This window comes from Bradyrhizobium sp. CCGB01 (assembly GCF_024199795.1).
Taxonomy (GTDB): domain Bacteria; phylum Pseudomonadota; class Alphaproteobacteria; order Rhizobiales; family Xanthobacteraceae; genus Bradyrhizobium.
This window is the reverse complement of record NZ_JANADK010000001.1, coordinates 5,337,527-5,394,164: the sequence shown is the minus strand read 5'-3', so window position 1 is coordinate 5,394,164 and position 56,638 is coordinate 5,337,527. Positions and strand designations below refer to the sequence as shown.

The following is a 56,638-nucleotide window of genomic DNA, read 5'->3' as shown; positions in this document are numbered from 1 at the left end:
GCGCGAATCAGCGGCACCATGAACAGGAATCCGCAAACGTAGGATGACACGGGATTGCCGGGCAGGCCGATCACACGCATCGCGCCGAGCCGCCCGTTCATCATCGGTTTGCCCGGCCGCATCGCGATCTTCCAGAACGCCATCGAGATGCCTTCGTCCCGCAGCGCCTGCTGGACCAGATCGTGGTCGCCGACCGAGGCGCCGCCGGTCGTGATCAGGATGTCGGCGCCGCTCTCGCGGGCGCGGCGGATGCCGGCCGTGGTGGCCACCAGCGTGTCGGCGGCGATACCGAGGTCGATGGTGTCGGCGCCCTCGCTGCGGGCGAGCGCGTGCAGGGCATAGCCGTTGGAATAGACGATCTGGCCGTGGCCGGGCGTCGTGCCCGGCATCACGAGTTCGTCGCCGGTGGCGAGGATCGCAACCTTCGGGCGGCGGCGGACGGGCAGTCGAGGATGATTCATCCCGGCAGCGAGTGCCAGATCGCGCTCGGTCAGCCGGGTGCCCTCGCGCAGCAGCACGTCGCCTTCCGAAAAGTCGACGCCGGCGGGGCGGATGTGCCGTCCGGTAACGGCCGCTTCCGTGATCGTGATGCGCTTGCCATCCGCAACCGTGTCCTCCTGAATCACGACCGCGTCCGCGCCATCGGGAACGACGCCGCCGGTGAAGATCCGCACCGCTTCGCCGGCGCCCACCGTTCCCGCAAACGGCCGGCCCGCCGCGACCTCGCCGATCACGGTGAGCGCGGCATCGATCTTCGCCGCATCGGCCGCCCGCACTGCATAGCCGTCCATTGCCGACATCGCCTGGGGTGGCTGGGTCCGCCGCGCCGCGACGTCGCGGGCGAGCACGCGGTGGAAGGCTGCGTCGAGCGCGATCATCTCTTCAGGCAGCGGCTCTGCACCCGCCAGCACCGCGGCAAGCGCGTCAGAAACCGGCATCAGGGCCACGGGTGAAAACTCCAGCTGGGCCCGTTCGGGCAAATCGGCGGCGAGAGTCTTAGCCGAGCGCGCGCGCGGAGGCAAAGCACGGCCGCACAGGATGATTTATCCTGCGTCATCCGCTCTGATGGGCAGACGTCAAGTCCGCCGCGGCATGATCCGGAAGGCAAGACAGACCGGTATGAGGATGGCCATGGCGAGGACGAGAATGACGAGAGCCACGGCCAGCATCGGTCAGGTCCCCGGCTGCTTGTACGGACTGACGTCCGGCGCCGCGGAGCCCTGATCCTTGTCAGGCAACGGGTCGGCCTGGGATTTCAGGTCGGCGGCCTTGCTGATCAGCTTGGCGGAAAGCTCAGAATCCGATGTGGTCCTGGCGAATTTCATCAGCAGAGAGGCCTGCTTGGTGAGGTAGGTTTTGCCCAACACGACGATAAGTCCGATGTAGAATTCCCAACGGAGTCATGAGTCCTGAGGCAGGCGTTCGTTCCGGGAACTCTGTATAAAAATGTACAAAGGGCTTCGGTTCCTCGCCCCGGGCAAAATAGGCTCCGGATACGGCCGGTTCGCGGCCTGTAGCCTGCCGGCCCGGGATCAGATTCCGAGCGCCTTGAGGGCGTCCCCGACGTCGCGGGGCGTGGTCACGTGCACCGCGGTCAGCCCGCTGGACCGCGCTCCCTCGATGTTCTCGGCAAGATCGTCGAAGAACACGATACGGTTCGCCGGCACGCCGATCGCGGCCACGACATGGTCGAAGGCCTCCACATCCGGTTTGCGCAGGCCGATGCTGGACGACAGGTACAGCTCGCGGAAATGGCCGAGCAGGCCGGCATATTCCTTCGAGAAATGGTCGACATGCGGCCGGTTGGTGTTGGAGAAGGCGTAGACCGGCATCTGCTTTGCCGCACGCGGCAGCAACTCGGCGATGTCGGGCATCTCGCCGGCGAAGATCGCGTTCCACCCCTCCAGGAATTGTGCGTCCGAAATGCCGATCCCGAGCGAGACGCGCAGCGAGTCAAAATAGGCCTCGTCGCTGATCTTGCCGACCTCGTGCAGCCGGTAGGCTTCGCTGTCCCGCACATAGCGCGCGACGATGGCTTCGGGCTTGCAGCCGGCATGTCCCGCCCAGCAGGCGATCGCCTTGGAGAAATCGATGTCGAGCACCACGCGCCCGAGATCGAACAAGAGCGCATCAGCGCTGCCGGGGGAGAGCGAGCTCATTGCATCCTTTCACTCAGTATCGATACGGGTCGTGGTCGAACAGCGGGAACGCGCTGAAGACGCTCGGCGCATTGGTCGCGGTCGCCTGGTGCAGGCAGGACTTGTTGACCTCGGCGAAGGAGGTCGCGCCCAGAAGGCCGAGGCAGCGTAGTACCTCGTCCTCCAGGAGCTCCAGCATCCGCGTCACCCCGGCTTCGCCGGCCGCCGCCAGCGCCCAGCATTGCAGCCGGCCGATGCCGACCATGTCCGCGCCCGCCGCGATCGCCTTGACGATGTCGGTGCCGCGGCAGAAGCCGCCATCGACCATGATCTTGGCGCGGCCCTTCACGGCGTCGACGATCTCGGGCAGCACATGCATGGCGCCGCGGCCGTGATCGAGCTGGCGGCCGCCATGGTTGGAGACGTAGATCCACTCGACGCCGTGATCGACCGCGATCTGGGCGTCCTCGGCGGTGGCGATGCCCTTCAGGATGAGCGGGATCTTGAACGTGTCCTTGACCATCTTCACGGTCCGCCACTCAAGGCCCTTCTGGTAGTCGCCGCCGGTGGCGCGCAGGCGGCTCTCGCGAACATAGCGCTTGGCAATGTCACGTTCGCGACGGCTGTAATGGGCGGTGTCGACGGTCAGGCAGAAGGCGGCGTAGGCGTTCTTCTCGCTCCTCGCGACGACATCGGCGACGAAGTCGTCGTCACCGCGCACATAAAGTTGATAGAGCCGCAGCGCATCAGGGGCGGCCTTGGCGGTCTTCTCCAGGCCGGGCTCGGACACCGAGCTCAGCATGTGCGCCGCACCGAAAGTGCCGCACGCGCGGGCGACGCTCGCCGCACCATCCGGATCGAAGATCTCCAGTGCACCGACAGGGGCCAGCACCACCGGTAGCCGCATCCTGCGCCCGAACAGTTCGACCGAGCCGTCGACCTCGCGGACGTCGCGCAGCACGCGCGGCCGGAAAGCGATCTCGTCCAGCGCCATGCGGTTGCGGCGCATCGTTGTCTCGGTCTCGGCGGCGCCGACGATATAGTCCCAGGCGTTCTGGTTCAGGTTGATGCGCGCCTTCCGGATGAATTCGTGCAGGTTCTGGAACGGCTCGTTGCTGGCGCCGAGTTCGACGTTCCTTTCCGGCCGGATGCGGGGCGCGTCATTCATTGTTGTCCTCCCGAGAATTTGAAGTCTTGTTGTCATCGCCTATCGCGTCCGGCCCTCCAAAACCATCCTAAAATCGCATAGCTGCGAGGCGTAGGCCGGCCGGCCGATTCCCGCCTTGCGCGAAACGGTTTCGGAACGTTGCCAAAAGTTTAGGCCAGAGCGAAGGGATTTCTACAGTGTACCGGCCAGCGCGGCGTCCCGGCCTTGAAGAAACCTGAATGGTATTGTGAACAGCGGGCTGGATCGCCATTTGCATGGCGCTTCCCAAGCCCAAAGCAAAGCTCCGAGCAAGAAGGCCAGCCTATCCATGCGGAAAAACCTGCTGTTCCCCCTGGGCGCGCTCACGGGAGCGTGTCTGACCCTTCTGGTAGCGAGCCCGCACGGCGGAGTATGGGCGGCACGGGCGGCGGCGCGCGCGGATGATGCCTATTCCCGGCTCAATTTGTTCGGCGAAGTGTTCGAGCGGGTGAAGGCGAGCTATGTCGAGAAACCCGACAATTCCAAGCTGATCGAGGGCGCGATCACCGGCATGGTGACCTCGCTCGATCCGCATTCACGCTACATGAACGACAAGGCCTGGACCGAGATGCAGGAGACCACCTCCGGCGAGTTCGGCGGGCTCGGCATCGAGGTCACGATGGAGGAGGGCCTGGTGAAGGTCGTCTCGCCGATCGACGACACGCCGGCGTCCAAGGCCGGCATCATGTCCGGCGACCTCATCAGCAAGATCGACGGCGATGCCGTGCAGGGCATGACGCTGGAGCAGGCCGTCAACAAGATGAAGGGGCCGGTCGATACCCAGACCAAGCTCACCATCGTGCGCAAGGGCGCTGACGCCCCGCTCGACGTCGCGATCAAGCGCGAGATCATCCATGTGCGTCCGGTTCGCTTCCACGTCGAGAACGGCGACATCGGCTATATCCGCGTCACCTCGTTCAACGAGCAGACCACCGACGGCCTGAAGAAGGCGATCGCCTCGATCTCCAGGGACGTCCCGCCGGAGAAGCTCGTCGGCTATGTGATGGACCTGCGCAACAATCCGGGCGGACTGCTCGACCAGGCCGTCTCGGTGTCGAGCGCGTTCCTGCAGCGCGGCGAGGTCGTCTCGACCCGCGGCCGCAATCCGGAAGAGACCCAGCGCTTCACCGCGCATGGTGGCGACCTCACCAAGGGCAAGCCGCTGGTCGTGCTGGTCAATGGCGGCTCGGCTTCGGCCTCGGAGATCGTGGCCGGCGCGCTGCATGACCACAAGCGCGCGACCATCATCGGCACGCGCTCGTTCGGCAAGGGCTCGGTGCAGACCATCATTCCGCTCGGCGCCGGCAACGGTGCACTGGCGCTGACCACCGCGCGCTACTACACGCCCTCGGGCCGCTCGATCCAGGCCCAGGGCATCGCGCCCGACATCGAGATCCTGCAGGACGTGCCGCCCGAGTTGAAGGGCCGGATGGACACCATGGCGGAATCCCAGATGCGCGGCCATCTGCAGAACGCCGACGGCAATGAACAGACGGGATCGCAATCCTACGTTCCGCCGGAAGAGAAGGACGACAAGGCCCTGCACGCGGCCTACGACTTCCTGCACGGCGTGACCGCGAATGCGGTCGCCGCCAAGCCTGCGCCGAAGGCTGCGGTGCCGAACTAAGCTTACGATTCCACATATCGCCCGGGAGCGGATGACCGCTCCCGGGCGAATTCGTTTTGGGACCCCGTCTCAGCTCGGGTTCATGGCCGCAAAGGTGGCCTCGTAGCGGCCGTCGCGCTCGGCCCAGCGGCGGGCGCGGTCGCGTTCGACCAGCACTTCGTCGTGCGGATGAACGCGCAGCTCCAGCAATTGCATGACTTCCGCGATGTAGGCATCGAGCGGCATGGCACGCGTATCGCTTGCCTGCTGCGCGCCGGTGAGCTCGGTCTGCACATAGGGCGGCGCGAGCTCCAGCACCTCGACCGGGATCTTGCGGAGCTGATGGCGCAACGACTGGAGCCAGGAATGCAGGAACGCCTTGCTGGCACAGTAGGCGGGGAAGTCGGCACGCGGCACGAAGGCGAGGTTCGAGCTGGTGGCGATGACCGTCGCGTTCGGCCGCCGTTTCAGGAGCGGCAGGAATGTCGCCGTCACACGCAGCGTGCCCAGAATGTTGGTCTGGACGATGGCTTCTGCGTCACCCGCGTCCCAGCCGTCCGCCGTCATGTCCTCCGGCCGCGAGATGCCGGCGTTGGCGATCAACACGTTGAGCTCGGGAAAGCGCGCACGCACTTCTGCTGACAAGCGCGGCAGGCTCGAGGGATCGTCAAGGTCGAGCGGCATGACGATCAGGCCGGGGCGTTCACCCGCAAGCTGGTCGAGCAGGGCCTGCCGTCGCCCGGTGGCGATGACGCGGTTGCCGCGGTCGTGGAAAGTTTCGGCCAGCGCGCGGCCGATGCCGCTGGTGGCGCCAGTGACGAGGATCGTGTTGCCAGTCATCTTCATGGTTGCTGCCTTTCAATGGAGGTGAAAGCCACGGCAACCCGGAAAATCCCGGCGGCGGGCAATCCGAGACAGCAAACGTCCAGACGCGGACGAGCCGCGCCGGAAGCGGCGTCTTGAACGGGTGAGTATCCGCAAGCAGGGAAAGTGATGGCATGACCGTGGCGTCTCGTGAATCGAGATCTCCCAGCTGGGACCCTCTCGACAGAGGACGCGTTGGATGACGGTAACGCCTACGGCAGCGGCGTCTTGCGCAGCTGCAAGCATGGACGTATCCGGGCCGGTCGCCATCGTCAAGCAGGAAGACCCCATGTCGCGTTGATGACGTCGTCCAGAGTCCAGCCGACGAATGGCTGCCGGAGAGAGGGAGAAGTTTCGACGTCCAGATTCAACCGGGATGCATCACGTTCATGGTCGAGAAAAATTCGATATTCAACCTAAAGTATATGAGGTATGATGCAATCTGAGGTTGGAGAAATGGCTTGATCTCCGGGGAGGCAAAAGCCATGAGCGCCACGCTGCGAGTACGTCGCTCGATCCAGGATCTGCAGGACGAGTTCGACAAGGGTAACAAGAAGCCTCTCGAGGACGTGATCCGCGCCTGGAAGGGCATCAAGGAATTGCCCCCCGACGATCCAAAATCCTTCTTCATGCTCGGCGGCTATCACGGAGAGCCGTTCCGTGGCGCAGGCTGGGGCAACTCGCAGTACTGGGGCGGCTACTGCAACCACGGCAATATTCTGTTCCCGACCTGGCACCGGGTCTATCTGCTGAAACTGGAAGACGCGCTACGGAGCATTCCTGGCTGCGCGGACGTTGCATTGCCATTCTGGGACGAGACCAGTGATGCCTCCGTGAACGCGGGCATTCCCAGCGTCCTCACGCAAAAGGACTTCGTGCTGGACGGCCAAACGATTCCCAACCCGTTGCGGTCGTTCGTGTTTCCGAGAGGCATCGTCGATCACCTCAGTCCGATCCCTGACGCCGATTACAGCAAGCCGCGGGGATACGAGACGGTGCGGTATCCCCTTTCGGGGCTGGTCGGGACGGAGGCGGACAGGGCGGCGACGGAGGCGCATAACGCAAAGTTTCCCAACGACGACGTCAACGTCGGACTTCTCAACGACAACATACGCAATTGGCTATCCGCGACCGTCATCGTCGATGGAAAGCCGATCGGAGGCGGGCACGTGAAGGACAAGTACATGGCTTGCCTGAACGCGCCGAACTACACCGTGTTCTCCAATACGACGTCAGCCGCGCAATGGTTCGATGACAAGGGGCAACGCGTCGTTCCGATCGAAAGCCCGCACAACAGCATTCATCTTGCCGTCGGAGGCTTCGATCTTCCGAACATTTTCGACGCGTCTCCGATCGACGGGGCGAACGGTGACATGGGCGAGAACGACACCGCCGGTCTCGATCCGATCTTTTTCTTCCATCACTGCTTTGTCGATCGCGTATTCTGGCTGTGGCAGAAAAAGAACGGGTTCACCGACGAGTTCGAGATCATACCGCAATACCCCGGCACCAATTCCGTCGACAGCCAGGGGCCGACGCCGGGCACGGCTGCCAATTCGTGGCTGACGCTCGAGTCTCCGCTTGACCCGTTCAAGCTGACCGATGGGGGCAAGGAGCGTCCTTATACGTCGCAGGATTGCATCAACATCGAGAAGCAGCTGGGATACACCTATGGGCCCGGCTCGCTTGACCAGCCTGCCTCGCTCGCGGCCGCGTCCGGCGCCGCTGTCGCAGCCAGGACGATCAGCGTACGCGGCCTCAACCGTGCGCGCATCCGCGGGTCGTTCCTCATCAGTGCATTCGCAAACGTGGATGGAGAGAAGCGTCACATCGGGACTGAAGCAGTGCTGAGCCGCTGGCACGTCGATGGTTGCGCGAATTGCCAGACCCATATCGAGGGCAGGGCGGCCATCAGCACGCAATCGCTGGGCGAGGCGGCGGCCCGGATGACTGCCGATGACATCGAGGTTCAGGTGCGCACCCGCGATGGCTTGCTTGGCAGCGGCCCTCAGGTGCGCGCGATGGCATCGCTGACCGCAGCTCAAGGGAAGAAGCTCTTCAAGGTCGAACTGCGATAGCTCGTGCCCCATGACGTCGCCGGCATCGGGGCACTCGCCGCGATGCCGCAATCAGGAGGGATTGAACGATGCCGGATGTTTTTCCAGCAGTTGGTCACAAATACCTGGTCGACTTCAGTTCAGCGAATGGTGCTCGTTTTCGTGTGCAACTCGACTTCGCGTCGGAGACATCGCTCACCTACACCGGCGTCGACGCGAGCGGAAATCCGATCCCGAACAGTTCCGAGACAGTCCACATCGCAGTCGAGGCGATCCGCGACCAGCTCTTCCTCGTAACCTGGCAGGAGCGCGACGGCACCACCGTGGTGCATCTCGAAGACTACCGGATGAACACCATCATCACGAACATCACGCAACCCGGCAGCGGCGCCAAGGACCGCCCTGGGTTCTCGAAATTCCATGGAACGATGAGGCAGATCTCCTGATGGCGTTGTCGCGTCAGGAGCCATCGCGGCGGGGCGTTGTCATCGCGACACGTCCATGTCCGCAAGGAAGCAACGTGACTGGGGTTTCGCCATGAAGCTTGGAATTCCGATCTATGAAGGCGTCAACCTGCTGGACGTCGCAGGCCCTCTCGAGATGTTCTATTGGGCGGGCCAGGACAACGATTTGCAGTCGACGCTGATTTCTCAGGATGGCGGCGCCGTGACGTCCATAAATGGCGTCCGCTTCGAAGCTCACGCGAGCTTCGCCCAGACACCCGCGCTGGACATCCTCTGGGTCCCCGGCGGCGACCCCGCTGCTCTCCAGGGCATCATGAAGGACCCACAGTCTCCTTATCTGCAATATCTTCGCCAGATAGCCGCCAACGCGACATGGGTGTGCTCGGTTTGCGAGGGGGCACTGTTGCTCGCGCGTGCGGGATTGCTGGACGGTCACGAGGCGACCACGCACTGGTACTTCACCGCATGTCTTCAGAGCTTCCCTCGCATCAAAGTGGATACCACGCGCCAGCGCTTTGTGGTGTCCCGCAACGCCTCCGGCAATCGGTTGACGGGAGGTGGCATCTCCGCGGGCCTTGATGAGGCATTGAAGCTCATTTCCCTGCTGTTCGACGACAAGAGCGCCGAGGAAGTACAGGTTACGACTCAATATTTTCCGAAGCCGCCGGTGATGGGCGTCATTCCGGAGTCGCCGGGATGTCCGATCAAATGGGACTGAATGCCCGGCCGGGTCGCCTGGCACAACAGCGGGCGGCCGCAATCTGCGGCCAAAGCGGAGCGCGGCGGCCATGAATGTCCGGGAGATGATCGCGGAGTTGAGGCCGCCGGCTATGCCGGGGGACGATCGGTTCGGGAATCTGCACGTAACAAGCTAGCCTGCCTCGCGGCGGCGGCTTTCGCCGCCGTCGCACCGGGCGAGGCGGCTGCGGTGCAGCGCGAACAGCTCCAGCACCTTGTCGGCGGGTTTTGCGGCGCTGAACAGATAGCCCTGCATCTCCGAGCAACCGAGCGTGCGGAGCAGGCGCTGCTGCTCCTCGGTCTCGACGCCCTCGGCCGTGGTGGTCATGCGGCGCGCGGCCGCCAGATTGACGACGGCCTGCACGATGCTGGCGGAGCCGTCGGGACCGGCGATGTCGTTGACGAAGCAGCGGTCGATCTTGATCTTGTCGAACGGGAAGCGGTGCAGATAGCTCAGCGAGGAGTAGCCGGTGCCGAAATCGTCGAGCGCGATCCGCACGCCGATGGCGCGGAGCTGGTGCAGGATCGCAAGCGCGGTGTCGTCGTCGCGGATCAGCACCGCTTCGGTGATCTCGAGCTCGAGCCGGCTCGCCGGCAAATTGGAAGCGGCGAGCGCCGCCATGATCTTCAGCGCCAGCGTGCCGCTCTTGAACTGCACCGGCGAGACGTTGACGGCGAGGCGGATGTCGTCGGGCCAGTTCGCGGCATCCCGGCAGGCGGTCGCGAGCACCCATTCACCGATCTCGTTGATCAGGCCGGTGTCCTCGGCGATCGGGATGAATTCGGCGGGCGAGACCATGCCGCGCTCGGGATGGCGCCAGCGCACCAGCGCCTCGCAGCCGGTGATGCGGTCGTCCTTCAGGCCGAGGCAGGGCTGGTAGTAGACCTCGAGGCCGCCATGAGCGATGGCGTGGCGCAGATCGATCTCGAGCTGCCGCCGCTCGCGGACCTTGGCGTCCATCTCCGGCTCGAAGAAGCGATAGGTCCGGCGTCCCGCGGCCTTGGCGGCGTACATCGCCATATCCGCGTTCTTCAGGATCTGGTCCAGCACCGTGCCGTGTCCCGGCGCCAGCGCGATGCCGATGCTGGCGTCGGTGGTGAGGTGATGGCCCATGCAGTCGAACGGGGTGCGGATGGCCTCGAAGACCCGCGCGACGAGATCGCTGACCGCGTCCTGCGACGTCACCGCGCTCTGCACGATGGCGAATTCGTCGCCGCCGAGCCGCGCCACGAAGTCGGCCGGGCCTGCGCAGCGGCGCAGACTCTGTGCGATCGATTTCAACAGCTCGTCGCCGACGAGATGGCCGAGTGCGTCGTTGACGCCCTTGAACTCGTCGATGTCGATATAGTGCACCGCGACCTCCTCGCCGCCGGCGATGGCGGCGAGCTCTTTGCGCAGATGCTCGTGGAACATGGTGCGGTTGGGCAGGTCGGTCAGCGCATCATAGTGGGCGAGGTGGGTGATGCGCTCCTCGGTCCGACGGCGTTCGGTGATGTCTTCGTGGGTTGCCACCCAGCCGCCGTCCGCGAGCGGCTCGTTGAGGATGTGGATCGAGCGCCCGTCGGACGTATCGACCACCATGGAGTTGCGCACATGGATGTCGCGCAGCACACGGACGACGTAGCCGTCGATGTCTCCGGCGAACGAGCCGGTCGCCTTGCGGTGGGCGATGATGTCGTGGAAGCTGGAGCCGGGCTTCACCACCTCGGCTGAGAGGCCGTACATCTCGATGTAGCGCTGGTTGCAGATCACGAGCCGCCGCTCGGCGTCGAACAGCAACAGGCCCTGCGTCATGTTGTTGACGGCGCGGTCGAGGCGCTGCTTCTCCAGCGTCAGCCGCTCGCGGGAGGCGCGATGCTGCTCCAGAAGCTTGCGCACGATTGCGATCAGTACGCCCGCAATGGCGAGCGCGGAGGCGCCTGCAACCGAGATCAGGATGCCGATCTGCTCGCGCCAGTCCGTCAGCGCCGCCGCGCGCGTCGTTGTGGCCATCATCAGGATCGGGAAGTGGGGCAGGGCGCGCGAGGAGATCAGCCGGTCGTCTCCGTCGACGGGGCTCATGAAGCGGCCGGCGAAGTGATCGAGCCCGAACACCCTCTGATGCTCGAACGGGCCGGTCTTGAAATTCCTGCCCATCAACTCGCTGGAATGGGGATAGCGGGCGAGCAGCGTGCCGTCGCGATGCAACATCGAGATCGTCGCGCCTTCACCCAGCACCACGGTTTCAAAGAATTTCTCGAAATTGGCAGGTTCGATACCGCGCCCGACCACGCCCATGAACTCGCCGTTCGGTCCCACGATCTTGCGCACGATCAGGATGGTCCAGGCGCCGGAGATGCGGCTGTGCAACGGCTCGATCAGCACGTCCGGCGAGTAAGGATCGTATTTGAAAGTGCGAAAATAGGCGCGATCGGCGACGTTCACCCTGGGGGCCGGCCACGTCGTCGACGAGTTGATCACATTGCCTTCGGCATCGATGATGTTGACGCCGCCCATGTAGGGCAGCGCCTCGATCTTCGCGCGCAGCATCCGGTGGACGTCCTGGCCGGAAAGGCGCTTGCGATAGTCCTCTGCGCTTGCGATGCCGGTTGCGCGGACGTGGTCGACGAAATCCTTCTGGATGACCGCGAAGTCCTGCAATTGCTGATCGAAATGATGGGCGAGCAGCAGCACGGTGTTTTCCAGCTCGCGGCCGGAGTTGCGCAGCGCGCGCTCGCGGAAGTTCTGCGCCATCAGGACCGAGCCGATGGCGATTGCCGCGATCAGCAGCGTGCCGCCCACCACCAGCCAGCGGATCGGTCCGCTGCGTACGAAGGCCTGGTCAAAGAGGCGACTGCCGAATCCCGTCATCACACTCGATCGTTGCCGTGCACACGTCAGGGTCAATTCCTGGCCCCGGAAACATCCGTTGGTTTACGGAAACGGTGTGGAGGCAAAGTTAGGAAGGGCGGTTAATGCAGGATGAATCGGCGCGTGCAATTGCAAGCGATGTACGGAGCGCAAGACGTGCAGGAATTGCCGCGGGCCCTCGCGCCGCCGGTCAATTCCTGCCGGCCGCCGCGATGATCAATCAAGGCTTAACCATCTAAGCTGTTGGCAATCCTCACGGCCGCGTTGGCACACGAATTGCGAGCGTCTCCCGCAACGACGCAGAAAAGGACGCTGGTCATGTACAACGCTTTGAAGAATTTCCTCGCCGACGAGTCCGGCGCAACCGCCATCGAATACGGCCTGATCGCCGCAGGCATTGCGCTCGCCATCATCACCGTCATCAACGGCATGGGCAGCCGGCTCAACGCAAAATTCGGATCGATCAGCACGTCGCTGAAGTGACCGAGCGTGTTTCGGTTCGCGCCAGTGTCGTCACCACGATCAGCGCCGCGACGATGTTCGTAGCTGCGCTGATCAGGATCGGCAGCGTGTAGCTGTGATTGACGTCGTAGACAAAGCCGGCGGCGCTCGGTCCGATCAGCGTGCCGAAGGCCACGCTGGTGTAGAGTATGCCGATGATGCCGCTGACGTTGCGGCCGCCGAAAAAGTCCATCACCACGGCCGGCAGCACCGCGACCCAGCCGCCATAGAACACGCCATAGACGAAGGCGAACACCGCGAGTTGCCAGGCATGGGCCGACACCGCCCAGATCGCGAGCGCCGCCGCCATACCGGCAAACATCAGCAGCAGCGCCGAGGTTCGGCCCATGCGGTCGGCCAGTCCGCCGAGCAGGAACCGGCCGGCGGTGCTGCCGATGCCGATCACGCCGAGCAGCAGCACTGCGGCTGCGGGCGCCACGCCGTGGTCGCCAGCATAAGGGACGAGATGCACGAACGGTACGAACACGCCGAAGGAGCAGATCAGGCAGGCAACATAGAGCGCGATGAAATTGCGCGACCGCACCGCTTCAGCGACGGACGCACCGTCTGCGCGACTTGAGCCCGTCGCCAGCGGCGGATCGCCGTCGGGGCCGAGGCCGCGACGGTTTGGATCATTCTCGATGAGCAGCGCGAGGCCGCCGCCGATCGCCGCCGCCAGCAGGCCAAGCGCGATATAGGCGCCGCGCCAGCCCAACATCTCGATCAGGAGTGTCGCGAGCGGCGGCATCGCCAGCGTGCCGACGCCGATCCCACTGACCGCAAGGCCGGAGGCAAAGCCGCGCCGGCGCACGAACCAGCGCTGCACCGCGCCGATCGCCGGCACGTAGGCGCAGCCGACGCCCACGCCGACCCCAAGCCCATAGGCGAGATAGACCTCGACCAGATTGCGCGCAAAGCCGGCGGCGACGAGACCAAAGCCGATAAGCAGCATGCCGGTCACCGCCAGCACGCGCGAGCCGAAACGATCGGCGAGCGGGCCGCTGACGATACCGAGGCCAAAATAGAGGAAGCCGGCGAGTGAAAACACCAGCGAGACCGAGCCGCGCGAGGCACCGAACTCGAGCTGCAGCGGCTTGAGGAACGCGCTGAACGTGTAGGCGCAGCCGAATCCGACCAAGGTGACCGCGAACGCGCCGGCGACGACGAACCAGCCGTGGAAAATGCCCCGATGAGCCGGTGTGGATTGAACGCTCATTGTTGCCTCCGCGAGGTGAGGGAAGGATGACGACGATGCCAGGACGTCGCGCGCTGGAACGCGGCACCGGCGCGTACGAGCATGGCTTCGTCGAGATGGGTGGCGACGAGCTGGAACCCGATCGGCAGTCCATCCTCCGATGCACCACCCGGCAGCGTAATCGTAGGATGACCGGTCATGTCGAACGGACAGGTGTAGCGCTGCAGCTTCGCGATCAGGTCCGGCTGCTCGCCGAGCGTCCGGATCATGGCGAGCGTCAAAGGCGGGAATGGGTGCACCGGGATCAGCAGCAGGTCTATGGTCTCGAACAGGGCGGCCACGCGGCCGCGCAGCGCTAGCCGCCTTAGCAGGATCTTCTGATAATCGAGCGCCGTGAGCGTGCGACCGGCCTCGATCACCGACGCGAGGATCGGCCCATACTCGTCCTTGCGCGCCGGATAGGTGACCTCGTGCGCGTTCGCAGCTTCTATCGCACAATTCGGCGCCCAGTCCGCGACTGCCTGGGTCACGTCAGGAAATCGGACATCGACGAAGGCAGCGCCAAGTGCGCGAAAAGCCTCGATAGCGTCTGCCAACACACGCTGTGTCGCAACGTCCACGTCGTCGCTGTTCCAGCCCGCGTCGACGCCGATCCGCAAGCCCCGCATGTCCTCTGCGGCCGCGGCAAGATAGTCGGGCACCGGCTCGAACAGCGACGTCGGATCGTTCGGGTCCTGTCCGGCGATCGCGCCGAGCAGCGCGCCGGCATCGGCTGCGCTGCGACAGATCGATCCGACATGGTCGAGCGTCGTGGCCAGCTCGAACGTGCCGTGACGGCTGACGCGGCCCCAGCTTGGCTTCAGCCCGGTCAGACCGTTGGCGGCGGACGGCCAGCGGATCGAGCCGCCGGTGTCCGAGCCGAGCGAGCCGAAGCAAAGTCCGGCCGCTGTCGCGACTGCCGAGCCGCTGGATGAAATGCCCGGCCAGTAATCCGCATTCCACGGATTCTTCGGCGGCCTCACCAGGGGATGGTGATCGGAATAGGCGCCCTCGGTGAGCTGCACCTTGCCGAGCGTCACGGCTCCTGCGTCCTTGAGACGACGCACGACAGTCGCGTCTTCACCGGGACGGAAATCGCGATGAATTGTGCTGCCGGCCGCCGTCGGAATGCCTTTGGTCCAGAACAGATCCTTCAGCGCAATCGGCACACCATGCAGCGGCCCCCGATACAGGCCATGTGCGATTTCGGCGTCCGCGGCTTTCGCCTCGGCGATGGCCGTTTCCGCCATTACGTGAACGTAACTGCCAAGTTCGCGGTCCATGGCATCGATGCGGTCGAGCTGTGCGCGCGTCACCTCCAGCGCAGACAATTCGCGCGCCTTGAGGCGTACGGCGAGTTCGGTGAGTTCGAGGTAGTGCAGGGCATCGGCCACGGCTCGCGTTCTCCACTCCAGCGCTCTATTCCAATCGACACCAGTATAACTAACATACAGGTGTCGGTTGCTGTCAACGGGTAAATCTGTTTTACTGGTGTTTCAACGTTCCGGTGTTCCGATGTCGAAAGAGTCGCGCAAGTTCAAGGTTCCCGACGCGTTGGCGAACGTCTACGATTTCGCCAACACGCTCGATGTCCGCCATTTCATGCATTTCGGCTTGGAGCACCCGCAGAGCGACGAGCTCGCCGGGCCGAAGCAACTTGCGGACTGGATGCAGGAACGCGGCCTTGGTGCTGAAGGCGGGCGGGTCACGCCCGCGATGTTCGAGGCCGCGCTGGGGCTGCGGGAAGCGCTACGCGCCTATCTGCAATGCGAGCCGGTCGAGCGGCGCCGGAATCGGGATATTCTCGGTGCGCTTGATGGCGCACTCGCTTCGTTTCCATTGCGGGTCGAGGCGCGTCCGGGGCGTGGCGCGATATTATCGGCAGCGCGCGAAGATGCGCTCGCCGGTCTGTCGGCGGTCGCGATCGAGCTTCACGACGCAACGCTTCTCGGAACACTCGACCGGCTGAAGATGTGCGCTTCGGAGGAATGTCGCCGGGTGTTCTTCGACCGGTCGAAGCCGGCGACGCGGCGTTGGTGTATGTCCACGCTGTGCGGCAACCGGGTGAAGACGCGTGCTTATCGCGAGCGGCAGCGCGAAGCGAAGTAGGTCAGGCGCGATAGTGGCCCGACTTGCCGCCGAGCTTCTCGACGAGATGGATGCCCTCGATGCGCACGCCGCGTTCCACCGCCTTGATCATGTCGTAGATGGTGAGGCAGGCGACCGAGACGGCCGTGAGCGCCTCCATCTCGACGCCGGTCGGGCCCGTCACCTTCACGCTGGCGCGGACGAGGCAGCCCGGCAGTTTCGCGTCGGGCTCGATGTCGACGGTGACCTTCGACAGGACGAGGGGATGACAGAGCGGGATCAGCTCCGAGGTGCGCTTGGCGGCCATGATGCCGGCGATGCGCGCGGTGCCGAGCACGTCGCCTTTCTTGGCGTTGCCCGAGACGATGAGATCAAGCGTCGCCTTGGTCATGACGACGCGGCCTTCGGCGACCGCGAGTCGTTCGGTCGCGGGCTTCTCCGACACGTCGACCATCCGCGCCTCGCCGGAGGCGCCGATATGGGTGAGGGCAGGGCCGGCCGTTCTTGAAGGCCTGGTCTTCGAGGGCTTGCGCGCCATGTCAGCGCGTACCCGTCGCGAGCGGCGCGTTCTCTCGCGCGAGCAGCGTACGGGTGGCCGCGGTCACGTCGGCTTGGCGCATCAGGCTCTCGCCGACCAGGAAGGTCGACATGCCGACGCGTTCGAGCCGGGCGAGATCGGCCGGCGTGAAGATGCCGCTCTCGCCGACCATCAGCCGCTCCGCAGGGATCAGCGGTGCCAGCGTCTCGCTGGTCGCGAGCGTGGTCTCGAAGGTGCGCAGATTGCGGTTGTTGACGCCGATCATCGGCGAACGCAGCTTCAGCGCGCGGTCGAGCTCGGCGCGGTCGTGGATCTCGATCAGCGCGTCCATGCCGTAGGCGAGGGCGGCGTCTTCGAGATCCTTGGCAGTGGCATCGTCGAGTGCGGCCATGATGATCAGGATGCAGTCGGCGCCATGCGCGCGGGCTTCAGTCACCTGATAGGTGTCGAACATGAAATCCTTGCGCAGCACGGGTAGCGACGTTGCCTCGCGTGCCGCCACCATGAAGTCGAGATGGCCCTGGAACGATGGCGTGTCGGTCAGCACCGACAGACAGGCCGCGCCGCCGGCCTCATAGGCCCTGGCGAGAAGCGGCGGATCGAAATCGGCGCGGATCAGCCCCTTCGACGGCGAGGCTTTCTTGACCTCGGCAATCAGCGCGTAGTCGCCATTGGCGTGCTTGGCCTTGATCGCGCGCACGAAGCCGCGCGGTGCACCTTGCGCCTTGGCCTTGGCCTCGACGTCCGACAGCGGCAGCGCGCGCCTGGCGGCTGCGATTTCCTCGCGCTTGTAAGCTTCGATCTTGGTCAGGATGTCCGACATGGGGAAGCTCAGCCGTTCGAGACCGCGATCAGGTGTTTCAGCCGCGCGCCCGCGGCGCCGCTGTCGAGCGACTTCGCACCGATCGCAACGCCCTCCTTGAGGTCCTTGGCGCGGCCGGCCACGACCAGCGCAGCGGCGGCGTTGATCAGTGCGACGTCGCGATAGGGGCTCGGCTTGCCATCGAGCACGCTCTGCAAGGCGATCGCATTGGCGTCGGCGTCGCCGCCTTTGAGCGCGCCGGGCTCGCAGCGCGACAGGCCGGCGTCTTCCGGCGTCACCTCGAAATTCCGGATCTCGCCCTTGTGGAGCGCGGAAACGAAGGTCGGGCCGGTGAGAGTGATCTCATCGAGGCCGTCGGAGCCGTGCACGACCCAGGCGGATTCGGAGCCGAGGTTCTTCAGCACTTGCGCCAGCGGCTGCACCCATTGCCGCGAGAATACGCCGACCATCTGCCGCTTCACGCCGGCCGGATTCGACAGGGGACCGAGCAGATTGAAGATCGTGCGCGTCGCAAGCTCGACCCGGGTCGGGCCGACGTTCTTCATGGCGGGATGATGGGCGGGGGCAAACATGAAGCCGATGCCGCATTCGCGCACGCAGAGCCCGACCTGCTCAGGCCTGAGGTCGATCTTCACGCCGAGCGAGGCCAGCACGTCGGCCGCGCCCGAGCGCGACGACAGCGCGCGGTTGCCGTGCTTGGCTACCGGCACCCCGGCGCCCGAGACGATGAAGGAGGCGCAGGTCGAGACGTTGACCGAGCCGGAGCCGTCGCCGCCGGTGCCGACGATGTCGACGGCCTCAGGTGGTGCCGTCACGGTCAGCATCTTGGAGCGCATCGCCGAGACCGCGCCGGTGATCTCGTCGACGGTCTCGCCGCGTACCCTCAGTGCCATCAGGAGGCCGCCCATCTGCGAGGGCGTGGCCTCGCCGGACATCATGGCGTCGAAGGCGGAAGCTGCTTCGTCACGCGACAGGCTGGCGCCGGTCGCCACTTTTCCAATGATCGATTTCAGGTCGTCCATCGCGTGCTTTCAACTCACTGGTTCGCGCCGGTCACCTGCGCGAAGGCGGCCTGATTAATCGTGGTCCCGATGTCGGTTTCAAGCTTGTTGACGTAGGAGGCGACCTGCTCGTCGGTCAGCGCGCGGTCGAGGCTGTCCTTCAGCTTCTTCACCGCGTCGGAGGCGGCGTCGACGGTGGGTTCGACGATGTCGGTGACGCGGAAGATGATCACCTCGCTGCCGCCGTTCACGGCGGTCTGTCCGACGCCGTCCTTGGCGGTGCGGAAGGCGGCCGTAACGACGTTGGCGGGCACGCCGGCGGGCGAGTCGTCGCGCTTGAAGCCGGTGGCGGTCTCGACCTTGGCGTTGATGGCGGCGGCCACATCAGCGAGCTTGCCGCCCGCTTCGAGCTTCTGCACCATCTCGGTCGCCTTGGTCTTCAGCTTGGCGGCGATCTGGTCCTGGCGCCAGCGCGCCTCGACCTGGTCACGGACCTCGTCGAGGCTGCGGTCGCGCGAGGGCGTGATGGCAAGCACGTCGTACCAGACATAGCCGCCCTTGAACGAGATCGAGTCGTTGTCGACGCCGACATCGGTGTTGAAGGCCTGCGACACCACGTCGAGGCCCTGGGGGATGCTGGCGACGGGCTGGCCGTTCGGGCCGCGGCCGGAGCGGTCGACGGCGTCGATGGTCACAGCAGTGAGGCCGAGCTTCTGCGCTGCGTCGATCACGCTGGAGCCGCCGCCGCGCTCGTCTTCCATCTTGTCGCGGAGATCATTGACCTTGACGCGCGCGCGTTCGGTCGCGATCTCGCGCTTGATGTCGTTGGCAAGGCTGGCGTAGTTCGCCTCATTGCCCGGCTCGATCTTGCCGACCTTGACGATCGAGGTGCCGAGAGCGCCCTGGATCGGCTGGCTGATCTCGCCTGCGGGAAGCGCGAAGGCGGCATTCCCGACCGCGGAGTCGAGCGAGGATTTGGTCACAAGCCCGAGGTCGACGTCGGAGGCGCTGAGGCCGCGCTCCTTGGCGAGGTCCTCGAACGACGTCCCGGCAACGAGGCGCTCGCGCGCGGCCTGCGCCTCGGCGGCGTTGGGAAACACGAGCTGCTGGATCTGGCGCTTCTCCGGGGTGCCGAGCCGGTCCTTACGCTGATCGAACACCTTCCTGGCGTCCTCGTCGGAGACCTCGCTCCATTTGCCGATCTCTTCCGGCGAGACCACGACGAAGGAAATCTTGCGATATTCGGGCGCGCGGAACTGGACCTTGTGATCCTCGAAATAGGCGGCGAGTGCTTCGGGCGAGGGGGCGTCGATGGTGCCGGCCTGCGCGGCGTCGAGCCTGACGAATTCGATCGCGCGCTGCTCGTTCTGGAAGCGCGTCAGCACGTCGATCATGGCCTTCGGCGGTTCGAGGCCGGCGCCGATCGTGCCGGTGATCTGCCGGCGCAGCGACACCTTGCGCTGCTCGGAGACGTAGCGCTGCTCGGTATAGCCGAAATTGCGGATCACGGCCTGGAAGCGGTTCGGATCGAAGCTGCCGCCGACGCCCTTGAAGTTGGGGTCGTTCATGATGACCTGGCGGATCTGCTCGTCGGACTGGCCGAGCCCGAGCCGGCGGGCTTCCTCGTCGAGGGCTGCTTCCGCGATCGTCTGCTGGAGCACCTGGCGGTCGAGGCCGAAGGCACGCGCCTGGTCGGGCGTCAGCGGCCGGCCGAACTGGCGGCTGATCTGCTGGAGGCGGTCGGTGTAGATCTGGCGGAACTCGTTCAGCGAGATTTCGGTGCTACCGACCTTGGCCACCGTGGACTGCCCGAAGCCCTTGAAGATGTCGGCGATGCCCCAAATGCCGAAACTGATGATCAGCACGCCCATCACGATCGCCATAATGGTCTTGCCGACCCAGTTTGATGAGGCCTTGCGCATTCCTCGAAGCATTTGGTCCAACTTGTTTGGTCAGGAGGGGAACGGGAGCGCGTCTTAATGCAGATTCCGCAAAAGCGCGTCACCAAATTGATCAATCATCATAAAGTGGCGGCTTTCCCCCCGCAACCTCGGGTCCCGCGGTCTCGCGAAGCTGCGGTTAAAAGCCCCTGGTCTCTGGAACTGCCGCAACAGCTCTGCTAGCGCATGCACAAACCTCATTCTGCTGGAAATTGACATGACCGATGCCATCCGACCGCTGATCGCCGGCAACTGGAAAATGAACGGCCTGAAGGGCTCGGCTGCCGAATTCGACGCCATGCTCAAGGGCGCGGCAGAGGTGGCCGCCAAGGCGGACCTGCTGGTCTGCCCGCCGGCGACCCTGATCGCGGCTTACGCCGACAAGGCACGCGGCAGCAAGGTCGCGGTGGGGGCGCAGGATTGCCACCCCAAGGCCTCCGGCGCCCACACCGGCGATATCGCTGCCGAAATGCTGGTGGACGCCGGTGCGACCGCCATCATCGTCGGCCATTCCGAGCGCCGCGCCGACCACGGCGAGGGCGATGCCCTGATCCGGCAGAAGGCCGAGGCCGCCTGGCGGGCCGGGGTCACTGCGATCGTCTGCATCGGTGAGACCCAGGGCCAGCGCGATGCCGGCCAGACCCTGGACGTCCTGCGCGGTCAGCTCGATGGCTCGCTGCCCGACGGCTCGACCGCGGCCAATCTGGTCGTGGCCTACGAGCCGGTCTGGGCGATCGGCACCGGCCTGACCCCCACAGCCCAGGATGTCGAGCAGATTCATGGGTTTATCAGGGAACTCCTGACCTCCCGGTTCAAGGCCGATGGCGGGAAGATGCGCATCCTCTACGGCGGCTCGGTCAAGCCGTCGAACGCGGCCGAACTGATGTCCGTGAAAAACGTCAACGGTGCGCTGGTCGGCGGCGCCAGCCTGAAGGCGGCCGATTTCCTTGCGATTGCCAAGGGCTGCCCCTAGCTAACCGCAAAGCCTTGATCCGACCCGATCGGGGGTGGCAATGCCCCTTCCGATCGTGTAACACCGCGCAACTTCAGGAAAACCCGCGAAGCGCGATCGGCCGCCGTCTCGGCGCTGTCGGCTTGTGACGGAAGGACACTATGCAAACCGTTGTCATCGTCATTCACCTCATGATCGTTGCCGTCATGATCGGCGCCGTCCTGCTCCAGAAGTCGGAAGGCGGCGGCCTCGGCATGGGGGGCGGCGCGGGCTTCATGTCGAGCCGCGGCACCGCGAATCTGTTGACCCGGACCACCGCGATCCTGGCCGCCGGCTTCTTCCTGACCAGCCTGTTCCTGTCCTGGCACGCCGGCTACAGCCGCGCGCCCTCGTCGATCATTGGCCAGCCGGGGTCGCAGAGCCAGCCGGCCGGCGGATCGCCAATCGCGCCGCCGACCTCGGGCGGCATCCTGGATTCGCTGAAGAAGGCCGACGAGCAGCAGCAGAACCAGGCGCCGGCCGGCCCGCAGGTGCCGCGCTCGCAATAAAGCAGGGGGGCCATGCAGGGCGGCTTCTACCGTCCTGCATCAAGAACCCCCATCAAGGTTCTGTCACCACACTTAGTTTTGGTTCACCCACAGGCCCGCAAAATCTTTGGGGCGGAATACGAATCGCTTTGGCGAATCGAATTCGAGGGATTAGAGGTTAGGTCCCATGGCGCGGTACATATTCATCACCGGCGGCGTGGTTTCTTCGCTCGGCAAGGGTCTGGCTTCAGCGGCACTCGGTGCCCTGCTGCAGTCCCGGGGCTACAAGGTCCGCCTCCGCAAGCTCGACCCCTATCTCAACCTCGATCCCGGAACGATGTCGCCGTATCAGCACGGCGAAGTATTCGTGACCGATGACGGCGCGGAGACCGATCTCGATCTCGGTCACTACGAGCGCTTCACGGGCCGGCCTGCGACCAAGGCCGACAACATCACGACGGGCCGCATCTACCAGGACATCATCTCCAAGGAGCGCCGCGGCGATTATCTCGGCGCGACCATCCAGGTGGTTCCGCACGTCACCAACGCCATCAAGGAATTCGTCCTCGACGGCAACGACGAATACGACTTCGTGCTGGTCGAGATCGGCGGCACTGTCGGCGACATCGAGGGCCTGCCGTTCTTCGAGGCGATCCGCCAGCTCAAGAACGAGCTGCCGCGCGATCATGCCGTCTACATCCACCTCACGCTGCTGCCCTACATCCCGAGCGCCGGCGAACTGAAGACCAAACCGACGCAGCACTCGGTGAAGGAGCTGCGCTCGATCGGTATCCAGCCGGACATCCTGCTCTGCCGCACCGACCGCGAGATCCCGAAGGAAGAGCGGCGCAAGCTCGGCCTGTTCTGCAACGTGCGCGAAAGCGCCGTGATCGAAGCGCGCGACGTCGACAACATCTACGCAGTGCCCGAGGCCTATCACAACGCGGGCCTGGACGACGAAGTGCTTGCCGCCTTCGGTATCGGCTCGCGGATTCCGCCGGAGCTGCGCAGCTGGCAGCAGATCAACGAGCGCGTCCGCAATCCCGAGGGCAACGTCACCATCGCCATCGTCGGCAAATACACCGGCATGAAGGATGCGTATAAGTCGCTGATCGAGGCGCTCTCGCATGGCGGCATCGCCAACAAGGTGAAGGTCAATCTCGACTGGATCGAGAGCGAGATCTTCGAGAAGGAAGATCCCGCGCCGTTCCTCGAACACGTCAACGGCATTCTGGTGCCGGGCGGCTTCGGCCAGCGCGGCGCCGAAGGCAAGATCCGCGCAGCGCAGTTCGCGCGTGAGCGGAACGTGCCGTATTTCGGCATCTGCTTCGGCATGCAGATGGCGGTGATCGAAGCCGCGCGAAACCTCGTCGGCATCGAGGACGCCAACTCCACCGAGTTCGGCCCGACCAAGGAGCCGCTGGTCGGCCTGATGACCGAATGGCTGCGCGGCAACGAGCTCGAGAAGCGCTCCAAGGCCGGCGATCTCGGCGGCACGATGCGTCTGGGCGCCTATCCCGCCGCGCTCAACCGCGGCAGCCGCGTCTCGCAGGTCTATGGCGGCGCGACCGAGATTTCCGAGCGCCACCGCCACCGCTACGAGGTCAACACCGCCTACAAGGATCGCCTCGAGCAGCACGGGCTGAAATTCTCCGGCCTCTCGCCCGACGGCGTGCTGCCGGAGATCGTCGAATACGAGGATCACCCCTGGTTCATCGGCGTCCAGTTCCACCCCGAACTGAAGTCGCGCCCATTCGAGCCGCACCCGCTGTTCGCCTCGTTCATTCAGGCGGCGATGGTGCAGTCGCGGCTGGTCTAGCAATCCGCTTCGGCCGCGACCGGCGTTGATGCGTCGGGCGCGAGCGATCCCGCAATGAGCTTCATCTGCGGCCGTCGCGTCAGCTTGTAGACGGCCGCCGGTGGCACGTTCAGCATCGCCCGGTCGACGATCTTCGCGCGCAGGCCAAGCCTGTCGAGCACCGGCCGTGGAATCGGGCAGCTCATCCCATAGGTGAACTGGTAGAAGGCGCCGCCGGGGCGGACGTAACTGAACGCGCCACCGATGATCGAGACGACCTTGCGCGTCGACATGTTGAGCAACGGCAGGCCGCTCACGACCGCGCCGACCGGCGCGCCGTCATAGAGGCGCTCCGTCGTCAGTCGCCCCGCATCCATCCACAACACGCGCGCGTTGGGAAACCTCATCTGGAGCAGCTTCATGAAGTCGGAGCCGTATTCGATCAGCGTGAGGTCCTGCTGGCGAACGCCGCGCTTGAGCAGCTTGTAGGTGAACGCGCCGGTGCCGGGGCCGAGCTCGAGAACGGGGCCGGTCGATGCGGTAATCTCGCGGGTGATGAGATCGGCCAGCGCCGCACCTGACGGCGCGATCGCGCCGACGCGACGCGGGGCTGACATCCAGGACAGGAAGAACGAGAGGAAATCGTTGGGCATGCGCACTCCGGCATCTTGGTTGCGCCTCGCAGGTCAGAGGTGAGGCCAATCGAAGAGTCGCTGAAGTGCATTGCGACTGCATTGCGCATGAGCCGCAACGGGCGAATTGAATCAGCTCTGCCGGGCCGGCGCCAGAGTCATCCTGAAGCACGTCCCGCCGTTCGGCCCGTCGGTGACCGTGACGTGGCCGCCGTGCAGGAGCACGATCTCGCGCACCATGTTGAGGCCGAGGCCGGCGCCGCGGTCGAGCGGCGCGAGCCGGTAGAACGGCTCGAAGATCATCTCGCGCTGATCGGCTGGAATGCCGGGGCCTTCATCGGTGACCTCGATGCATGCGGGCTTGCTGACGCGAATGCCGATCGTGCCGCGGCGAGGGCCGTGCTGGATCGCATTCTGCACGAGATTGGTCAGCGCCCGCTCCAGGGCCGCCGCGTCGCCGATCGTCTCGACCGGTGTTGCAGGGGCATCGAGGGCCAGCTCGTACCCGGCGGCAATGGCCAGCGGTGCAAGATCGGCGGCCGCGCTTTGCGCAATCGCGACGAGGTCCACGCGTGTGAATGGATGGCCGCAGCGGTCGAGCCGCTGGATGTCGAGCAATTGCTCGGCAAGCGTCGCCAGCCGGGCGGAATCCTCCAGCAGACGGGTCTTGTCCGGGCTTGACGGAAGTGATTCCAGGCGCGTGTTCAGGATCGCGATTGGCGTGCGCAACTCGTGCGCGGCGTCGGCGACGAAGCGCTTGTGGCGGGCATAGCCCTGGTCGAGTCGCGCCAGCGCGTCGTTGATCGCAGTGACGAGCGGCACGACCTCCAGCGGAATTTGCGCGACCGACAGCCGCGCGCCGCGCTGATGGATGTCAATGCGTCGTGCCTCGTCCGCCGTGGTGTCGAGCCCCCGGAAGGCACGCTGCACGATCATCGGTGTCGCAATGAAGGTCGCCGTTCCCATCAGGAGCAGACCGGGCAGGGCGATACCGAGGAACGCAAGCGATGTCATGAACAACGCCTTGGTGCCGGTGAGCCGCCCCTGGGTCGCCGTGATAATCTGCACATTGCCGGCGTCGGTATCGACGCGCTTCAGACGGGCGGCCGGCTTGCGCGGATCGTCCTCGAACAGCTGCCAGCCGAGCCGTGCCTGGCTAATCTGGTCGAGACCGCCGCCGATCGCGGCGAATTCGGCCGGCACGACGCCCTCGCTGAGCGAGTGTCCCTGCTTGTCGCGGACCTGAAACCAGAGATCGGGCGTTTCACCACGCAGCTGCTTCAGTTCGGGCGTCTGGCGCAGCATCAGGCCGCCTTGCGCGTCGCGCGCGATCGCGCGTTGCACGACGTCGATCACGCGATCTTCATCCCGCTCGGCCAGCGCGAAGCCGGATGCGCACAGCCCGGCGAGGACGACCGCAATCAGCGCAACCAGAATGGCGGCCTGGAGCGAGAGGAGGCGCCAGCTGAGCCGCGAGCGCAGGCAATAGGGATCGTCGTGCTTGCTCATGGCAGCTTCTTCAGGAGATAGCCGACGCCACGAATGCCGTGGATTTCCACGCCGGCATCGGCCTCGGCAAGCTTGCGCCGCAGCCGCGAGATGTGGGTGTCCAAGGCGTTCGACTGGATCTCGTCATCGAAATTGTAGACGGCCTCTTCCAGCGCCGAGCGCAGCACGGTCCGGCCCATGCGGCGGATCAGGGCTTCGAGCACCAGCAATTCGCGGCGCGGCAGCTCGAACGACTGACCGTCGATACTGGCTTCGCGATGGCCGACATCGAAGGTGAGGCGGCCGGCGCGGATCACGTCCGGCGTGAGGCCGGCGGGCCGACGCAACACGGCGCGCAGGCGTGCCAGCAATTCTTCGACCGCAAACGGCTTTGCCAGATAATCGTCCGCGCCGCTGTCGAGCCCGGTGATGCGGTCGGCGAGCTCGCCGCGTGCGGTCAGGACGATGATCGGCACGCCGTCGGCGCGCGCGCGAAGTTTTGGGATCAGGGAAAGGCCGTCGCCGTCTGGCAGCTGACGGTCGAGCAGGACGGCGGCATGGACGTCGGAGGAGATTGCCTCTTCCGCCTCGGCCAGCGTGGGCACGTGATCCACCACCATGTCGTAGCGCTTCAAGGCCGACGCCAATGCGCCGGCCATCTCCGCTTCATCCTCGACGAGCAAAATCCGCATGATCCCGGCACCTGGCTGCAACTGGACTGTTCTAGCGGCCCGATCATTACGGCAGCATTGCGGGAGCGAACCGCGCCGGTTGGCTGTCAAGACCTGTCCAGCCATGCGCGAAACGCTGCGGGGGCGACCGGGCGGCGCTCAAGACACCATCATGGCCAGCCGCTATAACCGCCCGACCTGATCAGGGAGGAAGCAAGAATGATCTATGAAATGCGCATCTACCGCTGCGTGCCCGGCCGCCTGCCGGCGCTCTTGAAGCGGTTCGAGACGGTGACGCTGAAGCTGTGGGAAAAGCACGGCATCAAGCAGGCCGGCTTCTTCACCACCCTGATCGGTGACTCCAACCAGGAGCTGACCTATTTCCTGGCCTGGGAGTCGCTCGCCGAGCGCGAGAAGAAGTGGGGCGCCTTCATGACCGATCCGGATTGGATGAAAGCGCGCGCCGAGAGCGAGGCCGATGGCCAGATCGTCGGCAATATCGTCAGCCAGATCCTGACCCCGACTGCCTTCTCGTCGGTCAAGTAGCGACATTCGGCACAGGGCGCGCCGGGGAACCCCGGCGCAACCCTGATATTCTGGCAGCCCGGGCCAAAGAGGGTTGATCCGCCCCCCATCGCCGCTATGGTCGCGGCGAAACGAGGGATATTGGCCTTGAGCTCTTCGACGTCAGCGGCGCCCGTCGTCACCATTGGCACGGTCAAATTCGGCAATGATCTGCCGATCTCGATCATTGCCGGACCGTGCCAGCTCGAAAGCCGCCAGCATGCGCTGGAGGTGGCCTCCGCGCTGAAGGAGATCGCCGCGCGGCTGAAGGTCGGCCTCGTCTACAAGACCTCGTTCGACAAGGCGAACCGCACCAGCGCGTCCGCTGCGCGCGGTCTTGGCCTCGCGCAGTCGCTGCCGATCTTCGCCGAGATCCGCGCCTCGCTCGGCCTGCCGGTGCTGACCGACGTGCATGATGCTGCGCAGTGCGCCGAGGTGGCGCAAGCCGTGGACGTCCTCCAGATCCCGGCCTTCCTGTGCCGGCAGACCGATCTGCTGCTTGCGGCCGCCGCGACGGGCAAGGTCGTCAACGTCAAGAAGGGGCAATTCCTCGCGCCCTGGGACATGGCCAATGTCGTGACCAAGATCACGAGCGCGAACAATGCCAACGTGCTCGTCACCGAACGCGGCGCCTCGTTCGGCTACAACACGCTGGTCTCCGACATGCGCGCGCTGCCGATCCTGGCGCGTACCACCGGCGCGCCCGTGATCTTCGACGCCACCCATTCGGTGCAGCAACCGGGCGGGAAGGGGACATCCTCGGGCGGCGAGCGCGAATTCGTCCCGGTGCTCGCACGCGCGGCCGTTGCGGTCGGGGTTGCCGGCGTCTTCGTCGAGACCCATCCCGATCCCGATAACGCACCCTCCGACGGACCCAACATGGTGCCGCTGCGCGAGTTCGAAGGGCTGATCCGCACGCTCATGGCGTTCGACGCGCTCGCAAAGAATCCGCGCTGATGCAGCACGGCGAGGCGCGGCCGCACGATCACGGCTTGCCGGCCGCGCTCTACGTCATATCCGGCGCAAGTTTCGCAGCAGCACTCTCGGCGCGTGCGCTCGATCCGGTGCTGCCGCACGTCGCCGAGGATTTCGGCGTCAGCATCGCGACCGCCGCAGGCTTTGCCGCGGTGTTCGCCTTTACGTTTTCGATCATCCAGCCGATCGTCGGCGCCGCCGCCGATCTGTTCGGCAAGACGCGGCTGATGATCGGCTGCCTCGCGCTGCTCGGCCTTGCCAACATCCTGGGCGCGCTCTCGACCTCGTTCTCGGTCCTGTTTGCCACCCGCGTGCTTGCCGGCATCGGCTCCGGCGGCGTGTTTCCGGTGGCGCTGAGCCTGACCAGCGATCTGGTCGGGCCGGAGAAGCGCCAGGTCGCGATCAGCCGCACGCTCGCCGGCGCGATGACCGGCAATCTGCTCGGCGCCTCGGCCTCCGGCTTGATCGGTGATTTCCTCGGCTGGCGCGGCGTGCTGGCGGTGCTCGGCGTGCTCGTGATCGCTGCCTCGATCGCGGTCGCAGCCGGCTTTCGTGGCGCCAAGGTGAAGCATCCGCCGAAGACGAGCCTGTCGGCGCTGAAGGCGGGCTATCGCACCATCTTCACCAATCCCAACGCTTACGTGTGCTATTCGGCGGTGTTCGTCGAAGGCTGCTGCGTGCTCGGCCTGTTTCCCTACATCGCCTCGTTCCTGTTCGAGCTCGGCCAGACCTCGCTGTCGATCGCGGGCCTCGTCATCGCGGGCTTCGCGGTCGGCGGCCTGTTCTACACGCTGACGGTGTCGCGCATGCTGCCGCGGCTCGGCGTCAAAGGCATGATGATCGCGGGCATGACGTTGGTAGCCTCGCAGCTCGTTGCCGTCGCCTTCGGCCCGCGCTGGGAGGTGCAGGCGCTCAACCTCGTCGTGATGGGCTGGGGCTTCTACATGGCCCATGGCTGCTTGCAGGTGTTTGCCAGCGAGCTCTCGGTCGAGGCCCGCGCGACCGCGCTGTCGCTGCACTCGTTCTTTTTCTTCATGGGCCAGACGGTCGGACCGCTCGCCTATGGAATCGGGCTCCAGCACGCCGGCAAGGTGCCGACCCTGCTTGTGAGCGCCGCGATCATGGTGGTGCTCGGCCTCGTCTGTGCCCGGCTGCTCAAGCAGCGGGCTCCCTCGGACGCACGCGCCTGACGGAAGTATCGAGCTACCAGCTCTCCGTATTTTCCCGGGAAAGAATGGTAGCCAAATCCCTTCAATCTTAAATCAAATCTCACCGTTCGCTCCATAGATTGACCGCAAACCGCGAATTGGCGGCAACATCTATGGATCAGTCGATGCAAAAGCAGCGTTCGGTCGCCCGTATCCTCGGCACGGTGGTTGGGTCTCTCGGTCTCGTCCTCGTCGTCATCTCCGCCTATGCGCTGAAGCTGGCGGTGACGCGCTACTCGGACAGCAACCGCATCGTCTCGCTCGCGGTCGCCAGCCGCGACCTGACCAACACGCTGGTGATCTTTCGCCTGGAGCGTGGTGATACGCTGAGCTATCTCGCAGCGGCCGCCCCCGCTCCCGACAGCGTCATGACCAGCCTCTCCGGGCAGCGCGCCACCGTGCAGAAGAATCACGCACAGGCCCTGGAGAGCCTCGCTTCCGTCGAAGCCCCCGGTCTTGCCGAGAAGCTCGACAAGCTCCGCGGCATCTGGGCGCAGCTTGAGGAACTGAGGCCGCGTGCCATCACGGCTCTGAAGCAGGAGAAGGGCGCGCGTGATGCGAACCTGCAGCCGAGCTGGGCCAGGATCAGCGATGCCTATATGGACGCCATCGGCGACGTCACCGCTCATGTCGACAACGCGATGACGCTGATCGACCCTGTGGTCGATCGCCTCCTGATCGCCAAGCAGGCCTCCTGGCAGGCCCGCGCCAATGCCGGTCAGACCATTCTGATCCAGTTCTCCTCGATCCTCGCCAACAAGACCTGGACCGCCGCCGACGGCGTCCAGTTCGCCGATCTGCGCGGCCGCATCCAGCAGTCCTGGGTCGTGGTGCGCGACCTCAGCCCGAATGTGGCCTCGCCCGAGCTGTTGCAGGCGATCCGCAACGCCGAGCCGGAAATCTCCGGCGCGCTCAGCGACGAGCGCAATGCGATTGCGACCAAGCTGCTTGCCGGCGAGCCTGCCGGCGTCGTCGGTATGGAGTACCGTGATCGCCAGCTGGTCGGCGCCAACAATGTCGTCATCGTCACGCAGACCGCGCTCGCCAACATGATCTCGCGGGCCGAGGAGGGCGCCTCGCGCGCCCGCTTCAGCCTGATCCTGTTCGGTCTGCTGGCGCCGGCCTCGCTCACACTGACGGTGGGCGGGCTGTTCCTGATGCGCAACCGCGTCACCCGTCCGCTGACCGCGATTACCGGCGTCATGACCCGCTTCGCCGCGCACGATTTTGCCAGCGACGTGCCGGGCTTCGGCCGCAACGACGAGATCGGCCGCATGGCCGCGGCATTGCAGGTGTTCAAGGACGCCATGATCAACGCCGAGCGCCTGTCCGGCGACCAGGCTGCCGAGCGCGCCGACAAGGAAAAGCGTGCGTCCGAAATGTCCGGCCTCGTGCGGCAGTTCGAAGGCCGGATCGGCCAGATGGTGCAGGCGCTGTCGAGCGCCTCGGGCGAGCTGGAGACGACGGCTCGCTCGATGTCCGGCACGGCCGCCGAAGCCCAGGCCCAGGCCGGTTCGGCCTCGACGCTTGCCGACCAGGTCGGCGGCGGCGTGCAGACCGTGGCGGCTGCGGCGGAGGAGCTCAACGCCTCGATCCGCGAGATCAACCGTCAGGTCGAGCAGGCAACGCGCGCCACCGAGCAGGCGGTCGTCACCGTCAAGGAGACCGACAGCACCATGCGTGCGCTCGCCGACGGCGCCGATCGTATCGGCGAGGTCATCGGTCTCATCACCTCGATCGCGGGACAGACCAATCTGCTGGCGCTGAACGCGACCATCGAAGCAGCTCGCGCCGGCGAGTCCGGCAGGGGCTTTGCGGTCGTGGCGAGCGAGGTGAAGAACCTGGCCTCGCAGACCGCGAAGGCCACCGAAGAGATCAGCGCCCAGATCACGGAGATCCAGGGGGCAACGCAGAAGGCGGTCTCGGCGATCGACGGCATCGTCAAGACCATCGAGGAAGTCTCGAGCATCAACCGCGTCATCGCCGCCGCCATCGAGGAGCAGAACAAGGCGACTGCCGAGATCGCAAACACCGTGCAGCACACGGCGGAGGCAACCTCGACCGTGACGCGCAACATCGCAACCGTGTCGTCGGCGGCGAGCGAGACCGGCCGCGCCGCGTCCGGCGTGCTCAAGGCTGCGGCCAATCTGTCGAGCCAGTCGACCTCGCTGACCTCGGAGGTCGACGGTTTCATCAGCAAGGTGAGGGCGGTGGCGTAAGACCTGCTCTATTGCTCGGATTTTGCTCTTTGGACGCCGCAGCGCGCCGCGCTTGCGGCATGGCACGCTGCGGCTGACACAATCAGCGGGGGCGATGCGCGCGGGCGGCGATTGCCTGCGCGCGTTCAAGCAGCGCTTCGGCCCGCTGCACGATCGGAATATCGATCATCTTGCCGTCGATGGCGAAGGATGCGCGTCCCTCGGCGGCCGCCTGCTTGTTGAGTTCGACGATGCGCTCGGCATCCGCAACCTCCTTGGCCGACGGGCTGAAGCCCGCATTGAGGATCGGCACCAGCGACGGGTGGATACAGGCCGAGCCCACGAAGCCAAAGTCGGCCGAACGCCTGACGATCCTTGTGTATCCCTCGAGGTCGGAGAAATCGGCGACTGAACCGATGGTGCCGAGCGGCATGATGCCGGCGGCGCGTGCTGCCTGCACCACCTGCTGCTTCGGCATCAACAGGGTCTCCTCGGTCGGCTTGGCGCCGATCGCGGTGGCGTAATCTTCCGCACCCAGCGAGATGCCCGCCAGCCGCGGGATTGATCGCGCGATGTCATGGGCCCTGGCGAGCGGACCGGGCGCCTCGATCAGGCCGACGAACCAGATCTTGCCGACGGGCAACCCGCGCTCGATCTCCAGTCTGGTCACCATTTCGTCGAGCAGGCGGAGATGCTCGGCACCTTCGACCTTGGTGATCTTGATCGCGTCCACGCCGGCGATGACAGCCGCTTCCAGATCGGGCACCGCCAGTTCGAGCGGCTGGTTGATGCGCACCATGACGTCCGAACTTCCGGTGTCGCGAAAACGCTTCACGATGCCCGGGATCAGCTTTCGGGCGTTCGCCTTTTCGGCAAGCGGCACGCTGTCCTCGAGATCGATGATCAGTGCGTCCGCGCCACGCTCGACGGCCTTGACGACGAACCGCTCGACGTTCGCGGGCACGAACAGCGCGGAGCGCCAGACGGGGAATTTTCGTTGAACTGTCATGTGCTGGTTTCCTTCACAACGCCCGAGGTGAGGGCGGCATCAATGTCGTCAGGGCTGAGGCCTGCTTCGGCCAGGATCGTGCGGCTGTGCTGACCGAGGCGTGGGGCCGGCGTCCGGATGCTTCCCGGCGTCTCGGAGAGGCGCACCGGGACGGCGTGCATCGGGAACGTTCCCATGTCCTCGTCGGGATAGTCGGCCAGCAGTCCGCGGGCCTGCACGTGGCGATCGTTCATCAATCGGACGGTGTCGTTGACCGGACCGATCGTGACCTCGGCCGCCTCGAAGAAAGCCACGTTGTCATCGACTGTCCGCGTCGCGATGAAATCGCCGATGATCTGATCGAGTTCGGCGACATGGACGAGCCGCTGCTCGTTGGTCTTGAACTTGGGATCCTCGCAAAGCTCCGGGCGGCCGATCGAGCGCAAGACCCGCATAGCCATGCCTTGCGTGGACGCGGACAGGCAGACCCAGCCGCCATCGAGGGTACGGTAGACGTTGCGCGGGACCGAGCCGCTCGAGCGGCTGCCGCTGCGCGGTTTGACGACACCGGTCAGACGATAGTTTGCCGCCTGAGGCCCGAGCGAATTCACAATCGGGTCGAGCAGCGGCAGATCGATCACCTGGCCCTTGCCGCCGTTGATCTCGACCTCCCGCAGCGCCGCCATCGCGGCGAACGCTCCGGTGAGACCGGAGAGGGCGTCGGCCAGATACATTGGCGGCAACACCGGCTCGCGATCGGGAAAACCGTTCATCTCGGCAAAGCCGGAGAAGCCTTCCACCAGCGTTCCGAAGCCGGGTCGGCGATGATAGGGGCCGGTCTGCCCCCACCCCGATATGCGCACGATCACGAGCTTCGGCTCGAGCCGCAGCAGCTCTTCCGGCGAAAGCCCCATCTGCTCGAGCGTACCGGGACGGAAGCTCTCGATCAGCATCGCTGCGCCGGGAATCATCTTGCGGATCAGCGGCACCGCTTCGTCGTGACGGAATTCCAGGCAGATGCTGCGCTTGTTGCGCGAATGGATCTTCCAGTTCGTCTCGACGCCTTTGGTGCGCCAGCCGCGCAGGGTGTCGCCTTCGCGCGGCTCGACCTTGATGACGTCGGCGCCGAAGTCGGCGAGATGCTGGGTGAGCAGATTGCCCGCAACCAGCCTCGAAAGGTCGATGACGCGGAGCCCGGTCAGCGGGCCGCGGGCTCCGGGCGTGTAGTCGGCCTGATGCAGTCCGCTTTCGGGAGAGGTGGCGTCAGTGGGATTTGCCATGGTTCCGTTCTGTAAACAGGATGCCGCCGGTGACAGGCAGCCACAGGCGCAACCGGCGGTCAGGCGTTGCGTCCTGGGTTTCGATGCGGATCTGGTTTCCGCCGACGCTCAATCCGATTTGCCAGCGGCCGCCAACGTAGGAATGGCTGACCACGTCGGCCTCGACGATCGAACCTCCGATGGCCTGATCGTTGGCCGCTGCCAGGCGCATCTGCTCGGGACGATAGGCAAACGTCACCTTGTCGCCCGGGGACGGACGTTTGTCGGACTTGATCAGGACGCGCTGGCCGTCGGCGAGACTGACCAGCGTCTGCCCATCGCCGTCGGGCGCCCCGACCACGTCGCCGTTCAGAAAATTGGTCGTTCCGATGAAGTCGGCCACGAAACTGTCTGCCGGCCGCGTGTAGATCTCCTGGGGCGAGCCGATCTGACTGATGCGGCCGCCATTCATGACCACGATGCGGTCGGACAGGGCTAGTGCTTCGACCTGGTCGTGCGTCACGTAGATCGTCGTCAGGCCGAGGCGCGTGCGCAGTTCGGCAAGCCAGGTCCGGGCACGGTCGCGCAGCTTTGCGTCGAGGTTCGACAGGGGTTCGTCGAGCAGCAGGATTTCGGGCTGGTAGACCAGCGTTCGCGCGAGTGCCACACGCTGCTGCTGGCCGCCCGAGAGCTGATGCGGATAGCGATCCTGAAAGCTCTCCATCTCGACGAGAGCGAGGCTCTCCTCGACGCGGCGCTTGCAATCGGCGGTCGACACCTTGCGCAGCTTGAGCGGAAACACGACGTTGTCGTAGACCGTCATGTGCGGCCACAAGGCGTAGCTCTGGAACACCAATCCGCAATGGCGGGCTTCTGGCGGCAGGAAAATGCCCTTTTGGCCGTCGAAATAGGTCTTGTTGCCGACACGGATCCGTCCGCTCGTCGGCTGATCCAGTCCGGCAATGGCGCCGAGGGTCGTCGACTTGCCGCACCCCGACGGACCCAGCAGCGTGACGAACTCGCCGTCCGCAACGTGGATGTTGACGTCGTCGATCGCCTTGACCGGCCCGAACCGCTTGTGCAGGTTCTCGATCAGCAACTCAGCCATAGAGCTTCACTCCGAGAAAAGCGCGCGCCGCCGTCACGCAGACTCCGATCACCAGGATCTGGACGGTCGCCAGCGCGGACACGAGGCCGACCTCGCCCTGCGTCCAGGCCTGGAGCAGCGTGGTCCCGATCACTTCGCTGCCGGGAGCGAACAGGAAGATCGCGGTCGTGTATTCCTTGAAGAACGTGATGAAGAGGATGATGAAGCAGGCCACCAGCGCTGGGCGCAGCAGAGGCAGAACGATGCGCCGGCTCGTCGTCCACCAGTCCGCGCCCTGCGTGCGGGCAGCGCGATCGAAATCCGGGCTCATCTGCAACAGCATCGGCGCGACCGCACCAAGCCCCACGGGAATGAAGTGCATGGTGAAGGCGGCAACCAGAATCCAGATCGTGTTCCGAAGGCCGCCCAGGCCGGGCACGAGCGCAAACGCATAGAAGAAACCGATGCCGGCGACGACACCTGGCACGGCGCGGGGAAACAGCGCGATGTAGTGCAGCGGGCCACGCCAGCGGAAATCAGATCGCAGCACGATGATGGCGATCAGGGCGACCATCGCAGTCGCGACAACACCACCGACGGAGCTGACGATGAGCGAGTTCCAGATCGAACGCGGGTAGACCGGATATTCGAGCATGTTGGCGAAATTGCCGAGCGTCAGCACCTCGCTGATCGGTACCATCGGCGACAACAGGCTGGTGAAGGCGCGCAGCAGCAGCGCGCCGATCGGCATCACGACCGTTGCGGTGATGTAGATCGCCGCGACGATGCAAAGCGGCCAGCGCAGGCTGTTCAGCCGAAACGGGCGCGGTCGCGTGGCCTTGCCACCGAGCGTCACGAAGCGCCTGGTGTTGCCGAGCAGGCGTCCCTGCAGCCACACCAGCACGCACACGACGGCAAGCATCAGCACGGCCGCAGTCGCCACCAGCCCGTGATCGGGACGGGCTGACGCCACGCCGTTGTTGTAGAGGAACGTGGTCAGCACGGTGATGCCGGCGGGATCTCCGAACACCAGCGGAATCGCGAGCAGCTCCAGTCCGACCGTGAAATTCAGCACTGCACTGTAGGCGATCGCCGGCATCAGCAGCGGCAGCGTGATCCGCCACAGGGTTCTCAAGGTGCCGGCACCGGTCACGCGGGCGGCTTCCTCCAGTGTCGGGTCGGTGATCGACGCCGACGACATGCAGTAGATGTAGGCGACCGGCGCCTGCGAGACGCCCGCGATCATCGCCATGCCCGGCAGGGAGTAGAGATTCCAGGGGACGCCGTCGAAAATCGACTGAACCAGAAGCGTGAGGTAACCGGCCGGCCCGTAGATCGTGTACCAGCCGAACGACAGCACCAGCGCCGAGAGATAGATCGGCCACAGGAAGAGTTCGCCAAACAGCCGGGCAAAAGGCATGTCGGTGCGGCCGAACAGCACCGCTGCCATCGTGCCGAGGGCCTGCGAGATCACGGTGGTGAGGGTGGCGAAGACGAGCGTGTTCCAGATGACGAGCGCGAAGCCGTCGGTGCGCAGCAAGCGGCCGAAATTGCCCAGCGTCAATTGCTGGCCGGAATCGTAAAGCGCACGATCCAGGAACGATTGATAGAGAACGGGAAGGAGCGGCGCAGCGATCAAGACGACGGTCAGCAGCGCCATGCCGTACTGGATGACGGTATCGCGGCCTGGCAACGGCTTCGGCAGCGAGTCCGGAGCCGTTGCCCTCAGCGCGCTGCTTGCCTCAAGCGACATTGAAGGTCTTTTTCCAGCGCGCGAGGAAGCTGTCGTAATCGCGCACGGCGTCCCGATCGTAGCCGATGTAGCAGATATTCTGTTCGCCGACGGCTTCCACGATCGAGGAGTAGGTGTGGCGGATTCCGTCGCCCGGCTTCACGCCGGGGCGTGCCGGCGTCAGGCCGCCCCGTCCGAATGCGCGCTGACCGTCCTCGGACACGACGTAGTCGAGCATCAATTTCGCTGCGTTGACATTCTTCGATCCCTTCGGGATGGCGATGCCGCGCAGCACGACCGGCTGACCGTCGCCGATGAAGCTCCAGCCGAGGATCTTTGCCCGCGCAGGATCGTTTAGGCGCGGCCAGAACGTGATGGCCGAAACGAAGAAGCCCATGTTGTATTCGCCTGAGGTGACCTTCTCGGTCATCGGCCCGCCGGAGCGCTCGAAGCGGGGCGACAGCTTGGCGAGCTGGGCGAACTGGTCCCAGGCCTTCTCGCCGTGCTTCTTCACGTAGGCGTAGGAGATGCCATAACCGAAGGTCGTCTGGTGCACGCCGTAGCTGGTGATGCGGTTGCGCCAGGCCTTCTCGTTGGCCACTGCAAGCTCGACGAACTCCGCAAGCGTCTTCGGGCGCTTGCCGTCCGGCACCAGCGTGTTGTTCCAGATCAACGCCATCGGGTCGGAGGAGACGGTGTAGACGCCGGGAAACGGCTTCGACCAATCCGGCCAGGCCTTCGCTTCGGGCGAGGCATAGTCGAGGATCTCACCGCGCTCCTGGAAGTCGATCCAGCCGCCCGGGTCAGCCGTCGCGATGAGATCGCAGGTGCGGCTGTTGGTGCTGCGCTCGGCCAGATAGCGCTCGAAGCTCTCGCGGGAGGCGGGGAGATCCAGCGTCTCGACCTTGATCTTAGGGTAGAGCTTGTTGAAGCCCTCGATCACGGGCCGCCAGTTTTCCGGCGACATGATCGAGTAGATGAGAAGGCTGCCCTCTTTCTCGGCGTCGTCGATGATCTTCTGATAGTTCTCGGGATATCCGTTCGGCGCGGCCTGGGCCGCCCCACGGAGCCCCACCGTGGCGCCGAGAACCGACATCACCATTAAGCTTCTACGATCGATGCCGGACATCTACTGTTCCTCCCGTCGTCGCGATTTGTTATGCACATTTATTGGCGCCAATTTGTGCGCAATAGTTTTGGCGAGTCAAGCGCTCCAAAAAGGGAAGCAGCCATGAAAGTACGGAAGGAGCAGAAGCGGCTGTTGGCGGCGGAAATCGGTGCCGCCATTCTGCAAGGCGACTATCGACCGGGCGAATGGTTGCGCCAGATCGACCTGGAGGAAGACTTCGCTGCCAAACGGTTTGATGTCCGGAGTGCGCTGACCCAGCTCGCCGCAAGCGGGATGGTGACCCACGTCGAAAATCGTGGATACCGCGTCGCGCAGCCCGACTTGAACGTCGTTCGCGAGATATTGGCGATCCGCATGCTGCTCGAGGTTGAAGCGGCCACGCAGGCGCTACCGAATATCGGCCCCGACGAACTAGCGAAGATCAAGCAGGCTCAGAAAATCTTCGAAGATGCTGTGGCGCGTGGCAGCAAGGCGGACCAGGCAAACACCAACGCCGCCTTTCACGACGAAATCTATCGCCATGCCGCGAACCAATCACTCGCGAGGCTCATCGTGGAGATCAGAAATCGCGCCAGGCCAGGACCGATCGCCTTGTGGCCATCGAACGCCGAACTCCAGCGGAGTGCTGCACACCATGTCGATATCGTCGATGCGATCGAGTCTCGCGATCTCGCCGCACTTGTTGCAGCGGTGCGGCGACACATCGTCGAATCCGGCGCCAACTATCCGGCGCGCGATCTCGGTCCGATCAAGAAGGACCCGGCAGCATCCGATTGATGAAGGCCGGCGCGTCGAGCCGGCCTTACGTCAGTTCGCTCCACCACCCGCGATCGGCTCCATGCCGCTCGCGATGATCGTATCGCGTGCGGCGGGGGAGGCGAGGAACTTGATCAGGGCCCGGCCGGCATCGGGCTCTTTCGAACCGGTGGCGATCCCGGCGGAGAAGATCGTGATCTTCTGCAAGTCGTTCGGCAGCGGTCCGACGATATCGATGCCCTTCACGGGCTTCAGCTCGCTGATCTGCTGAAAGCCGAGTTCGGCTTCGCCGTGCGCGACGATCTCGCCGACGGGCGTTGCCGGAATTTTCCGCGCCTTATCCTTCATGATGTCGGCAATGCCGAGCTTGTCGAACATCTCGGTCGAGACGTAGACGCCGCTGGCGCTATCTGAATAGGCGATCGTTTTCGCCGCCAGCAGCGCGCGCTTGACCGCCTCCACCGAGCTGATGTCCGGCTTCGGCGCTCCCGATTTCACGGCAATGCCGATCGGCGATCTGGTGAGGTCGACCTGGCTGCCGGCGACGACCTTGCCCTTGCTGGCGAGGTCGGTGAGGGCATAGCCCACCATGATCAGAACGTCGGCCGGTTCGCCGCGCTCCAGCCGGACCGGGATCGCATTGGTGGTCGTCCCCATCGACGGCCCATACGAAGTCAGCACCTTGTTGCCGGTGGCTTTCTCGAACTCCGGCACGAGCGCCTGATAGGCCGCCGTCAGTCCGCCCGAGATCATCACCCGGACTTCGGCAGCGTCGGATGCGCCGCCGAGCCACAGAACACCCAAAAGGCCCAAGGCAAGGCTGCGGAATGTTACAGACATCGATCTCATCGTCATTCGTCTCCAGCTAGCCCCGCCCGCGATAGGGTGCGACGCCTTGCTCCGGCAGCCACAATCCCTTCGGCACGCGGCCGGTCTGCCAGAACACGTCGATCGGGATGCCGCCGCGCGGATACCAGTAGCCGCCGATGCGCAAGAACTTCGGCTTGATCTCGCTCGCGATGCGCTTGCCGATCATCACGGTGCAGTCCTCGTGGAAGGCGCCGTGATTGCGGAAGCTCGCGATGTAGAGCTTGAGCGACTTCGACTCCAGCAGCCACGGGCCGGGCGCGTAGTCGATCATCAGATGGGCGAAATCCGGCTGTCCCGTGACCGGGCAGAGCGAGGTGAATTCCGGCACGGTGAAGCGCACCAGATAGTCCGTGCCCTTCTGCGGATTGGGCACGCGGTCGAGCTGGGCTTCTTCCGGTGTGTGCGGCCACTCGACCGCGCGGCCGAGCTGGAGGGATTTTTTCGCCATCGTCGTCACATCCTGTTCGAGCATGATCCGGACCCGGAGGGCCGCGTTAGCGCAAAGTGGGCACCGGTTTTCCGAAAGATCATGCTCCAAAAAACCGGAGCGCGATAAGATCGCGCTCCGGAGGGTGCCGGGATGGACGCAAATGTCGCCGTCGTCAACCAGCCGCGATCGTCTGGATCATGACGATCCGGTCGTTGCCGGACTCGCAGCCCCAGAGCTCGCCGGCGCGGCCATCGAGCTGGCGCACATTGGCATTGGCCTTGTTGCTGGCGAAAACGTTGAACCGCTCGGTCGCGGGATCGAAGCGGACGATGGCATTGGCGGAAAAATCGGTGAGCCAGACCTTGTCCTTGTCGTCGACATAGACGGCATAGGTGCGGGGGCGATCGCCCGGCAGCTTCCAGGACTTCCAGGAGCCGTTGGCGGGATCATGCACCGAGACCTGACCGCTGTTCCACTCGCTGACCCAGATCCGGCTTTGCGAATCTGACCAGACCCGCCGCGAACCCTGGTTCGGCGTCGGCGGTTCGACCATGGCGGCATTGCCGGTCGCAAGATCAATCTTCGCGATGTGGCTGCCGGCCAGCGAGGCGTACCAGACCTCGCCCTTGGGCGTCACCGCGATGCCGTAGGGGCCGACGCCCTTGGGCGCCTTGAACACGTCCATCTCGCCCGATCCGGGCTTGAGCCGGCCGTAGTACCCGGACTGGCCGGTGAACCAGTAGGTGCCTTCCTTGTCGAACACGCCGGTGTTGAGATTGGCGGAGGCGAATTTTTCGGGCAGGCGGAACAGCGTGACCTTGAGATCGCCGGGATCGACCCGCGCGATCGCGTTCTGGCCGCCCTCGGTGATCCAGGGCGCGCCGTCTGGGCCAATGGTCACCCCGTGCGGGGCGGCGCCTTGGCCGAGGCCGACTGTCTTGAAACTGCCATCCCGGGGATCGAGCCTGCCGAGCAGGCCCTTACCCTGCGCCGTGAACCAGACCGTGCCGTCGGGAGCGGGGGCGAGGTCGTGCAGGCCAATGCCGGCGCTGATCGGGTAATATTTTGTCCGGAACGGGCCTTCCTGCGCAAAACTTGGGCGGACGGCGAGGGCGGCGGCGCTCGAGGCAAGAAACTGGCGGCGATTCATGGCGTTACCCCGACTGTTTCAGATTGAGGTTGGACGCGCAGATCAGGCGAAAGCAAGCTTAGTCTCGGGCGCTTCACGCGTCAGTCGAAGCACGCCCTCCAAGCGTTCACATTTGCTTGCGCTCCGTGTAAGACCCGCGGCACCGATCAGCCCTAACGAACGGAAGTGCACATCATGACCGCCATCATCGACATCATCGGCCGCGAAATTCTCGATAGCCGTGGCAATCCCACCGTCGAGGTCGACGTCGTGCTGGAAGATGGTGCGCTCGGCCGCGCCGCGGTGCCATCAGGCGCCTCCACCGGCGCCCATGAGGCGGTGGAACTGCGCGATGGCGACAAGGCCCGCTATCTCGGCAAGGGCGTCACCAAGGCGGTGGGTGCCGTCAACGGTGAGATCTTCGAGGCCCTGAGCGGCCTCGATGTCGAGCAGCAGGCCCAGATCGACCAGATCATGATCGACCTCGACGGCACGCCGAACAAGAGCCGGCTGGGCGCCAATGCCATTCTCGGCGTCTCGCTCGCCTGCGCCAAGGCGGCCGCGAACTCGCTCGACATGCCGCTCTATCGTTACGTCGGCGGCACCTCGGCGCGGCTGTTGCCGGTGCCGATGATGAACATCATCAATGGCGGCGTACATGCCGACAATCCGATCGACTTCCAGGAGTTCATGATCCTGCCGGTCGGTGCGTCGTCCTTCGCCGAGGGCCTGCGCTACGGCGCTGAGGTCTTCCACACCCTGAAGTCGGAATTGAAGAAAGCCGGCCACAACACCAATGTCGGCGACGAGGGCGGCTTCGCCCCGAACCTGCCGTCGGCGGACGCCGCGCTCGAATTCGTCATGAACGCGATCGGCAAGGCCGGCTACAAGGCCGGCACCGATATCGTGATCGGCCTCGACTGCGCCTCGACCGAGTTCTTCAAGGACGGCAAGTACGTCTATGAAGGCGAAGGCAAGACGCGCTCGATCTCCGAGCAGGCCAAGTACCTCGCAGACCTCGTCTCGCGCTATCCGATCGTCACCATCGAGGACGGCATGTCGGAAGACGACATGGACGGCTGGAAGGAGCTCACCGACCTCATCGGCAAGAAGTGTCAGCTGGTCGGCGACGATCTCTTCGTCACCAACGTCAAGCGCCTCGCCGAAGGCATCAAGGCCGGCCGCGCCAACTCGATCCTGATCAAGGTCAACCAGATCGGCACGCTGACCGAGACGCTCGCCGCCGTCGAGATGGCGCACAAGGCGGGCTACACCTCCGTGATGTCGCACCGCTCCGGCGAGACCGAGGATTCCACCATCGCCGACCTCGCGGTCGCCACCAACTGCGGTCAGATCAAGACCGGCTCCCTTGCACGTTCCGATCGCACCGCCAAATACAATCAGCTCCTCCGCATCGAGCAGCAGCTCGGCAAGCAGGCGCTCTATGGCGGCAAGGCGGCACTGAAGGCGCTGGCATAAGCCAGCGCCCGGCAAGGACAGGGGAGGATCGACATGAGCGACGGCAAGACCGGACTGCAACTGCGTTCGCTGATCAAGACGAGCGGAGAGCTGGAAATCTCGCTGGTCGACGTGCCGACCCCCGAGCCCGCCGCGGACGAGGTCGTCGTCCGCGTCGAGGCGGCGCCGATCAACCCGTCCGACCTCGGCCTTCTCGTCGGCGCAGCCGATATGAGCACGGCGAAGGCTTCGGGCACCAAGGATGCTCCCGTCATCACCGCGAAGGTGCCGGAGGGCGCGATGCGGGCGATGGCAGGCCGGCTCGATGAATCCATGCCGGTGGGTAACGAAGGCGCCGGCGTCGTCATCAAGACCGGCTCCTCCGATGCCGCGAAGGCCTTGATGGGCAAGACCGTCGCCATGATCGGCGGCGCGATGTATGCCCAATATCGCACGCTGAAAGTGCGCGAGTGCATGCCGCTGCCGGCAGGCACCACGCCGGCTGAAGGCGCCTCCTGCTTCGTCAATCCGCTCACGGCGCTCGGCATGACCGAGACCATGCGGCGTGAGGGTCACAAGGCGCTGGTGCACACCGCGGCCGCCTCCAATCTCGGCCAGATGCTGAACAAGATCTGCATCAAGGACGGCATCCCGCTGGTCAACATCGTGCGCAGCAAGGAGCAGGCCGACATCCTGCACAAGATCGGCGCCAAATACGTCGTCGATTCCACAGCACCGAGCTTCCTCGGCGATCTCACCAATGCGCTGGTCGAGACCGGCGCCACCATCGCCTTCGACGCCATCGGCGGCGGCAAGCTTGCCGGCGACATCCTCAACTGCATGGAGAGCGCGATCAACAAGACCGCGAAGGAGTACAGCCGCTACGGCTCCAACGTGCACAAGCAGGTCTACGTCTACGGCGCGCTCGACATCCGTCCGATCGAGCTGCCACGCGGCTTCGGCATGGCCTGGGGCGTCGGCGGCTGGCTGCTGTTTCCGTTCCTGATGAAGATCGGGCAGGCGGACGGGGCCAAGCTGCGCCAGCGCGTGGTCGACGAGCTGAAGACCACCTTCGCGAGCCACTACACCAAGGTGGTGTCGCTTCAGGAGGCGCTCGATCCCGCCAACATCGCGGTGTACGCCAAACGTGCCACCGGCGAAAAATTCCTCATCAACCCAAATAAATAATCGTGATGTGCGGCGGCACGTCACCGAAAGAAGGTCTTGCCTTCTGAGCGAAGCGGGGGAACATTCGCGCCGTAATTGAAAGCGGGGCGACCGCAAGCATCGAAGGGGACACTTCCATGACTGATCTGAATCGCCGCGACCTGCTCGCGGGCGCGGCCGCTATTGGGGCGGCGGCCGTAACCGGGCTTGGACCGACCACTGCCAATGCCTCCGTGCCGCCAAGCGGGACGCAGGCGCCGGGCTTCTACCGCTACAAGGTCGGCAGCTACGAGTGCACCTCGATCAACGACGGCGCGCGCACCTTCCCGATGCCGGACAAGTTCGTCGTCAACGCGCCGAAGGAGGAAGCACTGGCCGCGGGCGAGGCGGCCTACATGCCGAAGGGCATGGTCACGGTGCCGTTCAATCCGCAGCTCATCAACACCGGCTCCAAGCTCGTGCTGATCGATACCGGCAACGGCGTCGCCAATCTCGAACCGAGCAAGGGCGCGGTCGGTCGCACACTGCAAAACCTTGCCGCCGCCGGCGTCGATCCCAAGAGCATCGACATCGTGCTGCTCTCGCATCTGCACCCTGATCACACCAACGGCATCCGTTTGGCCGACGGGGCGCTCGCGTTCCCGAATGCGGAGATCATGGTGCCGGGCAAGGACTGGGAGTTCTGGACCAGCGAGGACAACACGGCCAAGGCCGAGTCCAACCCGATGATGAAGAACTACTTCGCCAACGTGAAGAAGACCTTTGCCGGCCTTGAATCCAAGGTCACAAAGTATGAGTGGGGCAAGGAGGTTGCGCCGGGCATCACCTCGATCGCGACGCCCGGCCACACGCCCGGCCACACCTCGTTCGCGGTTGCCTCGGGTGATGCCAAGGTGCTGATCCAGTCGGACGTCACCAACATTCCGGAATTCTTCCTGCGCAATCCGGACTGGCACGTCATGTTCGACACCGACGCGGCGATGGCGCAGGCGACGCGCCACAAGTTCTACGACATGGCGGCGGCCGAGAAGGCGACCGTGATCGGCTTCCACTTCACCTTCCCATCGGTCGGCCACGTCGAAAGGGACGGCGCGAAGTATCGCCTGATCCCGTCGGCGTGGAATCCGACGATCTGATTGAAGTTACAGATTTGCGTGAAACAACAGGCCGCCATTTGGCGGCCTGTTCGTTTTTGCGGCGGTGGGCATCCTGCGGAACTACCTGCTTAAACAAAAATGTCGAAAACAACCCCATGCACAGTAGAAATCGCAAGCGATTTCAGTGCTTCGGCGAAACCGAATGAAAGTTGCGCCGTCGGGCAAAACACGGGTATGGTGGCATAGTGGGCAGGCACGGCGGGTAGCGGCTTTTGATGTTGCCATGAGGCCCACTGGTCCGGATTTCGCTGCGCTCCATCCGGGCTACGGGCTCGACCAGCTGCTTTCGAGAAACTCAGCGTTTCCAAACCGGACCGGTTCATGCACTTGCATCCATTGGTTCGGATGGCTTAAGTGCCGCCCGGCACTTCCCCCTCAAGGTTTCAAGGACACCCCATGGCCTACAACATCGTCGTGATCGCCGGCAGCCTGCGCAAGGACAGCTTCTCGCTGAAGATCGCCAACGCCCTCGCAAAGCTCGCGCCGGCATCCCTCAAGCTCGAGGTCGTCACCCTCGGGGGGATCTCGTTCTTCAACCAGGACCTCGAGGGCGCACCGCCCGCGGACTGGCTTGCCTTCCGCGAAAAACTCCAGAAGTCGGACGGTGTCATCTTCGTGACCCCCGAATACAACCGCGCGATCCCGGGCGTCCTCAAGAACGCCATCGACGTCGCCTCGCGCCCCTATGGCAAGAGCTCGTTCAACGGCAAGCCGGTTGGCATCGTCTCGAATTCGCCGGGCCCGCTCGGCGGCGTCAGCGCGGCCAAGACGCTCCAGAACATCCTGCCGGGCATCGCCGGCCCGATCATGCAGCAGCCGGAGATCTACCTGAATGCGGTCGGTGACGCCTTCGATGCGGAGGGGACCCTGACCAAGGAATCTCTGAAGCCCGTGCTCCAGGCCTATATCGACGCGTTCGCCGCGCACGTGGCGAAGCATCACGGCTGAGGCCGAATTCCCCCGCGGCCGCACGGGAGATCCTCATCCTGAGGAGACCGCGCAGCGGTCGTCTCGAAGGATGGCCGCGGGCGAGAGGCCTTCATGGTTCTCCCGGCGATGCGAAGCATCGTCCGGAGACGGCGCTTCGCGCCTCCTCACCATGAGGGTTGGGCGGGGGAGGGCTTAATTAGCACTCCCTTAACCAACCTGTCCCATCTTCCCAGGATGGTCTCGCGCGCACGCCTGAAATCGATCCTGACCGGCCTTGCCCTCTACGCGATGGCGGTCGCTATCGTCGGCTATTTCGGCGTCAACGCCTACACTGGCAAATACGGCCTCAACGCGCGCCAGGAACTCGACCAGGAGATCATCGCGCTGACCAGCGAACTCGCCCAGCTCAAGCGCGAACGTGCGCGGAGCGAGCAGCGCGTCTCGCTGCTGCGCACCTCGCGGATCGATCCGGACATGCTGGACGAGCGGGCGCGCTACCAGCTCGACTATGTCAATCCGCATGATCTCGTTCGGATGATCCCGGCGAAATAGCGTTTTTCGCTGCATTCGAAACCGGCGTCGAAAGCCGCTGCCAAAATCCGGCAGGCGGGTTTCAATTTTACCGAAAGTCGTAGACCCGGAACCGGACCGCTGCCTTGACGGCGGCACCACGACGGGCTCATGGCTTTTGGCCGCCGTCGCCTGAGTTGACGCAGATCAACCGGACGGTGCCAACGCCGCCTAGACTGCCACCCGGAGGAAACAGTGATGAATGGGCCAATGTCCCGGCATCACGCGGCCCGTGTCGAGGCCGCCATCGCGTCAGGCCAGGCGGCACGGTCCGCGCTCGTGGCCTCGTGGCGCCGTTCCTCCAGATTGCATCATCTCGATCCCGCCGGCCGCGCCGCGCCGATGCGGCTGACCGAAGCCGAGCTGCGTCAGGCCCGGGAGCGCATTGCGCCGCTGCTGGCCGCCGCACAAGGCGCGATGGACCGGCTCTATCAGGCGGTCGGCGCGAGCGGCTGCTGCGTGCTGCTCGCCGACGGCGAGGGCGTGCCGGTCGACCGCCGTGGCACACCGGCGGACGATGCGACGTTCCAATCCTGGGGCCTGTGGACCGGCGCGCTCTGGAGCGAGGAGCATGAGGGAACCAACGGCATCGGCACCTGCGTCGTCGAGCAGCGGCCGCTGACGATCGACCGCGACCAGCATTTCTTCACCCGCAACACGCTCCTGAGCTGCACCGCGGTCCCGATCTACGACCACGAGGCGGCCTTTGCCGGCGTGCTCGACGTCTCCTCCTGCCGCGCCGACCGCACCGATGCGTTCTCCAGCCTGATCGCGCTGGCGGCAGGTGAGGCGGCGCGGCGCATCGAGGCTGATCTGTTTCGCCGCGCCTTCGCCCATGCCCGCATCGTGCTGACGCAAGGCGCAGACGGCCACTCCATCGGCCTCGTCGCGGTCGACGCGGATGATCTCGTGATCGGCGCGACCCGGTCCGCGCGGGCGGGGCTTGGGATCGCGCCCGGCCGTGCTTTGCAGCCGGTGCCCGCGGCCGACTTGCTCGGCGGCGAACCCGCGCGTGACCATCTTGCCGGCGGCCAGCGCGCGGTGTTGCAGCGGGCGCTGCTGCGCGCGGGCGGCAATGTTTCGGCCGCCGCCAAGGCCCTCGGCGTCAGCCGCGCCACGCTGCATCGGAAGCTGAAGCGGTTCGAGCTGAAGCACTGAGTTCTATCCCCTCATGGTGAGGAGACCGCGAAGCGGTCGTCTCGAACCATTCAGGCCCCACTGCATCCGCAGCCATCCTTCGAGACGCGCGCAAGGGCGCGCTCCTCAGGATGAGGTCGGAGCATGTAGGTGCAGCTGCATCATCTGTCGCAGAACTGCGACAGGTCGGCCCCGACATCGCTCCCGCCCGGGCTGACAGAAATCACCTCCCGCGACATCGTCGGCGCAAGTCGCGACCACGCGACGAATTGCGCAAACAGCAAACATCGGGAGTGATCAATGAACAAGGTGGAATTCCTGGGCGTGACCCAGCATCCGTTCGCCGAACGCTACGACAATTTCATCGGCGGCAAGTTCGTCGCGCCGATCTCGGGCAAGTATTTCGACAATGCCTCGCCGGTGACGGGCCAGATCGTCTGCAAGATCGCGCGTTCCGACGCGCAGGACGTCGAGGCCGCGCTCGATGCGGCGCATGCGGCCAAGGCCGCCTGGGGACGCACCAGCGTCGCTGAGCGCGCCGCGGTCCTGAACCGGATCGCCGACCGCATGGAAGAGAATCTCGAGCGTCTTGCGATTGCCGAGACCTGGGACAACGGCAAGCCGATCCGTGAGACCCGGGCCGCCGACCTGCCGCTCGCGATCGATCATTTCCGCTATTTCGCCGGGGTGGTGCGCGCACAGGAAGGCTCGATCGGCGAGATCGACCACGACACCATCGCCTATCATTTCCACGAACCGCTCGGCGTTGTCGGCCAGATCATCCCCTGGAACTTCCCGCTGCTGATGGCGTGCTGGAAGCTCGCGCCGGCGCTCGCCGCCGGCAATTGCGTCGTGCTCAAGCCCGCCGAGCAGACGCCGGCCTCGATCATGGTCTGGGCCGAGATCATCGGCGATCTCCTGCCGCCCGGTGTCCTCAACATCGTCAACGGTTTCGGCCTTGAAGCGGGCAAGCCGCTCGCGTCGAGCCCGCGGATCGCGAAAATCGCCTTCACCGGCGAGACCACGACGGGCCGGCTGATCATGCAATATGCCAGCCAGAACCTCATTCCCGTCACGCTCGAGCTGGGCGGCAAGTCGCCGAACATCTTCTTCAACGACGTCACCGCCGAAGACGACGATTTCTTCGACAAGGCGATCGAAGGCTTCGTCATGTTCGCGCTGAACCAGGGCGAGGTCTGTACCTGTCCGAGCCGGGCGCTGGTCCACGCCGACATCTACGACCGCTTCATGGAGCGGGCGCTCAAGCGCGTCGCCGCGATCAAGCAGGGCGACCCGCGCGAGGCCGACACCATGATCGGCGCGCAGGCATCCGGCGAGCAGCTCGCGAAGATCCTCTCCTATATCGACATCGGCAAGCAGGAGGGCGCCAAGGTGCTGGCGGGCGGCGGCCGCGCCGAGCTCGCGGGCGATCTGTCCGGCGGCTTCTATGTCCAGCCGACCGTGTTCGAGGGTCACAACAAGATGCGAATCTTCCAGGAGGAGATTTTTGGGCCCGTCGTCTCGGTCACGACCTTCAAGTCCGACGAGGAGGCGCTCGCGATCGCCAACGACACGCTCTATGGCTTGGGCGCCGGTGTCTGGAGCCGCGATGCCAACCGCTGCTACCGCTTCGGCCGGGCCATTCAGGCCGGCCGGGTCTGGACCAACTGCTACCACGCATACCCTGCGCATGCCGCGTTCGGCGGCTACAAGCAGTCGGGCGTCGGTCGCGAGACCCACAAGATGATGCTCGATCACTACCAGCAGACCAAGAACCTGCTGGTCAGCTACAGCCCGAAGAAGCTCGGCTTCTTCTGATCGGGCGAGGCGGCGCCGATGTGGCGCCGCCTTCGTCATCCCGCTGTCAGAGAGTTGAGACAAGACGAGGGGCCGAGCTATCCAGCTCGGCCCCTTTGGCATGCGAAGCGATGCCGGGCAGACGACGGAGGCATGGCCATGAAGCGCGATTTTTCGGGACGGAAGCTGCGCGCTGGAGCGATGCTGTGCGGCGCGGTGGCCCTGGCGTTGCTGGCGCCGTCGATCGCCTTCGCGCAGGCCGGTCCGGTGCCATCGGGCGCCAAGCCCTTCCTGACCGTCGATGGAAAGCCCCCGCTGATCCTCGGGCATCGCGGCGTGCCGGGACTGGTGCCGGAAGAGACCGAGGCATCCTATGACCTCGCCGCAGCCCTCGGCACTGATGCGCTCGAAGAGGACCTGCACCTCACCAAGGATTGCGTCCTGGTCGTGCGCCATAACCCTTGGCTGAGCGACAACACCAATGTTGCGGACGTCGCGAAGACCAATGCGGCTGTTGCAGCCCGCAAGCGCACCGTGCCCGGTGTGCGCGTCAAGGCCCCGTCTGCCACCGGCGTGCCTGCCGACTACCTCACGGATCTGACCGACCCGGCCGATCCCAAATCAGTGCTGGAGTCACTGATCGTGGACGGCGAGGACCATACCAACGACTGGTCGATCGCCGATTTCACAATGGCCGAGCTGAAGGAGTGGATTGCCGGCACCACCTATGACGCCGCCAACGAGCGGCCGAAAGTCTTCAACGGCAAGCTCCCGGTCATCAGCTTCCAGGACGTCATCGATATCGCCAAGGCGAAGAGCAAGGAGACCGGGCGGTCCATCCTCGTCTACCCGGAAACCAAGAATCCGACCTGGAACAATGCCCAGGCGATCGCCAATGGCTGCGGCGCGCCCGGCGGCCACCCGTTCGAGGATGCCTTGATCAAGATCATCAAGGACAACGGACTCAATACGAAAGAGGCTCCCATCCTTGTTCAGAGTTTCGAGCCCGGCAGCCTGAAATATATGCGCGGCCATGGTCTTCAGACGCGGCAGGTCCAGCTCATCGACGGCAACGGTATCGACTTCAGGAGCGGCAAGGTCTTGCTCAACAACATCACCAACTCCCGCCCGTTCGACTGGACGGTTGCAGGTGATCCGCGCTTGTACGATGCGATGCTGACGCCTGAGGGCCTTGCCGAGATCAAGACCTATGCCGACGGCATCGGCCCGTGGAAGGCCTACATCGTTCCGCTCAAGATTGCGCCGTGGAAGGACAGCAACGCCGACGGCACACCCTACAAGGGATCGACGCCGGACGCTTCGACGCAGGAGGCGACCAGCCTGATCGCCGACGCGCACAAGCTCGGCCTGTTCGTGCACGTCTTCACCTTCCGGAACGAGAAGAAATATCTGGCCGCCGACTATCGCGGTGATCCCAGCCTTGAATATCTCAAATTTTTCCGACTTGGCGTCGATGGGGTCTTCACCGACTTCACGCATACCGGCGTTGCCGCCCGCGCAACGTATTTGCGAGAGCTCGGCTGGTAGACGAAACGGCGAATCGGACCGGCGCTCTCGTCTCGGATCTGAACGTAACCGTGTCTGATTTTTCGCTGCGTTGGCTGCTTGCACCCACTACGCGGGCGGGGAGCTAATGTTGCCCAATCAAGCCTAAAGGTTTTGCAAAGTTTCGGCCACGTTGCACTGCGGCATAATGAAAATCGTGCCATGCCGCCGCGGTGCTTTCCAAGGGCGTTTGACTTGGGTTAGAGAGGGCTGAAGTTTTCTCTGACCCGGAATTCCCATGGCCGCACCCAAGAAAGCCGCCGCAGGCGCTGCGCAGGACAAGACCGACGGCGGCTCGCCCCCGGAATTCACCAAGGAGCAGGAGCTGAAGGCGCTCCGCGACATGCTCCTGATCCGACGGTTCGAGGAGAAGGCCGGCCAGCTCTACGGCATGGGCGCGATCGGCGGCTTCTGCCATCTTTATATCGGCCAGGAGGCCGTGGTGGTCGGCATGCAGATGGCCCTGAAAGAGGGCGATCAGGTCATCACCGGCTATCGCGATCACGGCCATATGCTTGCCACCGGCATGGAGGCCAACGGCGTCATGGCCGAGCTGACAGGCCGGCGCGGCGGCTATTCCAAGGGCAAGGGCGGCTCCATGCACATGTTCAGCAAGGAGAAGCACTTTTACGGCGGCCACGGCATCGTCGGCGCGCAGGTTTCGCTGGGAACCGGTCTCGCGTTTGCCAACAGCTATCGCAGTAACGGCAATGTCAGCGTCACCTATTTCGGCGACGGCGCGGCCAACCAGGGCCAGGTCTATGAGAGCTTCAACATGGCGGAGCTCTGGAAGCTGCCGGTGATCTACGTCATCGAGAACAACCGCTACGCCATGGGCACCGCGGTCTCGCGCGCCTCGGCGCAGCAGGATTTCTCCAAGCGCGGCGCGTCCTTCAACATTCCCGGCATGCAGGTCGACGGCATGGATGTCCGCGCCGTGAAGGCTGCGGGCGAGGAGGCTGCGGCCTGGTGCCGTGCCGGCAAGGGCCCCTACATCCTGGAGATGCAGACCTACCGCTATCGCGGCCACTCGATGTCCGACCCCGCAAAATACAGAACGCGTGAGGAGGTCGAAAAAGTCCGCCACGACCAGGATCCGATTGAGCAGGTGCGCAACCGCCTGCTGGCCGCCAAGGTCAGCGAGCAGGATCTGAAGGCGATCGACGCCGAGGTGCGCGACATCGTCAACGCATCTGCCGACTTTGCCCAGCATGACCCCGAGCCGGATGCCGCCGAGCTCTGGACCGACATTTACCGCTGAACGCGCGCAAGCTTTCTTTTGGAGCCGATATGCCAATTCAAGTGCTGATGCCCGCGTTGTCGCCCACGATGGAAAAGGGCAACCTTGCCAAGTGGCTGAAGAAAGAGGGCGAGACGATCAAGTCCGGCGATGTCATCGCCGAGATCGAGACCGACAAGGCGACGATGGAGGTCGAGGCGACCGACGAAGGTACGCTCGGCAAGATCCTGATCCCCGAAGGCACCGCCGACGTTGCGGTGAACACGCCGATCGCGACGATTCTCGCCGACGGTGAAAGCGCCGCTGATCTGGCCAAGGCGCCTGCGCCGGCCAAGCAGGAGAAGGCTGCGGAAGCAGCTCCTGCCGCCGCAAAGGCCGAGGCACCTGCACCCAAGGCCGCGCCCGCGCCGCAGGCTGTCGCCGAGCCGGATCCGGAAGTCCCTGCGGGCACCGAGATGGTGACGCAGACCATCCGCGAAGCCTTGCGAGACGCCATGGCCGAAGAGATGCGCCGCGACGCCGACGTCTTCGTGATGGGCGAAGAGGTCGCCGAATACCAGGGCGCGTACAAGGTGACGCAGGGGTTGCTGCAGGAATTCGGCGCCAGGCGCGTCATCGACACGCCGATCACCGAGCACGGCTTTGCCGGCATCGGCGTCGGTGCCGCCATGACCGGCTTGAAGCCGATCGTCGAGTTCATGACCTTCAACTTCGCCATGCAGGCGATCGACCAGATCATCAACTCCGCGGCCAAGACGCTCTATATGTCCGGCGGCCAGATGGGCTGCTCGATCGTGTTCCGCGGGCCGAACGGTGCCGCGGCCCGCGTCGCCGCCCAGCACAGCCAGGACTATTCGTCCTGGTACTCCAATGTCCCCGGCCTCAAGGTCGTCGCGCCGTTCTCGGCCGCCGATTACAAGGGGCTGCTCAAGGCCGCGATCCGCGACCCCAACCCGGTGATCTTCCTCGAGAACGAGGTGCTCTACGGTCACACCGGCGAAGTGCCGAAGCTCGACGACTTCGTGATCCCGATCGGCAAGGCGCGCATCGTGCGCGCAGGGAGCCACGTCACCATCATCTCCTGGTCGAACGGCATGACCTATGCGCTGAAGGCCGCCGACGAGCTCGCCAAGGACGGCATCGAGGCCGAGGTGATCGATCTGCGCACGCTGCGTCCGATGGACACCGAGACCATCATCAATTCGGTCAAGAAGACCGGCCGCGCCGTGACGGTGGAAGAGGGCTGGGCCCAGAGCGGCGTCGGCGCCGAGATCGCCGCGCGCATCATGGAGAACGCCTTCGACTATCTGGATGCGCCGGTCGCGCGCGTGTCCGGCAAGGACGTGCCGATGCCTTATGCGGCGAACCTGGAGAAGCTCGCGCTGCCCTCGGCGGCGGAAGTGGTCGAGGCCGCCAAAGCCGTCTGCTACAGGTAGATCATGGCGGGCCCGAAGGAGCAGCCACTGCCGCCCGACGTCATGACCCGCGATGACGCGGTCGAGATCCTGCGCGTGTTCGTGCTGGACGGCGGGCTGTCGATGGCGTTCCAGCGGGCCTTCGAAGAGCCCGACATGTGGGGCCTGCTGCTGGTCGATCTCGCCCGCCATGCCGCGCGCGCCTATGCGCGCGAGAGCGAATACACCGAGGAAGACGCGTTGAACCGGATCCTCGAGATGTTCCAGGCCGAGATCGAGCGTCCCACGGACACCGGCACCACGACGCCGCGCGGCAAGGAGCACTGACCGTGGCGATCGAATCCCGTCACTTCGATTTCATGCTGGAGGCGATCCGCGAGGCGGAGGCTTCGATCGCGCAGGGCGGCCTGCCGATCGGTGCCGTGCTGACGCGCGGCAACGAGATCATCGCCCGCGGCCACAACAACCGCGTGCAAGAGAAAAACGTCATCCTGCACGGCGAGATGAGCTGCCTGCGCGAAGCCGGCGTGATCTCGTTCCACGACACCGTCATGTACACCACGCTGTCGCCATGCTCGATGTGTGCCGGCGCACTTGCTCTGTTCAAGGTCCAGCAGGTGGTGATCGGAGAATCCGTCACCTTCCCGGGCTCGAAGGACATCCTCGACAAGTTCGGCATCCCCTGGATCGATCTTGCGGACGACCGCTCCATCACCATGATGAAGAACTGGCGTTCCAATCCTGCCAATGAGCGCCTGTGGCAGGGCGACATCGGCAACTAAACCTGGTCTGTTCGTCCTCGCTTCCGGGGACGACGTTTTGAGAAGTTCTTCGTGAGGTCAGCATGCCCATCAACATCCTGATGCCCGCTCTTTCGCCGACGATGGAGAAGGGCAACCTCGCCAAGTGGCTGAAGAAGGAAGGCGACAAGGTCAAATCCGGCGATGTGATCGCCGAGATCGAGACCGACAAGGCGACCATGGAGGTCGAGGCCATCGACGAAGGCACGATCGCCAAGATCCTCGTGCCCGAGGGCACGCAGGACGTCCCGGTCAATGACGTGATCGCGGTGCTGGCCGGCGAGGGCGAGGACGTGAAGGCGGCAGGTGCCGCCAAGCCCAGCGCCGCGGCTGCGCCTCCGAAAGCTGCTGAAGCACCCGCCGCCGCGCCCGCGCCTGCGCCTGCCGCGCCCAAGGCTGCTCCGGCGCCTGTTGCTGCTCCCGCTCCGCAAGCTGCCGCCGCACCGGCCGCGCAGAGCAACGGCCATGGTGGTCGCGTGTTCTCCTCACCGCTGGCGCGGCGTCTCGCCAAGGAAGCCGGCGTCGAGATTTCGATGGTCACCGGCACCGGCCCGCACGGCCGCGTGGTTGCACGCGACGTCGAGCAGGCCAAGTCCGGCAAGGGCCTCAAGGCACCCGCCGCGGCGCCGTCAGGCGCACCCTCGATCGCCCCGACCATGTCGGACAAGCAGATCCTGTCGCTGTTCGAGCCGGGCTCCTACGAGGTCGTTCCCCACGACGGCATGCGCCGCACGATTGCCCAACGTTTGACTGCGTCGATCCAGAACGTCCCGCACTTTTACCTGACCATCGACTGCGACATCGGCAAGCTGCTCGCCGCACGCGAGGAGATCAACGCGGCTGCTCCCAAGGACAAGGAGAAGAAGCCGCTCTACAAGATCTCGGTCAACGACTTCGTCATCAAGGCGATGGCCGTTGCGCTCCAGAAGATCCCGAACTGCAATGTGAGCTGGACCGAATCCGGCATGGTCAAGCACCATCATTCCGACGTCGGTGTCGCCGTGGCGATGCCCGGCGGCCTGATCACGCCGATCATCCGCAAGGCTGAGACCAAGACGCTGTCGACCATCTCCAACGAGATGAAGGATTTTGCCGCGCGCGCCCGCTCGCGCAAGCTGAAGCCGGAAGAATACCAGGGCGGCACCACCGCGGTCTCCAACCTCGGCATGTTCGGCATCAGCCATTTCACCGCCGTGATCAACCCGCCGCATGCGACCATCCTCGCGGTCGGCACCAGTGAGGAGCGTCCCGTCGTGCGTGGTGGCAAGATCGAGATCGCGCACATGATGAGCGTGACCTTGTCTTGCGATCACCGCGCCATCGACGGCGCGCTCGGCGCCGAGCTGATCGGCGCCTTCAAGCAGCTGATCGAAAATCCCGTCATGATGATGGTCTGAGATGGCGCATGACGACGCGCTGGCCCTGGATCTCGATGCTGGTTTCGCTGATCCTCACGCTCAGCCCGCTCGGCCGCGACATCGTTGAGTCCGCCTTCTTTGCCGGCGAGGCGTTGTCGCGCAACATCTGGGCGCCGATCGCGCTCACCATCTTCGCCGTCATGGCGGCGGTCATTCTCATCGAATGGCTGATCAGAACTTATATCCTCAATCGCCGCGCCCGCGGCGCAACGACCGCTTGAGTTGAACGGGAGCCGCCATGGCCGACACATCCTTCGACGTCATCATCATCGGCTCCGGCCCGGGCGGATACGTCACCGCGATCCGCGCCGCACAGCTTGGCTTGAAGGTCGCGATCGTCGAAAAATCCTATCTCGGCGGCATCTGCCTGAACTGGGGCTGCATCCCGACCAAGGCGCTGCTGCGCTCGGCCGAGATCTACCATTACATGCAGCACGCCAAGGATTACGGCCTGTCGGCGGAGAAGGTCTCGTTCGATCCGAAGGCGGTGGTGCAGCGCTCGCGCGGGGTTTCGAAGCGGCTGAACGACGGCGTCGGCTTCCTGATGAAGAAGAACAAGGTGAGCGTGATCTGGGGCGCCGCCTCGATCGACGCGCCCGGCAAGGTGACGGTGAAGAAGTCCGACGTCGAGGCGCCCAAGGGCACGCTGGGCGAGGGGACTTACCAGGCAAAACACATCATCGTCGCGACCGGCGCACGGCCGCGCGTGCTGCCGGGGCTCGAGCCCGACAAGAAGCTGATCTGGACCTATTTCGAGGCGATGGTGCCGGAGAAGATGCCGAAGTCGCTGCTGGTGGTCGGCTCCGGCGCGATCGGCATCGAGTTCGCCTCGTTCTTCCACACCATGGGCTCCGACGTCACCGTGGTCGAGGTGTTGCCGCAGATCCTGCCTGTGGAGGATGCCGAGATCGCTGGCTTTGCCCGCAAGCGCCTGGAGAAGCAGGGCATCAAGATCATGTCCTCGACCAAGGTGACGAAGCTGGAGAAGAAGGCCGACAGCGTCGTTGCCACCATCGACGACGGCAAGGGCAAGCCCGTCACCACCGAGTTCGAGCGCGTGATCTCGGCGGTGGGCGTGGTCGGCAATATCGAGAATCTCGGTCTGGAAAAGTTGGGGGTGAAGACCGACCGCGGCTGCATCGTGATCGACGGCTACGGCAAGACCAATGTCCCCGGCATCTACGCCATCGGTGACGTCGCAGGCCCCCCGATGCTGGCCCACAAGGCCGAGCATGAGGGCGTGATCTGCGTCGAGGCCATCAAGGGCCTGCATCCGCATCCCATGGATAAGAACCTGATCCCGGGCTGCACCTATTGCCAGCCGCAAGTGGCCTCCGTCGGCCTCACCGAAGCCAAGGCCAAGGAGAGCGGCCGCGAGATCCGCGTCGGCCGTTTCCCCTTCGTCGGCAACGGCAAGGCGATTGCGCTCGGCGAGGACCAGGGCCTGGTCAAGGTGATCTTCGACAAGAAGACCGGCCAGCTCCTCGGCGCTCACATGGTCGGCGCGGAAGTCACCGAGCTGATCCAGGGCTATGTCGTCGCCATGAATCTGGAGACCACG

Annotated in this window: 53 protein-coding genes (2 of these 53 cut by a window edge); 29 read left to right on the top strand and 24 right to left on the bottom strand. The window is 64.8% G+C overall.

The genetic code is table 11. The features are described 5' to 3' along the window. The 4 genes from glp to NLM25_RS24870 all read right to left on the bottom strand — a co-directional run. On the bottom strand, positions 1–947 hold the 5' portion of the coding sequence (glp, locus tag NLM25_RS24885; protein ID WP_254138744.1) for a gephyrin-like molybdotransferase Glp. Its footprint begins 265 nt before the window's first position; 947 of the gene's 1,212 nt are visible here — the first part of the coding sequence; it begins with the start codon at positions 945–947; its stop codon lies off the left edge, out of view. Between the two features lie 225 nt (positions 948–1,172). After that, the gene (locus tag NLM25_RS24880; protein WP_254119897.1) at positions 1,173–1,367 is read right to left on the bottom strand and encodes a hypothetical protein; all 195 of its coding nucleotides are present in this window, start codon (positions 1,365–1,367) and stop codon (positions 1,173–1,175) included. Positions 1,368–1,532: 165 nt separating this feature from the next. Next, a complete protein-coding gene (locus NLM25_RS24875; RefSeq protein ID WP_254138743.1) occupies positions 1,533–2,159 on the bottom strand; it encodes an HAD family phosphatase in 627 nt (208 codons plus the stop codon). A gap of 13 nt (positions 2,160–2,172) precedes the next feature. After that, positions 2,173–3,306, bottom strand: a complete 1,134-nt coding sequence (locus NLM25_RS24870) for an alpha-hydroxy acid oxidase (RefSeq protein ID WP_254138742.1) — start codon at positions 3,304–3,306, stop codon at positions 2,173–2,175. Positions 3,307–3,613: 307 nt separating this feature from the next. On the opposite strand from NLM25_RS24870, the gene NLM25_RS24865 reads away from it, so the two are divergent. Next, positions 3,614–4,951, top strand: coding sequence for a S41 family peptidase (locus NLM25_RS24865; RefSeq protein ID WP_254119894.1), 1,338 nt, complete (start codon positions 3,614–3,616; stop codon positions 4,949–4,951). Positions 4,952–5,020: 69 nt separating this feature from the next. On the opposite strand, the gene NLM25_RS24860 is transcribed toward NLM25_RS24865, so the two are convergent. Then, positions 5,021–5,776, bottom strand: coding sequence for an SDR family oxidoreductase (locus tag NLM25_RS24860; protein ID WP_254138741.1), 756 nt, complete (start codon positions 5,774–5,776; stop codon positions 5,021–5,023). Positions 5,777–6,423: 647 nt separating this feature from the next. Here NLM25_RS24860 and NLM25_RS24855 point away from each other — a divergent pair. The 3 genes from NLM25_RS24855 to NLM25_RS24845 all read left to right on the top strand — a co-directional run bounded on the left by NLM25_RS24855 (position 6,424) and on the right by NLM25_RS24845 (position 9,033). Continuing rightward, positions 6,424–7,872, top strand: a complete 1,449-nt coding sequence (locus NLM25_RS24855; RefSeq protein WP_254138740.1) for a tyrosinase family protein — start codon at positions 6,424–6,426, stop codon at positions 7,870–7,872. 68 nt (positions 7,873–7,940) lie between these two features. Beyond that, positions 7,941–8,297 carry a hypothetical protein gene (locus NLM25_RS24850; protein ID WP_254138739.1) on the top strand — a complete coding sequence of 119 codons (357 nt, stop codon included), beginning with the start codon at positions 7,941–7,943 and terminating at the stop codon, positions 8,295–8,297. A gap of 55 nt (positions 8,298–8,352) precedes the next feature. Beyond that, positions 8,353–9,033: a DJ-1/PfpI family protein gene (locus tag NLM25_RS24845; protein WP_254138738.1), complete on the top strand. Its 681-nt coding sequence runs from the start codon at positions 8,353–8,355 to the stop codon at positions 9,031–9,033. Between the two features lie 153 nt (positions 9,034–9,186). On the opposite strand, the gene NLM25_RS24840 is transcribed toward NLM25_RS24845, so the two are convergent. Next, a complete protein-coding gene (locus NLM25_RS24840; RefSeq protein ID WP_254138737.1) occupies positions 9,187–11,904 on the bottom strand; it encodes an EAL domain-containing protein in 2,718 nt (905 codons plus the stop codon). A gap of 318 nt (positions 11,905–12,222) precedes the next feature. On the opposite strand from NLM25_RS24840, the gene NLM25_RS24835 reads away from it, so the two are divergent. Further along, positions 12,223–12,387 carry a Flp family type IVb pilin gene (locus tag NLM25_RS24835; protein WP_254119888.1) on the top strand — a complete coding sequence of 55 codons (165 nt, stop codon included), beginning with the start codon at positions 12,223–12,225 and terminating at the stop codon, positions 12,385–12,387. Here NLM25_RS24835 and NLM25_RS24830 read toward each other — a convergent pair. Further along, complete coding sequence (locus tag NLM25_RS24830; protein WP_254138736.1) at positions 12,368–13,621, bottom strand: MFS transporter; 1,254 nt, start codon at positions 13,619–13,621, stop codon at positions 12,368–12,370. The genes NLM25_RS24835 and NLM25_RS24830 overlap by 20 nt on opposite strands. Next, positions 13,618–15,033: an amidase gene (locus tag NLM25_RS24825; protein ID WP_254138735.1), complete on the bottom strand. Its 1,416-nt coding sequence runs from the start codon at positions 15,031–15,033 to the stop codon at positions 13,618–13,620. Before NLM25_RS24825 ends, NLM25_RS24830 begins: the two co-directional genes overlap by 4 nt. 121 nt (positions 15,034–15,154) lie before the next feature. On the opposite strand from NLM25_RS24825, the gene NLM25_RS24820 reads away from it, so the two are divergent. Then, complete coding sequence (locus NLM25_RS24820; protein ID WP_254138734.1) at positions 15,155–15,748, top strand: CGNR zinc finger domain-containing protein; 594 nt, start codon at positions 15,155–15,157, stop codon at positions 15,746–15,748. A 1-nt stretch (position 15,749) separates the two neighbouring features. On the opposite strand, the gene moaC is transcribed toward NLM25_RS24820, so the two are convergent. From moaC to NLM25_RS24800, 4 genes are read right to left on the bottom strand one after another with little or no spacing between them, the layout of a single operon-like run. After that, on the bottom strand, positions 15,750–16,265 hold the full coding sequence (moaC, locus tag NLM25_RS24815; RefSeq protein ID WP_254138733.1) for a cyclic pyranopterin monophosphate synthase MoaC: 516 nt from the start codon (positions 16,263–16,265) through the stop codon (positions 15,750–15,752). A 1-nt stretch (position 16,266) separates the two neighbouring features. Next, complete coding sequence (gene trpC, locus NLM25_RS24810; RefSeq protein WP_254138732.1) at positions 16,267–17,088, bottom strand: indole-3-glycerol phosphate synthase TrpC; 822 nt, start codon at positions 17,086–17,088, stop codon at positions 16,267–16,269. Positions 17,089–17,096: 8 nt separating this feature from the next. Continuing rightward, positions 17,097–18,110 (bottom strand): anthranilate phosphoribosyltransferase, encoded by a 1,014-nt coding sequence (trpD, locus tag NLM25_RS24805; protein WP_254138731.1) that lies wholly within the window; start codon positions 18,108–18,110, stop codon positions 17,097–17,099. 14 nt (positions 18,111–18,124) lie between these two features. Beyond that, a complete protein-coding gene (locus NLM25_RS24800) occupies positions 18,125–20,023 on the bottom strand; it encodes a peptidylprolyl isomerase (protein ID WP_254138730.1) in 1,899 nt (632 codons plus the stop codon). 223 nt (positions 20,024–20,246) lie between these two features. Between NLM25_RS24800 and tpiA the strand changes: the two genes are divergently transcribed. From tpiA to NLM25_RS24785, 3 genes are all read left to right on the top strand, one after another. Next, complete coding sequence (gene tpiA / locus NLM25_RS24795; RefSeq protein ID WP_254138729.1) at positions 20,247–21,002, top strand: triose-phosphate isomerase; 756 nt, start codon at positions 20,247–20,249, stop codon at positions 21,000–21,002. Positions 21,003–21,142: 140 nt separating this feature from the next. Continuing rightward, positions 21,143–21,529, top strand: coding sequence for a preprotein translocase subunit SecG (gene secG, locus NLM25_RS24790; RefSeq protein WP_254119879.1), 387 nt, complete (start codon positions 21,143–21,145; stop codon positions 21,527–21,529). A 166-nt stretch (positions 21,530–21,695) separates the two neighbouring features. After that, positions 21,696–23,327 carry a CTP synthase gene (locus NLM25_RS24785; protein ID WP_254119878.1) on the top strand — a complete coding sequence of 544 codons (1,632 nt, stop codon included), beginning with the start codon at positions 21,696–21,698 and terminating at the stop codon, positions 23,325–23,327. On the opposite strand, the gene NLM25_RS24780 is transcribed toward NLM25_RS24785, so the two are convergent. The 3 genes from NLM25_RS24780 to NLM25_RS24770 form a co-directional block, all read right to left on the bottom strand. Continuing rightward, entirely contained in the window at positions 23,324–23,959 is a 636-nt protein-coding gene (locus NLM25_RS24780) for a class I SAM-dependent methyltransferase (protein ID WP_254138728.1), read from the bottom strand. The two genes, NLM25_RS24785 and NLM25_RS24780, sit on opposite strands and share 4 nt — an antisense overlap. 111 nt (positions 23,960–24,070) lie before the next feature. Next, positions 24,071–25,447 carry a HAMP domain-containing sensor histidine kinase gene (locus NLM25_RS24775; protein WP_254138727.1) on the bottom strand — a complete coding sequence of 459 codons (1,377 nt, stop codon included), beginning with the start codon at positions 25,445–25,447 and terminating at the stop codon, positions 24,071–24,073. Next, positions 25,444–26,118: a response regulator transcription factor gene (locus tag NLM25_RS24770; protein WP_254119875.1), complete on the bottom strand. Its 675-nt coding sequence runs from the start codon at positions 26,116–26,118 to the stop codon at positions 25,444–25,446. Before NLM25_RS24770 ends, NLM25_RS24775 begins: the two co-directional genes overlap by 4 nt. A gap of 198 nt (positions 26,119–26,316) precedes the next feature. Between NLM25_RS24770 and NLM25_RS24765 the strand changes: the two genes are divergently transcribed. The 4 genes from NLM25_RS24765 to NLM25_RS24750 all read left to right on the top strand — a co-directional run bounded on the left by NLM25_RS24765 (position 26,317) and on the right by NLM25_RS24750 (position 31,063). Beyond that, the gene (locus tag NLM25_RS24765) at positions 26,317–26,643 is read left to right on the top strand and encodes an NIPSNAP family protein (RefSeq protein ID WP_254119874.1); all 327 of its coding nucleotides are present in this window, start codon (positions 26,317–26,319) and stop codon (positions 26,641–26,643) included. Positions 26,644–26,769: 126 nt separating this feature from the next. Continuing rightward, complete coding sequence (gene kdsA / locus NLM25_RS24760) at positions 26,770–27,618, top strand: 3-deoxy-8-phosphooctulonate synthase (RefSeq protein WP_254138726.1); 849 nt, start codon at positions 26,770–26,772, stop codon at positions 27,616–27,618. Continuing rightward, positions 27,618–28,826, top strand: coding sequence for an MFS transporter (locus NLM25_RS24755; RefSeq protein WP_254138725.1), 1,209 nt, complete (start codon positions 27,618–27,620; stop codon positions 28,824–28,826). The genes kdsA and NLM25_RS24755 overlap by 1 nt, the downstream gene beginning before the upstream one ends. Before the next feature lie 143 nt (positions 28,827–28,969). Next, positions 28,970–31,063: a methyl-accepting chemotaxis protein gene (locus tag NLM25_RS24750; protein WP_254138724.1), complete on the top strand. Its 2,094-nt coding sequence runs from the start codon at positions 28,970–28,972 to the stop codon at positions 31,061–31,063. 82 nt (positions 31,064–31,145) lie between these two features. On the opposite strand, the gene NLM25_RS24745 is transcribed toward NLM25_RS24750, so the two are convergent. From NLM25_RS24745 to NLM25_RS24725, 5 genes are read right to left on the bottom strand one after another with little or no spacing between them, the layout of a single operon-like run. Beyond that, positions 31,146–32,051, bottom strand: a complete 906-nt coding sequence (locus tag NLM25_RS24745) for a CoA ester lyase (protein WP_254138723.1) — start codon at positions 32,049–32,051, stop codon at positions 31,146–31,148. Further along, positions 32,048–33,310 carry a CaiB/BaiF CoA-transferase family protein gene (locus tag NLM25_RS24740; RefSeq protein ID WP_254138722.1) on the bottom strand — a complete coding sequence of 421 codons (1,263 nt, stop codon included), beginning with the start codon at positions 33,308–33,310 and terminating at the stop codon, positions 32,048–32,050. The genes NLM25_RS24745 and NLM25_RS24740 overlap by 4 nt, the downstream gene beginning before the upstream one ends. Further along, complete coding sequence (locus tag NLM25_RS24735; protein ID WP_254119868.1) at positions 33,294–34,397, bottom strand: ABC transporter ATP-binding protein; 1,104 nt, start codon at positions 34,395–34,397, stop codon at positions 33,294–33,296. The genes NLM25_RS24740 and NLM25_RS24735 overlap by 17 nt, the downstream gene beginning before the upstream one ends. Next, complete coding sequence (locus tag NLM25_RS24730; RefSeq protein WP_254138721.1) at positions 34,390–36,129, bottom strand: iron ABC transporter permease; 1,740 nt, start codon at positions 36,127–36,129, stop codon at positions 34,390–34,392. Before NLM25_RS24730 ends, NLM25_RS24735 begins: the two co-directional genes overlap by 8 nt. Next, entirely contained in the window at positions 36,119–37,204 is a 1,086-nt protein-coding gene (locus tag NLM25_RS24725) for an ABC transporter substrate-binding protein (protein WP_254119866.1), read from the bottom strand. Before NLM25_RS24725 ends, NLM25_RS24730 begins: the two co-directional genes overlap by 11 nt. Positions 37,205–37,339: 135 nt before the next feature. Here NLM25_RS24725 and NLM25_RS24720 point away from each other — a divergent pair, with 135 nt between their 5' ends. After that, complete coding sequence (locus tag NLM25_RS24720) at positions 37,340–38,014, top strand: GntR family transcriptional regulator (RefSeq protein ID WP_254138720.1); 675 nt, start codon at positions 37,340–37,342, stop codon at positions 38,012–38,014. Between the two features lie 30 nt (positions 38,015–38,044). On the opposite strand, the gene NLM25_RS24715 is transcribed toward NLM25_RS24720, so the two are convergent. The 3 genes from NLM25_RS24715 to NLM25_RS24705 form a co-directional block, all read right to left on the bottom strand. Beyond that, the gene (locus NLM25_RS24715; RefSeq protein WP_254138719.1) at positions 38,045–38,842 is read right to left on the bottom strand and encodes an extracellular solute-binding protein; all 798 of its coding nucleotides are present in this window, start codon (positions 38,840–38,842) and stop codon (positions 38,045–38,047) included. Positions 38,843–38,858: 16 nt separating this feature from the next. Continuing rightward, a complete protein-coding gene (gene queF, locus NLM25_RS24710; RefSeq protein ID WP_254119863.1) occupies positions 38,859–39,335 on the bottom strand; it encodes a preQ(1) synthase in 477 nt (158 codons plus the stop codon). A 130-nt stretch (positions 39,336–39,465) separates the two neighbouring features. Next, positions 39,466–40,443 (bottom strand): lyase, encoded by a 978-nt coding sequence (locus tag NLM25_RS24705; RefSeq protein WP_254138718.1) that lies wholly within the window; start codon positions 40,441–40,443, stop codon positions 39,466–39,468. Positions 40,444–40,617: 174 nt separating this feature from the next. Here NLM25_RS24705 and eno point away from each other — a divergent pair, with 174 nt between their 5' ends. The 3 genes from eno (at position 40,618) to NLM25_RS24690 (ending at position 44,183) form a co-directional block, all read left to right on the top strand. Then, complete coding sequence (gene eno / locus NLM25_RS24700) at positions 40,618–41,901, top strand: phosphopyruvate hydratase (protein WP_028149603.1); 1,284 nt, start codon at positions 40,618–40,620, stop codon at positions 41,899–41,901. Between the two features lie 33 nt (positions 41,902–41,934). Beyond that, complete coding sequence (locus tag NLM25_RS24695) at positions 41,935–43,068, top strand: zinc-binding dehydrogenase (protein WP_254138717.1); 1,134 nt, start codon at positions 41,935–41,937, stop codon at positions 43,066–43,068. A gap of 116 nt (positions 43,069–43,184) precedes the next feature. Next, positions 43,185–44,183 carry an MBL fold metallo-hydrolase gene (locus NLM25_RS24690; protein ID WP_254138716.1) on the top strand — a complete coding sequence of 333 codons (999 nt, stop codon included), beginning with the start codon at positions 43,185–43,187 and terminating at the stop codon, positions 44,181–44,183. A gap of 89 nt (positions 44,184–44,272) precedes the next feature. Here NLM25_RS24690 and NLM25_RS24685 read toward each other — a convergent pair whose 3' ends face one another. Next, positions 44,273–44,527 carry a hypothetical protein gene (locus tag NLM25_RS24685; RefSeq protein WP_254138715.1) on the bottom strand — a complete coding sequence of 85 codons (255 nt, stop codon included), beginning with the start codon at positions 44,525–44,527 and terminating at the stop codon, positions 44,273–44,275. Positions 44,528–44,600: 73 nt separating this feature from the next. Here NLM25_RS24685 and NLM25_RS24680 point away from each other — a divergent pair, with 73 nt between their 5' ends. The 12 genes from NLM25_RS24680 to lpdA form a co-directional block, all read left to right on the top strand. Continuing rightward, positions 44,601–45,152 carry an NADPH-dependent FMN reductase gene (locus NLM25_RS24680; RefSeq protein WP_254138714.1) on the top strand — a complete coding sequence of 184 codons (552 nt, stop codon included), beginning with the start codon at positions 44,601–44,603 and terminating at the stop codon, positions 45,150–45,152. Positions 45,153–45,368: 216 nt separating this feature from the next. Further along, positions 45,369–45,686, top strand: coding sequence for a septum formation initiator family protein (locus NLM25_RS24675; RefSeq protein ID WP_254119858.1), 318 nt, complete (start codon positions 45,369–45,371; stop codon positions 45,684–45,686). A 216-nt stretch (positions 45,687–45,902) separates the two neighbouring features. Continuing rightward, positions 45,903–46,862: a GAF domain-containing protein gene (locus tag NLM25_RS24670; RefSeq protein ID WP_254138713.1), complete on the top strand. Its 960-nt coding sequence runs from the start codon at positions 45,903–45,905 to the stop codon at positions 46,860–46,862. Positions 46,863–47,141: 279 nt separating this feature from the next. Next, entirely contained in the window at positions 47,142–48,659 is a 1,518-nt protein-coding gene (gene adh / locus NLM25_RS24665; RefSeq protein WP_254138712.1) for an aldehyde dehydrogenase, read from the top strand. A gap of 138 nt (positions 48,660–48,797) precedes the next feature. Then, positions 48,798–50,186: a glycerophosphodiester phosphodiesterase family protein gene (locus NLM25_RS24660; protein WP_254138711.1), complete on the top strand. Its 1,389-nt coding sequence runs from the start codon at positions 48,798–48,800 to the stop codon at positions 50,184–50,186. A 256-nt stretch (positions 50,187–50,442) separates the two neighbouring features. After that, a complete protein-coding gene (gene pdhA, locus NLM25_RS24655; protein ID WP_254119852.1) occupies positions 50,443–51,465 on the top strand; it encodes a pyruvate dehydrogenase (acetyl-transferring) E1 component subunit alpha in 1,023 nt (340 codons plus the stop codon). 29 nt (positions 51,466–51,494) lie between these two features. After that, positions 51,495–52,880 carry a pyruvate dehydrogenase complex E1 component subunit beta gene (locus NLM25_RS24650; protein ID WP_254119851.1) on the top strand — a complete coding sequence of 462 codons (1,386 nt, stop codon included), beginning with the start codon at positions 51,495–51,497 and terminating at the stop codon, positions 52,878–52,880. A gap of 3 nt (positions 52,881–52,883) precedes the next feature. After that, positions 52,884–53,186: a DUF5076 domain-containing protein gene (locus NLM25_RS24645; protein WP_254138710.1), complete on the top strand. Its 303-nt coding sequence runs from the start codon at positions 52,884–52,886 to the stop codon at positions 53,184–53,186. Positions 53,187–53,188: 2 nt separating this feature from the next. Then, positions 53,189–53,641: a nucleoside deaminase gene (locus NLM25_RS24640; RefSeq protein WP_254119849.1), complete on the top strand. Its 453-nt coding sequence runs from the start codon at positions 53,189–53,191 to the stop codon at positions 53,639–53,641. 62 nt (positions 53,642–53,703) lie between these two features. Further along, positions 53,704–55,056, top strand: coding sequence for a pyruvate dehydrogenase complex dihydrolipoamide acetyltransferase (locus NLM25_RS24635; protein WP_254138709.1), 1,353 nt, complete (start codon positions 53,704–53,706; stop codon positions 55,054–55,056). Positions 55,057–55,064: 8 nt separating this feature from the next. Next, entirely contained in the window at positions 55,065–55,298 is a 234-nt protein-coding gene (locus NLM25_RS24630; protein WP_254138708.1) for a hypothetical protein, read from the top strand. Between the two features lie 17 nt (positions 55,299–55,315). Continuing rightward, on the top strand, positions 55,316–56,638 hold the 5' portion of the coding sequence (gene lpdA, locus NLM25_RS24625; RefSeq protein ID WP_254138707.1) for a dihydrolipoyl dehydrogenase. The gene runs 99 nt beyond the window's last position; 1,323 of the gene's 1,422 nt are visible here — the first part of the coding sequence; it begins with the start codon at positions 55,316–55,318; its stop codon lies off the right edge, out of view.

Coding starts and splice junctions, on each gene's coding strand:
- NLM25_RS24875 (WP_254138743.1), bottom strand. CDS start 2,159: ATGAGCTCGCTCTCCCCCGGCAGCGCTGATGCGCTCTTGTTCGATCTC.
- NLM25_RS24870 (WP_254138742.1), bottom strand. CDS start 3,306: ATGAATGACGCGCCCCGCATCCGGCCGGAAAGGAACGTCGAACTCGGC.
- NLM25_RS24865 (WP_254119894.1), top strand. CDS start 3,614: ATGCGGAAAAACCTGCTGTTCCCCCTGGGCGCGCTCACGGGAGCGTGT.
- NLM25_RS24860 (WP_254138741.1), bottom strand. CDS start 5,776: ATGAAGATGACTGGCAACACGATCCTCGTCACTGGCGCCACCAGCGGC.
- NLM25_RS24855 (WP_254138740.1), top strand. CDS start 6,424: ATGCTCGGCGGCTATCACGGAGAGCCGTTCCGTGGCGCAGGCTGGGGC.
- NLM25_RS24850 (WP_254138739.1), top strand. CDS start 7,941: ATGCCGGATGTTTTTCCAGCAGTTGGTCACAAATACCTGGTCGACTTC.
- NLM25_RS24845 (WP_254138738.1), top strand. CDS start 8,353: ATGTCCGCAAGGAAGCAACGTGACTGGGGTTTCGCCATGAAGCTTGGA.
- NLM25_RS24840 (WP_254138737.1), bottom strand. CDS start 11,904: ATGACGGGATTCGGCAGTCGCCTCTTTGACCAGGCCTTCGTACGCAGC.
- NLM25_RS24835 (WP_254119888.1), top strand. CDS start 12,223: ATGTACAACGCTTTGAAGAATTTCCTCGCCGACGAGTCCGGCGCAACC.
- NLM25_RS24830 (WP_254138736.1), bottom strand. CDS start 13,621: ATGAGCGTTCAATCCACACCGGCTCATCGGGGCATTTTCCACGGCTGG.
- NLM25_RS24820 (WP_254138734.1), top strand. CDS start 15,155: ATGTCGAAAGAGTCGCGCAAGTTCAAGGTTCCCGACGCGTTGGCGAAC.
- moaC (WP_254138733.1), bottom strand. CDS start 16,265: ATGGCGCGCAAGCCCTCGAAGACCAGGCCTTCAAGAACGGCCGGCCCT.
- trpC (WP_254138732.1), bottom strand. CDS start 17,088: ATGTCGGACATCCTGACCAAGATCGAAGCTTACAAGCGCGAGGAAATC.
- trpD (WP_254138731.1), bottom strand. CDS start 18,110: ATGGACGACCTGAAATCGATCATTGGAAAAGTGGCGACCGGCGCCAGC.
- NLM25_RS24800 (WP_254138730.1), bottom strand. CDS start 20,023: ATGCTTCGAGGAATGCGCAAGGCCTCATCAAACTGGGTCGGCAAGACC.
- tpiA (WP_254138729.1), top strand. CDS start 20,247: ATGACCGATGCCATCCGACCGCTGATCGCCGGCAACTGGAAAATGAAC.
- secG (WP_254119879.1), top strand. CDS start 21,143: ATGCAAACCGTTGTCATCGTCATTCACCTCATGATCGTTGCCGTCATG.
- NLM25_RS24785 (WP_254119878.1), top strand. CDS start 21,696: ATGGCGCGGTACATATTCATCACCGGCGGCGTGGTTTCTTCGCTCGGC.
- NLM25_RS24780 (WP_254138728.1), bottom strand. CDS start 23,959: ATGCCCAACGATTTCCTCTCGTTCTTCCTGTCCTGGATGTCAGCCCCG.
- NLM25_RS24775 (WP_254138727.1), bottom strand. CDS start 25,447: ATGAGCAAGCACGACGATCCCTATTGCCTGCGCTCGCGGCTCAGCTGG.
- NLM25_RS24770 (WP_254119875.1), bottom strand. CDS start 26,118: ATGCGGATTTTGCTCGTCGAGGATGAAGCGGAGATGGCCGGCGCATTG.
- NLM25_RS24765 (WP_254119874.1), top strand. CDS start 26,317: ATGATCTATGAAATGCGCATCTACCGCTGCGTGCCCGGCCGCCTGCCG.
- NLM25_RS24755 (WP_254138725.1), top strand. CDS start 27,618: ATGCAGCACGGCGAGGCGCGGCCGCACGATCACGGCTTGCCGGCCGCG.
- NLM25_RS24750 (WP_254138724.1), top strand. CDS start 28,970: ATGCAAAAGCAGCGTTCGGTCGCCCGTATCCTCGGCACGGTGGTTGGG.
- NLM25_RS24745 (WP_254138723.1), bottom strand. CDS start 32,051: ATGACAGTTCAACGAAAATTCCCCGTCTGGCGCTCCGCGCTGTTCGTG.
- NLM25_RS24740 (WP_254138722.1), bottom strand. CDS start 33,310: ATGGCAAATCCCACTGACGCCACCTCTCCCGAAAGCGGACTGCATCAG.
- NLM25_RS24735 (WP_254119868.1), bottom strand. CDS start 34,397: ATGGCTGAGTTGCTGATCGAGAACCTGCACAAGCGGTTCGGGCCGGTC.
- NLM25_RS24730 (WP_254138721.1), bottom strand. CDS start 36,129: ATGTCGCTTGAGGCAAGCAGCGCGCTGAGGGCAACGGCTCCGGACTCG.
- NLM25_RS24725 (WP_254119866.1), bottom strand. CDS start 37,204: ATGTCGGTTCTCGGCGCCACGGTGGGGCTCCGTGGGGCGGCCCAGGCC.
- NLM25_RS24720 (WP_254138720.1), top strand. CDS start 37,340: ATGAAAGTACGGAAGGAGCAGAAGCGGCTGTTGGCGGCGGAAATCGGT.
- NLM25_RS24715 (WP_254138719.1), bottom strand. CDS start 38,842: ATGAGATCGATGTCTGTAACATTCCGCAGCCTTGCCTTGGGCCTTTTG.
- queF (WP_254119863.1), bottom strand. CDS start 39,335: ATGCTCGAACAGGATGTGACGACGATGGCGAAAAAATCCCTCCAGCTC.
- NLM25_RS24705 (WP_254138718.1), bottom strand. CDS start 40,443: ATGAATCGCCGCCAGTTTCTTGCCTCGAGCGCCGCCGCCCTCGCCGTC.
- eno (WP_028149603.1), top strand. CDS start 40,618: ATGACCGCCATCATCGACATCATCGGCCGCGAAATTCTCGATAGCCGT.
- NLM25_RS24695 (WP_254138717.1), top strand. CDS start 41,935: ATGAGCGACGGCAAGACCGGACTGCAACTGCGTTCGCTGATCAAGACG.
- NLM25_RS24690 (WP_254138716.1), top strand. CDS start 43,185: ATGACTGATCTGAATCGCCGCGACCTGCTCGCGGGCGCGGCCGCTATT.
- NLM25_RS24685 (WP_254138715.1), bottom strand. CDS start 44,527: ATGAACCGGTCCGGTTTGGAAACGCTGAGTTTCTCGAAAGCAGCTGGT.
- NLM25_RS24680 (WP_254138714.1), top strand. CDS start 44,601: ATGGCCTACAACATCGTCGTGATCGCCGGCAGCCTGCGCAAGGACAGC.
- NLM25_RS24675 (WP_254119858.1), top strand. CDS start 45,369: ATGGTCTCGCGCGCACGCCTGAAATCGATCCTGACCGGCCTTGCCCTC.
- NLM25_RS24670 (WP_254138713.1), top strand. CDS start 45,903: ATGAATGGGCCAATGTCCCGGCATCACGCGGCCCGTGTCGAGGCCGCC.
- adh (WP_254138712.1), top strand. CDS start 47,142: ATGAACAAGGTGGAATTCCTGGGCGTGACCCAGCATCCGTTCGCCGAA.
- NLM25_RS24660 (WP_254138711.1), top strand. CDS start 48,798: ATGAAGCGCGATTTTTCGGGACGGAAGCTGCGCGCTGGAGCGATGCTG.
- pdhA (WP_254119852.1), top strand. CDS start 50,443: ATGGCCGCACCCAAGAAAGCCGCCGCAGGCGCTGCGCAGGACAAGACC.
- NLM25_RS24650 (WP_254119851.1), top strand. CDS start 51,495: ATGCCAATTCAAGTGCTGATGCCCGCGTTGTCGCCCACGATGGAAAAG.
- NLM25_RS24645 (WP_254138710.1), top strand. CDS start 52,884: ATGGCGGGCCCGAAGGAGCAGCCACTGCCGCCCGACGTCATGACCCGC.
- NLM25_RS24635 (WP_254138709.1), top strand. CDS start 53,704: ATGCCCATCAACATCCTGATGCCCGCTCTTTCGCCGACGATGGAGAAG.
- NLM25_RS24630 (WP_254138708.1), top strand. CDS start 55,065: ATGACGACGCGCTGGCCCTGGATCTCGATGCTGGTTTCGCTGATCCTC.